Source organism: Candidatus Vallotiella adelgis (assembly GCF_020541305.1).
In the GTDB taxonomy this organism is placed as follows: domain Bacteria; phylum Pseudomonadota; class Gammaproteobacteria; order Burkholderiales; family Burkholderiaceae; genus Mycetohabitans; species Mycetohabitans adelgis.
In genome coordinates this window covers 1-57,671 of record NZ_CP047396.1, presented here as the reverse complement: position 1 = coordinate 57,671, position 57,671 = coordinate 1, and the positions used below count along the sequence as shown (strand labels likewise).

The 57,671-nt window shown below is 44.8% G+C and carries 30 protein-coding genes, 1 tRNA gene and 2 pseudogenes; 9 read left to right on the top strand and 24 right to left on the bottom strand.

Annotation, left to right across the window (positions count from 1 at the left end; all coding sequences use genetic code 11):
* Window positions 1–1,649: 1,649 nt before the first annotated feature.
* Complete coding sequence (locus GJV44_RS00160) at window positions 1,650–3,917, bottom strand: NADP-dependent malic enzyme (RefSeq protein ID WP_226806514.1); 2,268 nt, start codon at window positions 3,915–3,917, stop codon at window positions 1,650–1,652.
* 226 nt (window positions 3,918–4,143) lie between these two features.
* Here GJV44_RS00160 and GJV44_RS00155 point away from each other — a divergent pair, with 226 nt between their 5' ends.
* Window positions 4,144–4,830, top strand: coding sequence for an orotate phosphoribosyltransferase (locus tag GJV44_RS00155; protein WP_226806513.1), 687 nt, complete (start codon window positions 4,144–4,146; stop codon window positions 4,828–4,830).
* A gap of 347 nt (window positions 4,831–5,177) precedes the next feature.
* Window positions 5,178–5,384: pseudogene (locus GJV44_RS04520) on the top strand (N-acetyl-gamma-glutamyl-phosphate reductase); the annotation flags it as partial.
* A 455-nt stretch (window positions 5,385–5,839) separates the two neighbouring features.
* Here the strand turns inward: GJV44_RS04520 and glmS are convergent.
* From glmS to GJV44_RS00135, 4 genes and pseudogenes are all read right to left on the bottom strand, one after another.
* Window positions 5,840–7,657 (bottom strand): glutamine--fructose-6-phosphate transaminase (isomerizing), encoded by a 1,818-nt coding sequence (glmS, locus tag GJV44_RS00150; RefSeq protein ID WP_226806512.1) that lies wholly within the window; start codon window positions 7,655–7,657, stop codon window positions 5,840–5,842.
* A 59-nt stretch (window positions 7,658–7,716) separates the two neighbouring features.
* Entirely contained in the window at window positions 7,717–9,078 is a 1,362-nt protein-coding gene (gene glmU / locus GJV44_RS00145; protein WP_226806511.1) for a bifunctional UDP-N-acetylglucosamine diphosphorylase/glucosamine-1-phosphate N-acetyltransferase GlmU, read from the bottom strand.
* A 950-nt stretch (window positions 9,079–10,028) separates the two neighbouring features.
* Window positions 10,029–10,433: pseudogene (locus GJV44_RS00140) on the bottom strand (dihydroneopterin aldolase).
* Between the two features lie 294 nt (window positions 10,434–10,727).
* Window positions 10,728–10,964, bottom strand: coding sequence for a hypothetical protein (locus GJV44_RS00135; RefSeq protein WP_226806510.1), 237 nt, complete (start codon window positions 10,962–10,964; stop codon window positions 10,728–10,730).
* A gap of 13 nt (window positions 10,965–10,977) precedes the next feature.
* Between GJV44_RS00135 and GJV44_RS00130 the strand changes: the two genes are divergently transcribed.
* Window positions 10,978–12,168 (top strand): class I SAM-dependent methyltransferase, encoded by a 1,191-nt coding sequence (locus tag GJV44_RS00130; RefSeq protein ID WP_226806509.1) that lies wholly within the window; start codon window positions 10,978–10,980, stop codon window positions 12,166–12,168.
* A gap of 521 nt (window positions 12,169–12,689) precedes the next feature.
* Window positions 12,690–13,460, top strand: a complete 771-nt coding sequence (locus GJV44_RS00125; RefSeq protein WP_226806508.1) for a ferredoxin--NADP reductase — start codon at window positions 12,690–12,692, stop codon at window positions 13,458–13,460.
* A 1,566-nt stretch (window positions 13,461–15,026) separates the two neighbouring features.
* Here the strand turns inward: GJV44_RS00125 and GJV44_RS00120 are convergent.
* A tRNA-Arg gene (locus GJV44_RS00120) sits at window positions 15,027–15,102 on the bottom strand.
* A 1,648-nt stretch (window positions 15,103–16,750) separates the two neighbouring features.
* Here GJV44_RS00120 and gcvT point away from each other — a divergent pair.
* The 3 genes from gcvT (at window position 16,751) to gcvP (ending at window position 21,378) form a co-directional block, all read left to right on the top strand.
* Window positions 16,751–17,869 (top strand): glycine cleavage system aminomethyltransferase GcvT, encoded by a 1,119-nt coding sequence (gene gcvT / locus GJV44_RS00115; RefSeq protein ID WP_226806507.1) that lies wholly within the window; start codon window positions 16,751–16,753, stop codon window positions 17,867–17,869.
* A 55-nt stretch (window positions 17,870–17,924) separates the two neighbouring features.
* Entirely contained in the window at window positions 17,925–18,308 is a 384-nt protein-coding gene (gene gcvH / locus GJV44_RS00110) for a glycine cleavage system protein GcvH (RefSeq protein ID WP_226806506.1), read from the top strand.
* Between the two features lie 103 nt (window positions 18,309–18,411).
* Window positions 18,412–21,378 (top strand): aminomethyl-transferring glycine dehydrogenase, encoded by a 2,967-nt coding sequence (gene gcvP, locus GJV44_RS00105; RefSeq protein WP_226806505.1) that lies wholly within the window; start codon window positions 18,412–18,414, stop codon window positions 21,376–21,378.
* 678 nt (window positions 21,379–22,056) lie between these two features.
* On the opposite strand, the gene GJV44_RS00100 is transcribed toward gcvP, so the two are convergent.
* From GJV44_RS00100 to GJV44_RS00040, 13 genes are all read right to left on the bottom strand, one after another.
* Window positions 22,057–24,339, bottom strand: a complete 2,283-nt coding sequence (locus GJV44_RS00100; RefSeq protein WP_226806504.1) for a primosomal protein N' — start codon at window positions 24,337–24,339, stop codon at window positions 22,057–22,059.
* Window positions 24,340–25,613: 1,274 nt separating this feature from the next.
* Window positions 25,614–26,036 (bottom strand): F0F1 ATP synthase subunit epsilon, encoded by a 423-nt coding sequence (locus GJV44_RS00095; RefSeq protein WP_226806503.1) that lies wholly within the window; start codon window positions 26,034–26,036, stop codon window positions 25,614–25,616.
* 110 nt (window positions 26,037–26,146) lie between these two features.
* Window positions 26,147–27,538: a F0F1 ATP synthase subunit beta gene (gene atpD, locus GJV44_RS00090; RefSeq protein ID WP_226806502.1), complete on the bottom strand. Its 1,392-nt coding sequence runs from the start codon at window positions 27,536–27,538 to the stop codon at window positions 26,147–26,149.
* Window positions 27,539–27,611: 73 nt separating this feature from the next.
* Window positions 27,612–28,496: a F0F1 ATP synthase subunit gamma gene (gene atpG, locus GJV44_RS00085; protein WP_226806501.1), complete on the bottom strand. Its 885-nt coding sequence runs from the start codon at window positions 28,494–28,496 to the stop codon at window positions 27,612–27,614.
* An 82-nt stretch (window positions 28,497–28,578) separates the two neighbouring features.
* Window positions 28,579–30,120: a F0F1 ATP synthase subunit alpha gene (atpA, locus tag GJV44_RS00080; protein WP_226806500.1), complete on the bottom strand. Its 1,542-nt coding sequence runs from the start codon at window positions 30,118–30,120 to the stop codon at window positions 28,579–28,581.
* A gap of 66 nt (window positions 30,121–30,186) precedes the next feature.
* Entirely contained in the window at window positions 30,187–30,723 is a 537-nt protein-coding gene (locus tag GJV44_RS00075; protein ID WP_226806499.1) for a F0F1 ATP synthase subunit delta, read from the bottom strand.
* Window positions 30,724–30,725: 2 nt separating this feature from the next.
* Entirely contained in the window at window positions 30,726–31,196 is a 471-nt protein-coding gene (locus GJV44_RS00070) for a F0F1 ATP synthase subunit B (RefSeq protein ID WP_226806498.1), read from the bottom strand.
* 111 nt (window positions 31,197–31,307) lie between these two features.
* Window positions 31,308–31,577, bottom strand: coding sequence for a F0F1 ATP synthase subunit C (atpE, locus tag GJV44_RS00065; RefSeq protein WP_226806497.1), 270 nt, complete (start codon window positions 31,575–31,577; stop codon window positions 31,308–31,310).
* Between the two features lie 62 nt (window positions 31,578–31,639).
* Window positions 31,640–32,488, bottom strand: coding sequence for a F0F1 ATP synthase subunit A (gene atpB / locus GJV44_RS00060; protein ID WP_226806496.1), 849 nt, complete (start codon window positions 32,486–32,488; stop codon window positions 31,640–31,642).
* A 52-nt stretch (window positions 32,489–32,540) separates the two neighbouring features.
* A complete protein-coding gene (locus tag GJV44_RS00055) occupies window positions 32,541–32,909 on the bottom strand; it encodes an ATP synthase subunit I (protein ID WP_226806495.1) in 369 nt (122 codons plus the stop codon).
* A gap of 1,364 nt (window positions 32,910–34,273) precedes the next feature.
* The gene (gene rsmG, locus GJV44_RS00050; protein ID WP_226806494.1) at window positions 34,274–34,984 is read right to left on the bottom strand and encodes a 16S rRNA (guanine(527)-N(7))-methyltransferase RsmG; all 711 of its coding nucleotides are present in this window, start codon (window positions 34,982–34,984) and stop codon (window positions 34,274–34,276) included.
* On the bottom strand, window positions 34,981–36,981 hold the full coding sequence (mnmG, locus tag GJV44_RS00045; protein WP_226806493.1) for a tRNA uridine-5-carboxymethylaminomethyl(34) synthesis enzyme MnmG: 2,001 nt from the start codon (window positions 36,979–36,981) through the stop codon (window positions 34,981–34,983). The genes rsmG and mnmG overlap by 4 nt, the downstream gene beginning before the upstream one ends.
* 2,073 nt (window positions 36,982–39,054) lie before the next feature.
* Window positions 39,055–39,969, bottom strand: a complete 915-nt coding sequence (locus tag GJV44_RS00040; RefSeq protein ID WP_226806492.1) for a LysR family transcriptional regulator — start codon at window positions 39,967–39,969, stop codon at window positions 39,055–39,057.
* Between the two features lie 106 nt (window positions 39,970–40,075).
* Between GJV44_RS00040 and metE the strand changes: the two genes are divergently transcribed.
* Window positions 40,076–42,370, top strand: a complete 2,295-nt coding sequence (gene metE / locus GJV44_RS00035; RefSeq protein ID WP_226806491.1) for a 5-methyltetrahydropteroyltriglutamate--homocysteine S-methyltransferase — start codon at window positions 40,076–40,078, stop codon at window positions 42,368–42,370.
* A gap of 455 nt (window positions 42,371–42,825) precedes the next feature.
* On the opposite strand, the gene GJV44_RS00030 is transcribed toward metE, so the two are convergent.
* Window positions 42,826–43,824, bottom strand: a complete 999-nt coding sequence (locus tag GJV44_RS00030) for a sodium:calcium antiporter (RefSeq protein ID WP_420885744.1) — start codon at window positions 43,822–43,824, stop codon at window positions 42,826–42,828.
* 3,897 nt (window positions 43,825–47,721) lie between these two features.
* Entirely contained in the window at window positions 47,722–48,012 is a 291-nt protein-coding gene (locus GJV44_RS00025; RefSeq protein WP_226806490.1) for an HU family DNA-binding protein, read from the bottom strand.
* A 2,773-nt stretch (window positions 48,013–50,785) separates the two neighbouring features.
* Between GJV44_RS00025 and GJV44_RS00020 the strand changes: the two genes are divergently transcribed.
* Window positions 50,786–51,007, top strand: coding sequence for a DUF3717 domain-containing protein (locus GJV44_RS00020; RefSeq protein ID WP_226806489.1), 222 nt, complete (start codon window positions 50,786–50,788; stop codon window positions 51,005–51,007).
* A gap of 1,257 nt (window positions 51,008–52,264) precedes the next feature.
* Here the strand turns inward: GJV44_RS00020 and gyrB are convergent.
* The 3 genes from gyrB to dnaA all read right to left on the bottom strand — a co-directional run bounded on the left by gyrB (window position 52,265) and on the right by dnaA (window position 57,671).
* Window positions 52,265–54,748 carry a DNA topoisomerase (ATP-hydrolyzing) subunit B gene (gyrB, locus tag GJV44_RS00015; RefSeq protein WP_226806488.1) on the bottom strand — a complete coding sequence of 828 codons (2,484 nt, stop codon included), beginning with the start codon at window positions 54,746–54,748 and terminating at the stop codon, window positions 52,265–52,267.
* 101 nt (window positions 54,749–54,849) lie between these two features.
* Window positions 54,850–55,956 (bottom strand): DNA polymerase III subunit beta, encoded by a 1,107-nt coding sequence (dnaN, locus tag GJV44_RS00010; protein ID WP_226806487.1) that lies wholly within the window; start codon window positions 55,954–55,956, stop codon window positions 54,850–54,852.
* 227 nt (window positions 55,957–56,183) lie between these two features.
* A complete protein-coding gene (gene dnaA, locus GJV44_RS00005; protein ID WP_226806486.1) occupies window positions 56,184–57,671 on the bottom strand; it encodes a chromosomal replication initiator protein DnaA in 1,488 nt (495 codons plus the stop codon).

Here is a 57,671-nt window from a genome sequence, read left to right as displayed (position 1 = left end):
TGTGTTTATTCTCATTAGACAAATGCTTAACCCAATTGTGCGTATAGGCTACGAATAATCCCCCTTTTTTTATCATCACAACCAACTCGAGAAAATCTTGAATCTAGCTGCAGAGAAATTTATGCAGATTAGCTACCCGAGCGCATCGATAAAAAGACTTAGTCGCGGCCAGCGGCATATAGACGTCGTCCGCACTAATCTCTATGAGAACAAGGGCAAGGCGCTATTCGATTTACTAGAGACTAATACACGAAATCACTAATATTAATTCTCACTGAGGTCTAGCGAGCTCGCTTGCGACAGGACGCATAAGCAACACATCCTCATAAAGTGAATTTAGCGTGTCTAGCGGCATATGAAACGTCGCATATTTTAGACAGTACTCTACTGAACAATCTTAACTAAGCGATAGCTCTACTCGCGATATTGTTTCCAGGTTTATGCCAGTTGTCACGAACTTATCCGCAGTACATGACTCATGCCAGTTGCATAGCAATCAGCGCGGGTTTCGAGAATGAGTTTATCACTATTCTTGATAATGAATTGAGTTACACGTTTTACAGTAGTGCTGATATTTTGACTTTGAAAAGTGATCTAGTTTTAAAGACACGCATCTCTAGAAAGAAAAATAATAAAAGCGTTTAGTTAAACCCTGATCAAATAATCAATATCACGTGTGCTTTGGTTTGAGAGTAGTATTCCTGATTATTTTATTAAACGCTGCAGCATCGGCAGCGACTTTTCGGATAACAGTGTTCGTCGTCTATGACGATAACCCCTGAGTTTATCAGAATTATTTATCTCTCTTATCTTTCTAGAAACAGTCACAAAAGCACCGAGCATTTATCACTTTAATATTGCGCTCTGAAATGTATAACGAAGAGAGTCAGCTCACGACGCCGTATATATTCATTGCCTGTCGCGATATTTAATGTGACGTATATCTAGAGGCTAGAACTGAGAACACATTAGAAAAAACCGATACGATATTTGGCTCCGGCGCCATCATCTTATACGGCCTCATAATAGTTCAACTATAGCAGGAACAGTCTGCTATTGATGAATACTCGTTCAGTTAGATGCTTAATACCTCTTTTGTGCTACTACTGATAATGTGAGGTATCTGAGCCCACCCATCGCTATAGAAATCGGTTAGTGGCAATAATCTGATTAATGCCAACCCGCTACTAGCGGGCTAGTATTTTTGGTTTTCTCAAGAGCTTAGCTGATCCAGCGCTAAGCGGTATTTCAACCCCAGAAATATACTATAAACACTCTAGTAGCTAGAGGCTTTCTCATAGAAAGGAGCGCTACCAGCATAGTCAGCATTCACTATGCTGATAAGTTATCGATACTATCTGCCTAATTACTGTTTTCTAGCTATCTCCAAGAATATCTTGACCTTGTTTTTCATGATATTCTAGAGTCTACTATTAGACGGTAGAACATAACTCACGCAAGCTAGTAATTAATATCTCACATTTTATCACGCGCTAGCAGTAGCCATACACAGAAAATGTGCATGGCTACTTAAATCTAGATGAGAGAGACGAGCTAGTCCTGTTGTTCGTAGCCCCATCGTATACATCACAACAAAAAACAGTCCCAGTAATTATCTAGGTTAGCTAACCTAAATTATAAAGAACTGCTCAGCCGACACGTGCATTGGCCGATGCTACTGCAGCCATGTTAATGATGCGGCGCACGGTGGATGCCGGCGTCAGTATATGTACGGCCTTTGCAGCGCCAAGCAAAAACGGCCCAACCGTCACACCTTCTCCGCCAATCATTTTGAGCAGGTTATATGTAATGTTAGCCGCTTCAATGTTTGGCATAATGAGCAAGTTAGCTTCACCACTGAGCGTGGTACTAGGCATTGCCTTCCTTCGGATTACTTCCGACAGCGCCGCATCACCGTGCATTTCGCCATCGACTTCTAGGTGCGCAGCACGCTCAGCAATCAGCGCACGAGCTCGAGCCATACGCTGAGAAGAAGCTGTCGGCACGATGCCAAAATTTGAGTTCGACAATAATGCAATTTTCGGCACAATACCGAATTTCTCAACCTCGCGCGCCGCTAGAATTGCCATATCGGCAAGCTGCTCCGCACTTGGAATTTCGTTCACATAGGTATCGCAAATAAAGAGATTTCGGCCTGGCAACATTAGTAAATTCATCGCCGCATAGTACTTAGCATTTCCAGCAAGGCCAAGAATATAATCAATGTACTTTAGATGACTATGAAACGATTTTATTAAGCCACATACCATGCCATCCGCATTGCCAAGCCGAACCAGTATAGCGCTGAGCAATGTATTCGAGTTGCGTATCGAAGACTGAGTCACTTCAGGTATTTCTTTCCCACACTTAAGTTCGTGATAGGCCTGCCAACACTGATTATAAAGCGCATCATTGTCTAGATCGACGATCTCGAAGTCGTAGCCGACGCGTAGCTTCGAACTCATCTTCTTTAGGCGCATTTCAACCACAGCTGGACGTCCAACAATAATTGGCCTACCGATACGCTCGGTCAGCATAAATTGTGCTGCATGTAATACACGTTCGTCTTCACCTTCGGCGAATATAATTCGTGCGTTAGAAGCCTTAGCTGCAGAGAATACGGGTCGCATGACCATACCGGTACGGTATACCATCGTGGTAAGCTGCTCCCGATAAGTTTCCATATCTAAGATCGGGCGCGTCGCAACATGTGAATCTATCGCTGCTTGCGCAACAGCGGGCGCAATCTTGATCATTAGTCGCGGATCAAATGGCTTGGGGATTAAATACTCCGGACCAAATTCGAGTGTATGGCCCTCATACACTCTAGCGACTTCGTCGCCTTGGCCACTTTCCTCGGCTAGCTCTGCAAGTGCGCGAACGCATGCGAGCTTCATTTCTTCTGTGATCGTAGTTGCTCCCGCGTCAAGCGCGCCGCGGAAGATAAATGGAAAGCATAAGACGTTATTAACCTGATTCGGATAGTCAGAACGGCCCGTGGCAATAATACAATCGGGTCTGACTTTCTTGGCCTCTTCCGGACGGATCTCCGGCTCCGGATTAGCTAGCGCTAGAATTAACGGCTTGTCAGCCATCCCTCGGACCATATCTGGTTTTAGTACACCAGCTTTCGAGCAACCAAGGAACACATCAGCATCTTTCATTGCGTCAGCAAGGGTGCGAGCATCGGTATGCACCGCATAGCGGTGCTTGGACGGATCAAGATAACCGCGGCCTTCATAGATTATGCCCTTAGAGTCAGCTACAAGAATATTGCTCTTACTGAGACCAAGTTTGACTAGTAGATCTAAGCATGCGATTGCTGCCGCACCCGCACCCGAAACAACTAACTTCACCTGAGCGATATTTTTTCTAATGACTTTCAGGCCATTCAAGATTGCTGCTGACGCAATGATAGCGGTGCCATGCTGATCATCGTGGAACACCGGGATCTTCATTCGCTCACGTAGTTTCTGCTCGATATAGAAACACTCCGGCGCCTTAATATCCTCTAAATTGATGCCACCCAGAGTCGGCTCGAGCATTGCGATTGCTTCGACCAATTTATTGGGATCAGATTCCGCGAGCTCAATATCGAACACGTCGATACCAGCGAATTTCTTAAATAAACAGCCCTTGCCTTCCATAACCGGTTTGGCAGCCAACGGCCCAATATTACCAAGCCCTAGTACTGCTGTGCCATTTGTAATAACACCGACTAAATTACCGCGAGACGTGTACTTCTGTACATCAAGCGGCTCAGCATAAATCGCCTCGCACGCAGCTGCAACACCTGGAGAATAAGCACGGGACAAGTCAAATTGACTAGACAGTGGCTTGGTTGGAATAACAGATATCTTGCCAGGTTTTGGATTTTGGTGATAGGCGAGAGCGCTTTGTTTCAGTTGTTCGTCCATAGTGCGACGTGTAAGTAAATAGAGAGTGGATATATTTCAGAGAGGCTAAGTGTACACCCCATGAACTTCTGTCCAAATATTAGTGCGGAGAACCCCCCCAACTGAAGTGCGTATCACGGACACCTCAACGCCGTTAGTCAGCATGGTTACACAATAAGATATAATTTTGGCTATTCGTACCGAGAAGCTCTGTCCCGTCCCACTCCTGATTCCAAGGATTTTTCTGATGATAGGTATCGATCCCAAAACAATTTCTAATAATACCGCCAGAATTCTGCTCGAGGTCCAAGCCGTCCACTTCAATGAAAAAAAACCGTATATTTTCACATCCGGGTTAGCGAGCCCAGTCTATATCGATTGCCGGAAACTGATTTCCTATCCTCGAGCACGGAGAGCTCTAATAGATATGGCTGAATCAACGATTTATGCTGACATTGGGTTTGAGCAGGTCGATTCAGTGGCAGGTGGCGAAACTGCCGGCATTCCTTTCTCGGCGTGGATTGCTGAGCGGATGAGCCTGCCAATGCAATATGTTCGTAAAAAGCCCAAGGGATTTGGTCGTAATATACAGATCGAGGGATTGCTGCCAGAAGGTTCGAGAGTGCTTTTGGTCGAGGACCTAACAACTGATAGTCGAAGCAAGGTCAAATTTATCAATGCGTTGCGCACTGCCGGCGCGAACGTCGAGCACTGCTTTGTATTATTTCACTATGACATCTTCCAAGAAAGCGTGTTAGTTCTCAAAAATATTGCCGTTAATCTGCATGCACTAGCAACCTGGTGGGATGTGCTGCGCGCGGCTAGGAACAAAAAATACTTTGATGCTCAAACACTGGATGAGGTCGAGAAGTTCCTGCACGCTCCCGCTCAATGGTCGGCTTCTCATGGAGGCACGATGTCCGCACCGCAATAGAGCTAGAAATATCGAATTTGTTTCCTTGCAACATATCACTCACAAGGCAGCTGAAGCGAACCTAACAATTTTAGATTTATCGAAGCATCACGCGGTCGCTAAGTACTCAGATCTCTTTAGTGAAGAGCTTCAGAAGTTATCAACGATAGTCGATGGTTAGATCAGACTCCATAAAGTCGGGCGCACTAGAAATGCCTGTAACAACTCTGACAATAACCACCAGAGGTATCTGATACCTATAATCCCACATAATGCATTTGCTATGCTACTACTAATCTACTGCGCATCCATCCCGCTTGGGACTTGAAAGTACTAGCCTTAGTATCAGAGCATCAAGTGAGAGTGCAATGACAAGAAAAGTTTTTGTCAACGGACAAGATGATGCAATAAGGCTGAAGATCAGTGAATATCTCTCAAAGCGGCATGACATTGAGGTATTATATATTGACGATGTATAAGCGAAGAATCTTGACGAAAGATCTTGATAAGCAACGCCGTCTAATCAACCCTCCGACGTTACGTTCCTATGTCTGCCAGATACTGCATCTCGCGAGGTCTTTATCACCCCGGTCGACAGTGCCTGCATGGTTGTTATGGACGTAAACGCCGTATTGTACGAATGTCATTACTGTGGAAAAACTTGTAATGCATGAGATTAGCAAGAGCAATAATTAATAATGTTAACTAACTGGTCTTCCAGTAAAAATCTACTAGCCTAGACTGGCTAATACTAAGAAATTTTTTAAGGAACGATTTATGGAAACACGACTTATTTTGGACATCATCAATTATGATGCTGTCCTAATCTGACACAGATGAAACTGTGTTATGTACTGCATGGAGTTTAAAACTTATAGCTTGATTGTTCAGCTCTCATAATAAGCCACATCACATATATCTTATCGCCGCAGCATACGAATCTAGGCATGCTCACCTTGATTCTCATGCTGTAGTATTATCTCTAATACAATAATTTGGTAAGCACTCTTCGAGTAACGAAGACACCATGCTACTCTACTGTTACCGACTTAGCGAGATTCCGCGGCTTGTCGATATCAGTTCCACGTGCACAGGCGGTGTGATAGGCGAGCAATTGTAATGGCACCACATGCAGAATCGGTGAGAGCAGCCCATAATGTTCTGGCATCCGGATCACATGCAAACCTTCATTGTTGACAATTCGTGTATCTGTATCAGCGAATACATATAGTTGTCCACCTCGTGCCCGAACTTCCTGAATATTGGCTTTTAGTTTTGCTAGAAGAGTATCGTTTGGTGCAATAGTTACCACTGGCATTGCTTCGGTCACCAGCGCAAGAGGCCCATGCTTAAGTTCGCCAGCCGGGTATGCCTCGGCGTGGATATACGAGATTTCTTTCAGCTTTAACGCACCTTCAAGTGCAATCGGATAATGCATTCCTCTGCCAAGAAACAGTGCGTTTTCCTTGCATGAAAATTCTTCTGCCCATGCGATAATATGTGGCTCGAGCGCAAGAACACTATTGAGTGCTGACGGCAAATGCCGCAACTGCTTCAGGTAGTGCGCCTGAAGACTTGCGTCGACATGACCTCGTAGCCGTCCAAGTGTTACTGCGAGCACGAATAGCGCAACGAGCTGTGTGGTGAATGCTTTAGTAGATGCTACGCCGATTTCGGTACCAGCATGCGTCATCGAGCGCAATGTAGTAAGCTTGGCTATAGTGCTGCTCACGACATTGCAAACTGCCATCGTATGCGAGTGCCCGAGTGCTCGGGCATGTTTGAGCGCCGCAAGCGTATCTGCTGTCTCGCCAGATTGTGAGATTGCTATAACTAGTGACGCGGAGTTCGGAACAGAGTCACGATATCGATACTCGCTTGCAATCTCGACTTGCGTGGGGATTTTTGCAATCGACTCGAGCCAGTACTTTGCCGTCAAACCAGAGTAGTAACTAGTGCCACATGCAAGAATTAGAAGGCTGTTGATCTCGTTGAATACATCACTGGCAGTAGAACCGAACAACTCAGGATCAAATGCGTCTGTCTGTGCAATTGTGTCAGAAATTGCCTGTGGTTGCTCAAAGATCTCTTTTTGCATGAAGTGCCGGTACGGACCGAGCTCTACTGCACTTCCATGTGCCTTAACCATGTGTATCTTCCGCTGCACTAGACTACAATAGCGATCTGCGATCCGAACGCCGTCTAGCGTCAACTCGACTACATCTCCTTCCTCGAGGAAAATGAAGCGGTCGGTACTACCCGTTAGTGCAAGCGTATCCGAGGCTAAGAAATTCTCCTGCTGGCCCAGCCTAACTACCAGCGGTGAGCCGGCTCGCGCACCGCATACTCGATGCGGCTGATCTTTTGAAAATACTGCGATCGCGTAAGCGCCATGCAACTGCTTCACTGCTTCGCGCACAGCGGAAAATAAGTCACCGCGATACAGGCTGTAGATTAGATGGGCAATGACCTCAGTATCAGTCTGTGTTACGAACTGATAGCCGTCTGTGCGCAATCCTTCACGCAGGTTTTCATAGTTTTCGATAATTCCGTTGTGAACGATAGCAATCGTGTCGTGCGAAAAGATTGGATGCGCGTTGTGCGTTACCGGCGCTCCGTGGGTCGCCCAGCGTGTATGTGCGATGCCGGTTTCTCCCACTAGTTGAGTGTTTTGGATCTGCTGCTCGAGGTCCGCAACGCGCGATACACTGCGGGCACACCAAGCGGTGCCACCGACAATCGCAGCCACACCACACGAGTCGTAGCCACGATACTCGAGATGTCTCAGCCCGTCGATAAGAACTGGGACAATGTTACGTTGTGCTACTGCGCCGATAATGCCGCACATAAGTTTATCCGTAGAAAATAGAGGGTATCTACTGCACCGTCTTATCAGGAAACATGTATTCAGGTTTTTTTCTTGGTCGGTCGCTCGTACCCTGGTTTTGTGACCTGTGTTTTCTCATTCAATACTAACGCCCCAGCAGGTACGTCGCACCAGACGGTGGTACCAGCTGCGAGCGTCGCTCCTGAGCCCACGACGACTGGCGCAACAAGCTGCGTATCGGAACCAACAAATACGTCATCGCCAATGATGGTACGATGTTTATTTATGCCATCATAGTTACAAGTGATTGTCCCGGCACCGATATTCACACGTGCCCCGACGTCGGCGTCGCCGATATAGCTCAAATGGTTAGCCTTAGCGCCATACCCAAGCACTGCATTTTTTACCTCGACGAAATTGCCCACATGTACGTTGCTAGACAGCACGGTTCCCGGACGCAGTCGCGCATATGGGCCAAGTACAACGTTCTCGCCCACGTACGCTCCATCAATATGCGTGAACGCATCTACGCGTGTACCTGCGGCAATCGTCGCTTCGCGGATTAAGCAGTTCGGCTCGATGCTGACGTGGTCGCCCAGCACAACATGTCCTTCAAATACGCAATTTATATCGATCGACACCTCGACGCCGCATTCTAGCGTCCCTCGCACATCAATGCGCGAGGGGTCAGTTAATGTGACACCGGCATCTAACAAACGTAATGCTACGTTGCGCTGGTAGATGCGCTCCAGGTCAGCTAACTGACGCTTGCTATTTACGCCGAGCGCCTCCCATACGTCGTCCGGCTGCACACTGACGATCTCCACGCCATCTTTAATCGCATGCTCTACCATATCGGTTAAGTAGAATTCGTGCTGCGCGTTGTTGTTTGTTAATGAGTTTAGCCAAGAATCGAGGCGACCGCTCGGCGAGATAACAATTCCAGTGTTGATCTCACGGATTTCCTGTTGCCACGGATCAGCATCTTTTTGCTCGATAATCCGTATTATGCGTCCCGCACAATCGCGCACAACTCGACCATAACCGTGCGGATCATCCGATATAACAGTAAGCACTCCATAACAGCCGTTAGCTGCTGCATCGACTAGCCGATGCAACGTCGAGACACGGGTGAGTGGCACATCGCCGTACAGAATAAGCGTAGGAAGTGCGGGGTCGATGAAGGGCAGCGCGTGTTTAACCGCGTGACCTGTACCTTGTTGCTCAGTCTGAAGCGCAAACTGAATATCAGGCGCGGAAACCGCCCGGCGTATGGCCTGGGCGCCATACCCGACCACCACGATGAGTTGACTCGGTTCCAAAGCACGTGCTGTGGCAATGACATGGGATAGTAATGACCGGTTAGCTAGTGCATGCAGTACCTTTGGCCGCACAGAGTGCATACGCTTGCCAATGCCGGCCGCAAGAATAACGATATTCACGGCGTCTTTATCCAAGGAGTCTTGATAAAATAATTTTATCATTGAGCCTGCTAGATTTCGTCATATACTCGCTCTATGCTGAGAGCTAAAGTCACTGGGGCGTTAAATCGTACGATTAGCACAATGTTATTGATAGACGTTATACAAAGTTCATTGACGAATGCAATGTCGCTGTGTGAAATGAGTCATGTCTGTGGCATATAGCCCAGCGCACAAAACAGCCAGTAATTCATTAAATATGACAGCATGTTGTTAAGCAATGCCAATCACTCAACCTCTACTCACCTCCCCTGTCCGAAGACGCATATATTTTATTTCTGTAGCCCTCTCCTTATCTTTATAGGTATTAGGTTCAGTCATCTGCTACGCAGATTACATAACATAATTAGAAATTCATGAATTTTTTAGATCCTTGTCTCTTATATAAAAAGCGGAAGGATGGTAATGTATCTGGCATTTTTAGAAGTCACTTTAGATGCACATCTTGGTATTTTCCGTCGCAAAACATTAGGCGGTACGAAATAGAATATGTGTCGCAATTATACGCGCATCGTTTTTACTCTTAGCTTAGGCTGGAGGTACGTGGTAAATGCATACGTGTCTCATGCCAGATTTAGGTATAGAGCAGTATGTCGCGTTCGGTGGGATATAGACAGTATGTATATGCCAAAAATCCGGGTTTCTTTTCGCCTGGCGCGATAGTGCTGACTCCTAAATTAATGAGCATACGCTCTGCCTAGCCATAGTAAGATCTCCAGAAAAGCATCGCTATTCTTGTCAGCAAACACACGGTTATTTATTGTTCCCGACTTTAGTGATATCGAAACTAGCTATAGCCCAGTAAACCTGCTAAATAAGCCGCTTAAACAGTGTGTAGTATTTGTAAGTTTGTTTCTTTTTACAACGGATTAGAGCTCTTATAAGCGGCCTTAGTCACATTCATACTCAGTTTATTTAATGCGGATTACTTCTACGCCAACCAACTTGCAGTCGGAGTAGTCGTCCAGTTTCTCGGTCGAAACACGAACTGCCTTCACTTTCGGGTGCAATAGTATTGCGGTGGCCACGTCATCGCACAACATTTCTTGTAGATAGATATATCCGCGCGACACTCGTTTGGCGATGGTTAAACGTCAAACGCATAAAATCGTCATCAACAACTTCAACCCGCTTGTCGACGCGCAGTATCGACCCGACCAGCGGTACAAATAAATCAATGTTAACGATGACGCGCTGCTCAATCCGCTGCTCCAAATCATGCACACTAATGTTAATGTAAATACGATAGTTTGAAATAGTCGTCGACAGACTGCGAGGCTTGGGTGAGAAAGAGTGGAGAACGTAGATGATCTAATTAAAAGTTGGGGCGAGGGGGGTAGCCGCGCATCATGGTTTGATGGCAGTATGTGAATATATCTTGCTCACGAACCAGCCATGAATTGCACATAACTTAGGGATAGCATAAAGTGCTACCCATTGTCACTCAACAGTATCTCACTTCTATATCGCGCATATCAGCTTAATAACACAACATCAATCTAATAGCACAATATCAATCGCGTCGGCCGGCGTTGAGACGCGTTTCATCAGCATACCGCAGTTCGTATCGAACAAAGATGTTGGTCTAGCTACTAAAGCTCAACCTCAGTCTAGGCACGATGGACACGATCTGTAGCTTCGGTGCTAGCACCTGTGAGCGCCTGTTCCAGCTCTACAGTAACTGTTTGCAGTTCGGTTTTCGTTAATACATACGATAGATAGTTTATTTGCGCTTCGCTAGCTAAGTTAGCGCGCAATATAACAGCACCCTGTTGCGCTCCGACCGGGATCCGGTCGGAGCGCAACAGGGGAAGGTGGCCACTGATCGGTGTACCCAGGCTCATCATTTACAATATTAAAATGAAGCTAAATGCGACGAGATGCGATAGTCTACCTATTCTCAATAATACTGCGCTCTTGAACCAGCGTACATTAGCGCAGCACATCGCCAGGAAAATCACTTCAGCCGGAGGCTGGCTTTCATTTGCCCGCTACATGGAACTCGCGCTTTATACGCCTGGTGTAGGCTACTATACCGGTGGTTCTATTAAGTTCGGCCACTCTCCTAAGGATGGTAGTGACTTCATCACTGCTCCGGAACTCTCGCCACTGTTTGCCCAGGCTTTTGCTAAACCAATCGCCGAAATACTCAACGCTACTAGCACGCACCACGTAGTTGAATTAGGTGCTGGAACCGGTAAGTTTGCCGCTGGTCTACTGCGTGCGCTGGATACACTGGGTGTTAGGTGCTTACGGTACACTATTATAGAATTGTCCGGCGAATTACGTGCGCGTCAGCACAAGTATATTGCGAAAGCTGCACAGCAGTTTTCCTCTTGTGTTGAGTGGGTTGATGCATTGCCTAATCGCGTGGATGGCGTTATCATCGGCAATGAAGTGTTAGATGCCATGCCTGTGCGTCTATTCGCACGGCAGGATGGTCTCTGGCATGAACGCGGCGTTACTGTGGCAGATACGTGCCATTTCACGTTTGCCCACCGTCCTTTGGACACCATCGATATGCCACCCGAGCTCGCATATGTCCATGGACACCACAACTATGTAACTGAGACACACGAAGCAGCTTCCCAGTTCGTGTACACCGTCTGCGCAGCGCTCAGCTGTGGTGCAGCGCTATTCGTCGACTACGGTTTTCCAGCCGCTGAGTACTATCATCCGCAGCGCACGGAGGGCACGCTTATGTGCCACTATCGACACCGTACGCACGGCAACCCATTCCTCTACCTCGGCTTGCAGGACATCACCGCGCATGTGCAGTTCAGCGCTATAGAACAGGCAGCCCACGACGCGGGTGCAAATTTACTTGGATACACGTCACAATCGAATTTTCTAATGAACGCAGGTATTACAGACTTGCTTGCGCAACTAGATCCAGCTGACCCGGCTCGCTTCTTACCTGAAGCAAATGCGATACATAAGATACTATCGGAAGCAGAGATGGGTGAGCTATTTAAAGTGATCGCGTTTTGCCGTGGTTTTGATGCCGAACTCGGCGCGTTCGAAGTCGGCGACCGCTCTCATATGTTGTGACCCATAAACTCAGTCCGTCTATATTCCGCTGGCTGTTGACCGCCATCTTCATGATGAACCAACCAAAATTCTTAATAGAACCTAGTTCTAGCTTAGATTAGAATTGGACTTTGACCCGGTAACTGGATGGCGATCAGTCAGCACAGATGACGCATGCTATTTCTGCTTCATACTGATTTTATCAGGCTCTATTCACCCTCTACCGCGTCATACACGGCGAACAAGGTCTCTAGCACAATCGCGGCACCCGTTCGGGTGTGCTCTTCTGCTGATAATTTGCTTTTATGTGACTCGCGTGAGTGATAGATAGAGCTATATACTTATACTACAGAAACTGGCTATCTTGAAAAGATTAGAGCAGCATATGCTAGGAACCGCAGTTGCACAAGTATGCAACACGAGGAATTTCCACGCCAGTAACTACATAGACTAATTGAGCGCTGGATAGTACTATCCAGCGCTCCGCTGACTACTTGTATAGGGCGTGTTGAACATAACAATCATCAATCTGATGAAATACCATGAGCAACCTAACCAAACAAACCGTTCTTAGCATATATCACTGGACCGATACGCTATTCAGCTTCACTTGCATGCGTGATCCGGGATTTCGCTTTAATAGCGGTCAGTTCACGATGGTCGGTTTAGATATAAATGAAAAGCCACTGCTTCGTGCATATAGTTTAGCAAGTGCAAACTACGAGACAAATCTCGAATTTTTAAGTATTAAGGTGCCAGATGGCCCGCTTACATCACGGCTTCAGAATTTGAGGGTGGGTGATCTAGTCTATATCGGAAAAAAAACAACCGGGACATTGGTAGTCGATAACCTGCTGCCTGGGAAAACGCTTTGGCTTCTCTCTACTGGTACTGGCCTCGCTCCATTCATGTCGATTATTAAAGATCCCGACATCTACAATCGCTACGAGAAGATCATACTTACACATACCTGCCGTTTTGCCGACGAGCTCGCGTATCAAAAATACATTACGGTGCACTTACCAAATCATGAGTACATTGGTGAACTCATCCGCAATCAACTGATATATTTCCCGACCGTGACACGTGAGCCGTTCAAAAATCGTGGCCGTATTACCGATTTGATTAAAACAGGTGAATTGTTCGAACGGCTCAGTTTGCCGTCGTTCTCAGTTGATAACGATCGCATCATGCTGTGCGGCAGTCCGCGTATGCTGTGTGATACACGAAAACTACTCAATGATATAGGCTTTATCGAATATGGTAATTCAGCTTCAGGTCACTATGTGGTCGAGAAAGCCTTTCTTGGTTAACTGTTATCCCGTGAGAAAATCATCGCCAAATTTCTATCTGCTATAGCGGTGCATATTTAATGATGCAAACAACAGTCTCTACCTAGGGAAACGGGTATTTAGTAAACGGAGGCAAGACTGTGTCCTAGCCGATTCTCAAGAGCTGGACTTCCTTAGTGCGCTCTAATAAAACTAGAGGGTTCCAGCCTATGCCGTCTAGGTCTATCTAGATTACAGCGAATACAGTATCTCTCTTTAACAGAGAGAAACAGTACTGTAGAACCGGTTCCGCGCTCATTCCTAGCTATGAGTCCGGGAATACATCTCTCATTCAAACCATCGAGCTCTACAATCTGAAATATGATTAAATAGATGCTCAACTAGAACTCTGAGTTGCTGAGAGGCGCTACCAGCCTCCAGCATTAGAAGTAAGAAACAGATTTTCTGTGCAAACTTTTTTAGGTACTTTTTATACAAAATAGTGATATTAGTGATTTACATCAGAACCCGTTGCTTATTTATGCGATAGCCTAATAAGCTGAATTCTATCCATAAAAATGAGTTGTAGATACGCATTCTCGTTAATTCCAATGGTAGAAGAGTAATAGAGGGGTTCCAGCTTCTGCGCTTTTTGTCTCGGTACGTTATGACTTGTTTGTTCTTGATTGATCGGATCAGTGACGTGCGCGTATTATGCGCAATGTGGTGGGTCCATTATGTAACTATCAGTGCAGCTCCAATAAAGGAGAACTTGGATAGAGAGAATATAATAGAACATAAGAAACTTTCTAATAAATTAGAAATTTTTAATCATTGATTGAGTGCAAACTAGATTAGAAATATGTCGCAGTAAATTACTACAGCATATCTCGCAATAACTATTACATAGTCCGTTTAATAGTCTTGATTACATAAAAATAAACACGAGAGCTTCAATTTTTGAAAATCGTAATAGACCACTTTACCTCAATAGTGCAGATATTGAATTTGAGATGTAATTTATTACGCTGAACATACTCAACTTTATGGTTCCTGGAAATATAAAAAACATGCCATAATACTCTTTTTCATAGAAAAAATAATAAGCCGTTCACTTAATTGGTTATGATTATGTTAATAAGCTAACGATACTCTGATAGAGTAAAAACTCAGGTCATGCATTATCTAAACATTAGATTTAGCAGAGCTACTATAGTATTTATGAGATAAGTAGATAATTTTTTTATAAATCTGATCGAAACCTATATTTTTTCTTTTTCGAAAGCCTGTTGACTTATTTTGTAATCGGTGCCCAATAAAATCTAAAAATATTTATTATACTAATGTTTTGGAATTCGGAAAAGAAATCAAATTATTATGTAATATAATACATTTCCCTGAAATATAATTATATTCTTATCACTTAGCATCGCCGATTCTCCCGATCAAAAACAGATGTTAAGATAACAAGCTCGATAGATACGAAAGTAATACTTCTGCGGCTAAAAAGCTTGTCAACACAAATACAAACGTTACTACCCGTTAGTATTCAGCTATAGCTAAATACTTAGATATAGTAGAGACTATTGCTAAGAAATATATGCAGCTTGGCGCGCCTGGCTGGAATCGAACCAGCAACCCCTGCCTTCGGAGGGCAGTACTCTGTCCATTGAGCTACAGGCGCATTACGCTGAACAGCGCATAAGGGAGAACAAGTGCGCAAGCAATAGGAGATCCTATCGCAACTTAACTGTGTCGTCTATCTAATACGTGGAAATACTAGGTCTTGAGTGATTATGATCTCGAACTTAGGGTATTGAGATATACATTCTACTTTATCATATTCTCAGAGAATGGCAGTATAAAGTACTAGATTGGGTAGGCGCGCATTAATAACGGAAAAATCTATTGAATCTATCTTATCTCTTTGCACCTACCGTCGGTCGATGGTTATTAGAGGCTGCCCTGGTGAAATTATCGTTCACTAATACACTTTAGCAAATTAAAAAATCTCTCACTATGAAAAGAGAGTGTGAGCAAAGCTCATCGAAGATGTTGTCAAAAGTTCGCAGCAGCGAGATCGTGCTGATTATTTCCGCTTTACTCTCTTAGTTGTTATCATTGGACTCGAAGCAGTTCCGGCAATAACGATTTATTAAAAGAAACAATGATTTTTTAGAAAAGTGGGTTGCTCACTATATCGCATACCTATCTCAGGCGCAGCCTCTTATTTCATACTTACAATCGACAGACGCAGTGAAATACTTAATTTTCACGCAGAAAATCGTTCATTTAATTAACCAAGAGGGCTGCTAGCTATAGCTATTACAGCGGTCATCCTCTAAACAATACAGTAAATAAAATTCATAAACGAGTTTGAAAACCGCTATAGGTAAAATACTAACGATACCCCTCAGAAGATAGACTGTAGAGCACCCGTTGATCGACAACTATACGCATACTCTATTCATTTAACATATATATTCTGTATTAAGCGGCGGAACATATCGGCCAGAAACTACAACTCTCCATCATAGGCGCAGATGATAGCTCTGCAATACCCTGCTAGAAGATCGAGACTATAAATAAAAGACTAATACGCGAGATTCAGGCAAATCACCCTATCCTGGAAGGATAGCCTGATTACACAAAAACAGGCCAGTTTTTTGCTCAAAACAGTTTTTTGCTCAAAATAAAGACGAGATAAAATAGGCGGTCGCATTTAGCAATTACATCGCGATGCTGAACGCGTACCAGATAGTGGATCTTCGCCGATTGTATTCGGGTACCTTCAGAATTGAAGACAATAATAAGTCGATAGTGCAAATTCCTGTAGCTCGGATATTCGAGCGTGGAAGCTTTTCCACTCAAAAATGTGTGCAGGCAGCAACTAGCGCAAGTGCGCGTCTAGACTGCGCATCCACGACAACGCTATTAATTAACCACGGTCGTCTGGTGCGATATGCTAATACTCGTGACTATACGCGCGACCCAAAATAGCAGAACAGAAATCTTTGACTTATCTAGCTATAAGAATCATATAAATAGCGTTGTAGAAAAATTGTGCTGATTGACACAGCAGCGCACGGCGCGCAGAATGGTTGAATACTCTCTGGGAGAGTGTTCAACTTTTTCATAAGTTATAAGTTGTATTGCCGCTAAATAATCCTAGGTACTCAATCGAAAAACCGTGCACATATCCCGCTGATATGTGAAAAGCAAGTTACGTTGCACCATCTCTTTAAATCTGATGAAAAAGAGAGTTTACGTTTACATTTCGTCACCGCCAAGATTGCTTAAAATTTTCTGTATTTGCGCTGCCGAGAGCTTTTATGACCCAACTCAAGACAACTCCACTTAATACCGTCCACCGCGCGCTTCGTGCGCGTATGGTCGATTTTGGGGGCTGGGAAATGCCGGTGAACTATGGCTCTCAGGTTGATGAACACCATGCAGTACGAAGCGACGCTGGCATGTTTGATGTTTCACATATGTGCATTCTGGATATCACCGGTACTAGTGCACGGGCGTTCCTGCGAATAGCATTAGCTAATAATGTTGACAAGCTGAAAACCCCTGGTCGGGGTTTGTACTCGTGTATGCTAAATGAAAGCGGCGGAGTTATAGATGACCTGATTGTATACTACTTCGCTGACGAGATGTTCCGTATTGTAGTAAACGCCAGCACTGCAGATAAAGATATCAGCTGGCTGAGCCGGCTCAACGCGCAAGGTAGCTTTGGCGTCACACTCATGCCGCGAGATGACCTAGCAATCCTCGCCGTGCAAGGCCAAAACGCGGGGGAGAAAGTTTGGCGGGCCATACCGACGGCGCAACAGTTAGGGGCATCGCTCAACTATTTTCATGCCATACATGTCAAAAACACACCGTTCGGTACATTGATGATTGCCCGAACCGGCTATACCGGGGAAAACGGTTTTGAACTTATTGTCGAGTCTAGCCACATAACAGTGTTATGGAAGACGCTTTTAGCACATGGCGTCAGACCATGTGGTCTGGGTGCGCGCGATACGCTTCGGCTAGAGGCCGGCATGAATTTATATGGACAAGACATGGACGAAAACGTGTCGCCACTTGATGCCGGCCTCGCATGGACCGTCGATTTTTCTGAAAATCGGGATTTTGTCGGCAGCGCTGCCTTGCGCGCAAAAGGTCAACGTGCGGCGTTTATGGGATTGTTATTACATAAGAATCCGCAGGGTAATCCGGCAGGCATTCTACGTGCGCACCAGAAGATACTCACTGCGCACGGAAACGGCGAGATCACTAGCGGAACGTTTTCGCCATCATTGCAGCAATCCATTGCATTCGCGCGAGTTCCAACGAATGTGTCAGTCGGGGATACAGTACAAGTCGTAATCCGCGATAAGTTGTTGCCTGCGCGAATGGTTACACTTCCTTTTGTGCGCTACGGAAAACCTCTCATCTGATTGAGCCGTGCCATAGCTACACTGATTCATGGTCTAACGATATTAGGAGTCATTAATGAGCATTCCAGCTGGACTCAAATACACAGTATCCCATGAGTGGGTCCGCAAGGAAGACAATGGTACGCTGACCATTGGCATTACCGATCACGCCCAAGAATTGCTGGGTGACGTTGTATTCCTCGAACTCCCAGAGGTCGGTAAACATGTCGAAGCTGGTGACGCGATCGCAGTGATTGAGTCAGTCAAAGCGGCATCCGACATCTATACGCCGGTTGCCGGCAAGATCCTTAATTCCAATGACACATTGATTAGTACACCAAACCAGATCAACAACGATCCGTACGAATCTTGGTTGTTCAGTATCAAGCCAACAGATGCCGCTGCCATAGATAAACTACTTGACGCAGTCGCGTACAGCCAGGCGATCGGCGCCAGCTGATTAACTCTGACTAACTCTAGCGCGAGTTAGTGCTGGTTCCACGCGCTACAGCTGTGTAGGCCAAAAGATTTCGATATGCAGTTAAAACACCAGGGGCTACCTGATGAATCGTACTAATCGCCCCACGCTCTCCGAGCTTGAGCAGCGTAACGCTTTCGCTAAACGTCACATCGGGCTTAGCGCTGACGATCAGAAAAAAATGCTAGCAGTGCTTGGCTTTAACAACTGCGACGAGGTTATCAACGCAGTAATTCCGCCAAGCATCCAACGTCGCGACGATCTGCTGCTTGGTGACTTTACTGCGCCGTGCAGCGAAGCTGAAGCGCTCGCGCGACTGCAGGAGCTAGCCCGCCAAAACCAAGTGTTCCGCAGCTATATCGGCCAGGGCTATTATAGCACATATACACCTGCAGTAATTATGCGAAATGTGCTCGAGAACCCAGCCTGGTACACTTCCTATACACCATATCAGCCCGAAATATCGCAAGGCCGGCTCGAGGCTCTTCTTAATTTTCAGCAGATGGTGATCGATCTAACCGGGCTAGATACCGCCAATGCATCGCTGCTCGATGAAGGTACGGCAGCGGCCGAGGCTATGACGCTGCTACGGCGCGCGACTAAACCGAGCACGAATGTCTTTTACGTAGCCGACGATGTGCTACCGCAGACGGTTGAGGTTATTTATACGCGCGCACAATTGATAGGTATTGATGTGCGCGTCGGCCCTGCGGAAGCAGCAGCCCAAGCCGATGTGTTTGGCGCCCTACTCCAGTATCCGGGTGTCAACGGCGATGTGCGTGACTATCGTGATCTAGTCGCTGCAATTCATAAATCCGGTGCTCACGTAGTGGTTGCCGCCGATCTATTAGCACTGACACTACTAACGCCCCCTGGTGAATGGGGTGCAGATGTCGCAGTAGGCACTTCCCAGCGCTTTGGCGTGCCGCTTGGGTTCGGCGGCCCGCATGCTGCATATATTGCCGTATGTGACGCGTTTAAGCGTCAGATACCAGGGCGTCTTGTCGGCGTAACCATTGATACGCAGGGCAATCCTACGCTGCGGCTAGCATTGCAAACCCGAGAACAGCATATTCGTCGCGAGAAAGCGACTTCGAACATCTGTACCGCACAGGCCTTGCTAGCGATTATAGCTAGTATGTATGCAATCTATCATGGTCCTAGCGGTTTACGTCAGATAGCTCAGCGCGTGCACCGAATGACGGCGATGCTAGCGGCTGGTATACGGCGGCTTGGCTATGTGCTGGCAAATGAGACATTCTTCGATACTCTCACGATCCGGTCAGCTATACACACCGAAGTACTACATAAGACTGCATCTGCTCGGCGGATTAACTTACGCCAGATCGATGAGTCACATGTCGGCGTGTCGGTCGATGAGACGACAACGCGTTCAGATTTAGCCGATTTGCTCGCGCTGTTCGCCGAAGTCACCGGCATTCACGTTCAGCCAAGCACTGCGTATACGCAATGCGGCACATCACTAATGCTTAATATCGACGCGCTGGATGATAGCGTAGAAGACGCGCTGCCGAGCACATTATTGCGCCGTAGTGCATATCTGACACATCCAGTGTTCAACAATTACCACTCTGAGACAGAATTGCTGCGCTATCTGCGCCGGCTTTCTGATAAAGATCTTGCGCTAGATCGCACGATGATTCCGCTTGGTTCGTGTACGATGAAACTAAATGCCACATCGGAGATGTTACCCGTCACGTGGCCCGAATTCGCTCAGATCCATCCATTTGTACCTACTTCACAAACCGTCGGCTATCGCAAATTAATTGAGCAACTCGAGCAGATGTTAGTAGCATGTACGGGTTATGCTGCAGTATCGTTACAACCAAATTCTGGCTCACAAGGCGAGTATGCTGGATTGCTAATTATCCGCGCATATCACGCTTCGCGTGGCGAAGAGCATCGCAACGTTTGCCTGATCCCGGCATCAGCACATGGTACTAATCCAGCATCTGCTCAAATGGCCGGAATGCAAGTTGTGGTCGTTGCCTGCGATGTGCAGGGTAATGTCGACATTGAAGATCTCAAGATAAAAGTCTCGCGCCATACGGATAGACTGGCAGCAGTTATGCTCACCTATCCATCTACACATGGTGTGTTCGAACAAAACGTTCGGGAAATCTGCGAGATTATCCACGCGCATGGGGGGCAGGTGTACATCGACGGTGCTAATATGAATGCGATGGTAGGATTAACTGCTCCTGGGCAATTTGGTGGCGACATATCGCATCTAAATTTACATAAAACTTTTTGTATCCCGCATGGTGGCGGCGGTCCCGGAGTCGGGCCGGTCGCGGTAGCTGCTCACTTAGCACGCTTTCTACCGAACCAGCGCTCTGTAGGTTATGTACGCGAAGGTGTAGCGATACCAGTCGGTAATCCAGACGGAATTAGCGCGATTTCGTCAGCGCCGTACGGTTCGGCCGCTATCCTGCCAATCTCGTGGATGTATATTGCGATGATGGGTGCGCGCGGTCTCAAGTCAGCGACTGAGACCGCAATCCTAAGTGCAAATTATATTGCTAAGCGCCTAGCTCCATACTACCCAATACTATATTCTGGGGCTAGTGGCCTGATTGCGCATGAATGTATTCTCGACCTTCGGTTAATCAAAAATGTAAGCGGTATAACCGTTGAGGACGTTGCCAAAAGACTGATAGACTACGGTTTTCATGCCCCAACGATGAGTTTTCCAGTGGCCGGCACGTTGATGATTGAACCGACTGAGTCGGAATCCAAGTTAGAACTAGACCGTTTTATCGACGCGATGATCGCAATCCGCGACGAAATTCAGGCGATCGAGAAAAATCATGCTAGTCGTCGAGACGATAATCCACTTAAAAACGCACCACACACAGCCGCTATTGTTAGCGCCAACATATGGCCTTATACATACAGTCGTGAACAGGCTGCCTATCCGGTTCTATCACTTAAGACTAATAAGTACTGGCCACCTGTGGGACGCGCTGACAATGCGTATGGTGATCGTCATCTATTTTGCTCATGCGTTCCAGTCTCCGAATATCCATAATACTATTTATACGCAGATAATGCACAACTGCATGAACACATGCGCACTTAAATAAAAACCGTTATACAAACATTGCAATCATTTACTCCACTCGTCTCGTCTAGACATAGATAGTAGAGTGATATTAGGGTGACACAATGGCTATCATCGTATGTATTACGCGCATAAGCTAGTCAAACTCGACACCGCTAGTGATAAGAGAGGTGTGTCAACTAGTTTATCCGTAAGGAGGGGTGATGAGTAATCACAGCTATTACGGTCTAGAAATGATGTAGCAAGACTACAATCCGCGCTGATACAGTGCGGTGCAGCTTATTTTCTACTCTATTTCTGCGCCTAATATGTTGCTGCACGATCTTCATCAGTTCGTGCAGCAACGAGATCTTGAAATGCGATACAATATCATGGTCAAGAACCCGTGGATTATGGTGCCTTTCTATTTTGGGCTATCGAAAATAGCGCACCTCATTAGCCAGTCAGATGTACATTGATCGACAATAGACGCACTATTTTGGCAGGGAAGGTTATTGACCAGAATCAGGCTCGTAGCTATCGGATATGTATTACACTAATATAGTACCCGGGCTACCTCCCAGGTACTATATTAACCTCTTCGCTCATCTTCAGAATTCCGCTACGTCTTTTTATTTTTTCCCGAAAGATAAAGCATCATCCATGCTAGATATCTAGCGGATCTACTTCTACATTCCAGCGCAGCACTCTCTTTATTTTTCGCAACTGCAGCACCCAAGCACGCAGCGTATTTTGTAACGCAAATCGCGAAGCGCTTTCGAGCAATAGCTGTGCGCGGTGCACATGCATTACTTTGACGATGTTCATCGGCACTGGATCATAGTGCATCACGCACTCAGATCCAGGTATCTTGTCGAGTATCGAAGCAGCTTCATTGAGAAACTGCAGCGCATCATTTAAGCCATATGCCTCAGCACGCAGCAAAGCCTGAAAAATGAAGGGAGGTAGATGTGCGTCGCGTCGCTCAGCGAGTGCTGTTTCAGCAAAACCTATATAATCGTGGCGCGCTAACGCTAGATATAATGGATGCTGCGCATACTTGGTCTGGATCAACACTTCGCTTAGAGCACTCCTTCGCCCAGCTCGGCCTGAAACTTGCATTAACCGTGCAAAAAGTCGCTCTCCCGCGCGAAAATCATGCGAAAATAAAGCGGTATCTGAATTTAGAACGCCGACTAGCGTGACCCGTTGAAAGTCATGTCCCTTGGCAATCATCTGTGTACCGACCAGAATATCGACATCACCAGCGTGCATTTCTGTCAACAAAGCCTGTGTACTACCCTTGTGCTGCGTGCTATCCGCATCCATTCGTAACACTCGCGCACCAAGCACCGCTTTACTAAGCGCTTCCTCAATACGCTGCGTACCTTGGCCAAATGGCGCTAAGTCGATATTGCCACATGCCGGGCATGCCTGCGGGATGCAACTCTCCCCGCCACAGTGATGACATCGCATACGTTGATCGGGCTTGTGCAAAACTACATATGCGCTGCAGCGCTGGCAACCTATAACCCAGCCACACGCGTCGCAAGCTAGCACCGGCGCATAACCCCGTCGGTTTAGAAAAACTAGGCTCTGTTCACCGCGCACTAAACGCTCCCGCAAAGCCTTCACAAGAGATATCGACAACCCATCTGCACGATGGTGACCCGCCTGTTTTTCCAATGCCATATTAATTAGCTGGACTTTAGGCAACGCTGCATCTGCCACTGCTCGCCGAGATAACGCTAACCTTGTATAGCGTTGCTGGCAAGTATGCCACCATGTTTCCAGCGACGGAGTAGCTGAGCCAAGCACGACAGGGATGCTTAACTGCTTAGCACGCCATACCGCTAGATCTCGTGCAGAGTAGCGCAGTCCTTCTTGTTGCTTATAAGCAGCCTCATGTTCTTCATCGACGATAATCATCGCCAGCCGGGGCAACGAAGCTAGCACCGCCAAGCGTGTTCCTATTACTAGACGTGCATTAGCAGTATGTGCTGCCAGCCAATTTCGAGCTCGCTCGTCATCTGCCAGGTGACTATGTAGAGTCACCAAGGCGGTAGATGGCCAGTGCGAAAAACGCGCTCTGAACACCGATTCAAATTGCGGCGTTAGGTTAATCTCCGGTATCATAACCAGTGCCTGCGCATCAGGATGCCGATCAAATAAAGCGGCTAATCCGTGTAAATATACCTCAGTTTTTCCGCTACCGGTTACACCATGTAATACAAATGGCACGAAGCTGCGTGCTGCGTTAATCGCCTCGACCGCCGCACGCTGTTCGGCATTTAGATCAGGTACAGCATACTGGTCTAGTCTCGATAATATATTGATTGTAGATTGGCCGGATGACCGCGGCATATCATTTATCTTCTGTGCCTCGGCTGTGCTGCGCCACTGTATGTGGACCCATCCGCGCTTCTGCCATTGCTCGAGTTTCGCAATGGCTTTAGGGTAGATTAATCGAATATCGGCCACGCCCAGCGAATCTGACCGTAATAGTGCCTTGGCAAGTCGTCGTAACGCTAATGCACGAGTCGGTAGTGCGTTAGGCAACCTACTGCGTCCGGCCACCGTTAGCTGATAAACACGCTCTCGGGCGAATAATTTAGGCCAACGAGCAGCATTGCGCAATACCTGTGGTAATGCTGGCAACGCCACTTCTCCACGGCTTCGCTGATAGTAATCTGCAGCAAACGCAATCAATTGCAGCCAGTTCTCGTTTAACGGTGGACATTCAATGCACACGCTTTGAATGTCTCGTAAGCGATTTTGTGGCACGTCAGTAGTATTAGAAACTTCAATAACGAGTCCTACTGTTTGCTGACGACCAAATCGCACTTGTGCGAGCATACCAGGCATTGGCCGCAACGGTAGAGTCCAGCGATAGTCGTATAGTGTCGAAAGTGGATAGTCTAGTGCGACTCGGACGTAACGAAAAGGCATCAGTTGCATAAGTTATGTATTGTACGGCCAAAGTAGTCCAAGCCGGTGCACAGTCAGAGTAAAATATCTTATCTATTGCTAGACTATAAATTCATTACAACAATTTTAGTTGTTTGTTATCCTGTGTATAACTTTGTGTAAAAAAACTGTATTTACCCTTGCGAAATAGTTTCGCGATGCGCTTTTTTCAAAAATATAGAATAGCAGTGTATCCACTGAATATTATTATAATTCAATGACTTGTTAGAGTAATTTCTATGAAATACTACTGTTTTATATTAAAATTTACTAGCAGAAAAGATGGAGAAAAAATGTGTATAAATAGCCGTTGCCAGATATTGCTAAGTCATAATTACTACCATTTTTAGGGTACTGAGCCTCTCCGGACGATAGGCATCTACGTTTATAGCTTTACCAAAATAAACGGTAGCATTTTCTAATGCTTACACTTGTAGTGCTGCAACTACTAGTGCAGCGACTACCTGTTCTAGAGTAGCGCCCGTTAGTGCGAATCCGCATCAACAGAAGGTTAATTTGCGCAATTATATTAGTCGCATGATAAATATTGCATCGGTATCAGGAACAGAAGCTGGGCGACAGTCTGCGTCTAGTACAAACTAGGATGCGCGAAGCGATAAGCCACTTTTGAATATGTAGTTGAATTACTTAGCCCTACGCATTAATGGGTAGTTATGATATACAAACATGAAGTCGCCGAATGAAGTACATAGCAATCAATAGGCTGTAGCGTAACTTCAATCGCATAGTCAGTGGCTTGGCCACACTAAGGAAATCCCACTAGAACTAGTATGGTGGCTTTATACTTTGATAATACATTGGCCCCATTTCTATGGGCATCAATTATATCCTAGCATTCACGTAAAGAATTGCGGTATAGCACGCGTAAAAAGTATCATTGACGAGCTTATGAAACATAGTTCGCTCCGCCAAGAAAGAGTGTTATTTTAATAGATGATAGAAGAGTTCTACAAAATCGGGTAATAGCCGCCAAATTTTTTATAAAAAATTTGGATTATAGAAACAATTGACCTGGAGATAGCAATCTTAACATCGTTTCGATCATTGATCGAACTCGACACGTATGACGAATTTCTAAACTTTACCCGTAATTTTTATCCGGAAGTTCAATGCAAGTCGATAAATTTTTAAAATTTAGCTCATCACTACCGCTTAAAAAGAACAAAGACTAGTAATTTCATACAACCTTTATAGACATGCGTGACTATCAGTCCATCATAGTAATGATGTTTAGATTAATTCCCGCGACGACGACGTAGTTGTGCGATAGACGCGAGTTGAGCAGTAGCATAAGCTAGTTCGGCTCGTGCCGTAGCGTACTCGAGGTTCGAGCCGATATCCTGCAGCGCCTCCTCAGCGTGCTTACGAGCTAGCTCAGCTTTTGCCTCATCTAATTCTGCTCCACGGATTGCGGTATCTGCAAGCACCGTTACAGCGCTGGGTTGTACTTCGAGAATTCCGCCAGCAACAAACACGAACTGCTCATCGTCATTCTCATCCCAGATACGCACAGAGCCCGCGCGGATACGCGTAATAAGTGGCGTATGACCAGGCAGGATACCTAGCTCACCCGCTTCGCCCGGAAGTACAACGAATTTTGCGCGCATCGAAAAAATACTAGCTTCGGCACTCACGATATCTACCTTAACGGTTGCCATATCAACTCCTAGTTGGGCGCAGAAAATAACTGAGGTACAAGCCGGTGAATTTTGACTATCTAGGCGGTGCCTGTAACAGAAACGATTCTCCGATACAAATACTAGAACAATTACATCTTTTTTGCTTTCTCAAAAGCCTCTTCGATACTGCCTACCATGTAGAATGCCTGCTCTGGAACATGATCACACTCGCCATCAACGATCATCTTAAAACCTCGGATTGTTTCCTTCAGCGGTACATATTTGCCGGGCAGGCCTGTGAATACTTCTGCAACGTGGAATGGTTGTGACAGAAAGCGCTGGATCTTACGCGCACGTATTACCGTCAGCTTGTCGTCTGGAGATAATTCGTCCATCCCGAGAATGGCGATGATATCCCGCAGTTCCTTGAAGCGTTGCAGCGTCTGCTGAACGCTGCGTGTGATTTTATAGTGTTCCTCCCCAATTATATTGGGGTCGATTTGGCGTGACGTCGAATCTAGTGGATCGACTGCCGGGTAAATGCCAAGAGACGCGATGTCGCGCGACAAAACGATGGTGGCATCTAAGTGACCAAATGTAGTTGCCGGCGACGGATCGGTTAAGTCATCCGCAGGAACGTATACGGCCTGAACCGATGTAATCGAGCCTGTCTTCGTCGACGTAATACGCTCCTGCAGCTTACCCATTTCTTCGGCAAGCGTCGGCTGGTAACCTACCGCGGATGGCATCCGGCCTAACAGCGCTGACACTTCCGTGCCTGCTAACGTAAACCGGTAGATGTTATCGACGAAAAAGAGTACGTCGCGACCCTCATCACGGAAGTGCTCAGCTATCGTCAGACCCGTTAATGCTACACGCAGCCGATTACCCGGCGGCTCGTTCATCTGGCCATATACTAGCGCAACTTTGTCCAGGACGTTTGATTCTTTCATTTCATGATAAAAGTCATTCCCTTCGCGGGTACGCTCACCCACACCCGCGAAGACGGAGTAACCGCCGTGTTCCTTCGCGATATTATTGATCAACTCCATCATATTCACGGTTTTGCCTACACCAGCGCCGCCGAACAATCCCACCTTCCCGCCCTTAGCGAATGGGCAAACTAGATCGATTACTTTGATTCCAGTTTCAAGCAGCTCTGTTGATGGGGATAGTTCGTCGAATGCCGGTGCTTTTTGATGAATGGAACGTGTGTTCAGATGCGAGATGGGGCCTGCCTCATCGATTGGCTGGCCGAGCACGTTCATAATCCGACCAAGTGTCGATATACCGGTCGGTATAGTAATTGGGTTGCCTGTATTCTTCAGTATTAGTCCACGACGTAGACCTTCAGATGATCCCAGGCAAATCGTGCGCACAACGCCGTCGCCGAGCTGCTGCTGGACTTCGAGAATTAGATCGCCACCTTCCAAAATCAGTGCGTCATAAATCTTTGGCATCTGCCCACGAGAAAATTCCACATCGATAACGGCACCAATACACTGTACGATCTTGCCTTCTACTAAAGAAGTAGTACTCATCGCATTTCCTTTAGATACTTTATTCTTTCCCCGCGTACGGTTTGTAGTTCTCATCTTTTATTCGCGGTAAAGATCAGATCGCTGCTGCACCGCTAACGATCTCTGATAATTCTTTCGTAATCGCCGCCTGACGGCTCTTGTTATAGACTAGCTGCAGATCGTTAATTATCATCTTCGCATTGTCGGATGCCGCCTTCATAGCCACCATTCGAGCTGATTGCTCAGATGCCATGTTCTCAGCCACAGCCTGATACACCAGGACTTCTAGATAGTGAACTAGCAAATTATCAACCACTGACTGTGCATCAGGCTCATAGATATAGTCCCACGACAACTTAGGCGTTGTATTTTTATCTAGACGCTTGTCTAAATGTTGATTAGTGAGCGGTAATAGTTGCTCGATCACCGGCTTCTGTTTCATTGTATTGACAAAACGCGTATATACTAGATATACTTTTGAGTAGTTGTTTTCTAGATAATTGTCGATTTGTACCTTAATTGCGCCAATTAAATTCTCAAGGTGCGGGGTATCGCCTAAATTGACGGCCTGCGATACGATCTTTCCACCAAAGCGCCTTAAAAAAGCAAGACCCTTGCTGCCGATTGCGGTTGCCTCGACTTTCATATCCTGTGCATCGAGATCCTGATACTTTTGCGCGAATAAACGTAGTACGTTTGTATTCATTCCGCCACATAAACCTTTATCGGTTGTCACTAAAATGATCCCTGCCGTCTTCGCAGCAGTATTTGTTCCCATGAATGGATGGCGATATTCTGGACTCGATTTGCTCATATGTACGACAATATCACGAATCTTTTCGGCATACGGACGGGAAGATCGCATACGCTCTTGCGCTCGCCGCATTTTCGAAACAGCTACCATTTCCATTGCTTTAGTGATCTTACCAGTGTTCTGCACACTATTTATCTTGCTGCGGATTTCTTTTATGCCAGCCATTATTTACTCCTTGTCCGAAGGGGTGCGGTCTATCTTGACAGCGCACCATGACAGGTCAAGTTTTGTCTGCATTCCTAAAATATCAGTAAGAGCCGGAGTGTTTAAAATCTTTAATTGCTATATGAAGCGTAGCTTCATCGTCTTTCGCTAAATCCTTGTTGTCTTCAATGCGTTTGATTAGCGCAGCATAGTTAGTCTTTAGGAATTTGCCTAGACTCTGTTCAAATGCGAGAACGAATTTGACTTCTAGGTCATCTAGGTAACCGTTATTTGCGGTAAATAGTGCGACTGCAAGTTCCCAAATCTGCAGCGGCTGATATTGTGGTTGCTTAAGCATTTCCGTAACACGACGACCACGCTCTAGCTGTTTACGCGACGCTTCATCGAGATCCGACGCAAATTGAGAAAATGCTGCAAGTTCACGATACTGTGCTAAATCGGTACGTATACCGGCAGACAACTTTTTAATTACTTTCGTTTGCGCCGCTCCACCAACTCGCGACACAGAAATACCGACGTTGATCGCAGGACGAATACCAGCATTAAATAAATCGGTTTCTAGAAAGATTTGTCCATCAGTAATAGAGATAACATTAGTCGGCACAAACGCAGTTACGTCACCGGCCTGCGTCTCGATTACTGGTAACGCAGTTAATGATCCGCTTTTGCCCTTCACCGCACCATTCGTGAACTTCTCAACATATTCTTCAGACACGCGTGCTGCGCGCTCGAGTAAACGCGAGTGAAGATAAAATACATCACCAGGATAAGCTTCACGACCCGGCGGACGACGTAGCAATAGAGAAATTTGGCGGTACGCCCATGCTTGCTTAGTCAAGTCGTCATAGACGATTAACGCGTCCTGACCGCGATCACGGAAGTATTCGCCCATAGTGCAGCCAGCATACGGCGCGATAAATTGCATCGCAGCGGAATCAGAGGCTGAAGAAGCTACGACGATTGTATACTCCATCGCGCCGTGTTCTTCGAGCTTACGCACGACGTTTATAACCGACGATGCTTTCTGTCCGATCGCGACGTAGATGCATATAAGATTTTTACCCTTCTGATTGATAATTGCATCAATAGCTACAGCGGTCTTGCCAGTTTGGCGGTCGCCAATGATCAGTTCACGCTGGCCACGGCCAATCGGAACTATTGAATCAATCGACTTCAGCCCTGTCTGAACAGGCTCGGATACCGACTTACGCCAGATCACGCCTGGTGCTATTTTTTCAGTCACATCAGTAATCTGCGTATGCATCGGACCTTTGCCATCAATTGGGTTGCCTAGCGCATCAACAACGCGGCCAATTAATTCTGGACCGACCGGAACCTCGAGGATACGACCCGTGGTTTTTACTATATCGCCTTCGGAGATATTCTCGCATTCACCGAGAATCACTGCGCCAACTGAGTCGCGCTCTAGACTCAGTGCTAGGCCAAATGTATTTTTAGAAAACTCTAGCATTTCCCCTTGCATTACATCCGACAGACCGTGAACGCGAACAATACCGTCAGTCACAGAAATCACGGTTCCCTGATTATGAATGTCGGCATTAGTCTCTAGTCCCTGAATCCGGTTTTTAATTAGCTCGCTAATTTCAGAAGGGTTGAGTTGCATAATTGTTCCTGCTATTTAATTCTATTGCGTATTGCATTAGCTAGACGCGGATAGATCGCAATTTAGTTATGCGGTTAATGCTAATTGCATCGCTGCGAGCTGTGCCTGCACTGAGATATCAAGGACTTTATCGCCGATTGTCACGCGCAAGCCTCCAATTAGTTCAGGTTCGATCTTCACCGTTGGCCTCAACTTTCGGTGAAATTTACGCTCCAGCGCCGCAACTAGATTGTTCAGGGACTGATGGTCCGGTATAAAGGCGATCTTGATGATTACATCGTCCGTACCTTCCCGTTCATTTTTTAATGCATTTAATTGGGCAGAGATTTCAGGTAGTAACTGCACTCGGTGGTTTTGTACTAGAATCTGCACGAAGTTTTTTACAGCAGACGAGTCTTTTTCTGGCGACTTTAGCGCGGAAAGTAGCAGGTTAATAACTTGCTGGCGGCTGACGTTCGGGCTCGATGCAATCGAGAACACCCCAGGAAGACGAACAAACTCTGATAATTCCTCCACTAATGCAGGCCAGGCAATGCAATCGGTCGGTTCTAAGCTAAACAGCGCCTTAGCATACGGACGAGCGATAGTTGCTAGTTCGGCCATAGTTAAAGTTTTTCTTTTAGTTGGTTTAGAAATTCGGCGTGCGTATTCTGGTTAATTTCCCGCTTTAAGATCTGCTCGGCGCCCTTAATTGCTAAGGCAGCCACATCGTTTCGCAACATGTCACGGACTTTGACTACTTGTTGCTCGGCTTCTGCTTTCCCTGTCGCAATGATCCGTGCTGCTTCTGCTTGTGCGTTACACTTAATCTCATTAGCTACAAGCTGCGCGCACTTTTCCATTTCTGCGATGCGCTGCTGTCTTTCATTGCGCGCGCTGACTAATTCTTGGTTGATCTGCTTGCGTGCTGTTTCAAGTTCCATCTTTCCTTTATCGGCAGCGACTAAACCATCGGAAATCTTCTTTGAACGTTCGTCGAGTGCGCTGATCAGTGGTGGCCACACAAACTTCATGGTGAACCACGCGAGGACTAGGAATACGAGCATTTGCGCAATCAGGGTTGCGTTTAGATTCACAGTGTTTCCTTAACGATAGCTTTCTGGGGTTGACAGCAGGCGTGTTTTTTTAGAAAGCAGGAAATCTCATGCTAGTATTCTATAATACGCCGTGCGTGGTAACTAAAAATTTTAGATAGCGAGCTTAGACAGCAATGGGTTCGCAAACGCAAATAACATAGCCACACCAACACCGATTAAGAATGCGGCATCGATGAGGCCTGCAAGCAAGAACATTTTTGTCTGCAGCGGATTCATTAATTCTGGCTGGCGCGCGCATGCTTCGATGTACTTTCCGCCCATTAATGCGATACCGAGGCAGGCACCAATGGCACCCAGGCCGATGATAATACCGATAGCAATAACGGTTAGACCCTGGATGTTGGCGATGAAATCTTGCATTGTCACTCCTTTTAAAAAACTTTAGAATCGGAAATCTGAACTTGTTGGACGGGGAGGGTACTTTAGTGGGTGTTATGTACCTGACCAAGGTAAACGAGGGTCAACATCATAAAAATAAAAGCCTGTAACAACACAATTAGAATATGAAAGATTGCCCAAATACTGCCAACAAATACATGGCCAACAAAACCGAGAATTGTAGTATCTACACCAAAGCTCCAGATACTACCCAGTAGCGCGATTAGCAGGAACAGCAATTCGCCTGCATACATATTCCCAAACAACCGCATACCGAGCGAAACAATTTTCGCGATAAACTCGATAAGATTTAGTATAAGGTTAGGTAACCAAAGTAACGGGCTCGCGCCGAATGGCGCCAATATTAGTTCACGCACAAAGCCAAAAAGCCCTTTAATCTTTATGTTGTAGTACAACATCACAACAAGCACGCCGAGTGCGATACCTAGTGTGCCATTTAAGTCGGCAGTCGGCACCAGGTGATGATGTGAAATTTTGTTTGATAGGCCAGCCCATGCGATGATGCTGCTAGGTAAATCAACTGGAATAAAGTCCAGCGAATTCATTAACGCAACCCAGACGAATAAGGTCAACGCTAGAGGAGCGATAAAGCGTCGATTTCCATAGACGATTGTTTTAGACTGGTTCTCGACCATCTCGATCAGCATTTCAACCGCGCACTGGAAACGGCCCGGAACACCCAATGTTGCAGCGCGCGCAGCAGTTACCAGTATCAAAAGCATAACGATGCCCATTGCAATCGACCAGAACAGCGTGTCAATGTTGATAATTGAGAAATCGACGATAGAAGTTTGATGCTTCGTTGAGAAATTCTGCAAGTGATGCCGGATATACTCGGACGGATCCAGATGCGTTCCTGCACTAGTAGCCATGAAGTGTTAATCCAATAAATCTAAAACTCATTTTGCTAGGCGCATGACCCGACTACTTAGTGCGCCATCCTAGCGCAATCCAGGATATTTTTAGCGCAATAAAATAGGTGACAAGCAGCGCGAGCCAGTGGATATTCCAACCCAACATTGCGGTCGCAACAAATATTATGGCAGTCAATGCGATCTTAACCGATTCGCCTAGTATCCATGCACAAGAGCTTGCTGCCCTTCTATGCTTCTTCCCTATATATAAGGAAAAAAACGCACTTGGCACCCAGCATATCGCCCCGCCTAATATTGCGGATAGTGCAGCTTTACCCTGTAATCTTGTAAAGAGATACCACGCGAGCGCTGAAAGTAAAGATACAAGGATTTGTGCTGCAACAACTTTCGTTGGTGTGACACTATGTGAACTGCTCACCCGCCTCCCTAGCATGCGCTTAGAGGCTCATCAGATAAGCGGAGGACTATTGTGATCCTCCAGTTCATCCTCTTAACCATTGCTGACAGTTACCGTCCGGTTCCCTGTTTTACAGGGAGGACGGGTACTGTACTAAACGTAATCTGGCTGTTGCGTTTAGTACAGTACCCTAATTGTTATTAAAAATTTTTAGCAACTTGACTACGGTTGCGTTCGTTTTTTTAGAGATAAGGCAGCTTACAGCCTCGAGGAATTGTAAGTGATTGTTGCGGTATATTCAAGGCTTTATTACTCATGATACAAGCGCATCTAACCCGGAATTCAGCGATACACGGCACTGCATTCCGCAGATTTCTTGTTAAGCAGTAAAAGATCGATATTCGCATAGAGAACGTCTGCGCTATCACAATACGCAGCCCAGTGAAATGCAAACACGAAATGGAATCTCGGCACGTATGCAATTGCCTTCCGAACCTGCAGCGGCCAGCTAGTTATAGAGAGCAACGGGATTTCGCTCACAAGCTAAGTGTGATATCTCATCCTACTAACGATAGCGCCTAGTGCGGGCGACGATCAGGTATGTCGTTCTTTCTTATATTATCGACGTAGCGCAAAATGTAATGATGTATACAAGGAAGATATACCTCTGTAATGTAATATGCAGACGTTTCACAGGTTACCTAACGAGTCCAGGATATGTCCAGAATTAACCGTCAAAACCACGAAGGAATATCGCTCGCTAGACATCTCCATAGACAACAGCTCTAGTAGATAAAGTGATAAACGATTACACATAGCTCACTATCATTGGTGAGCTATGTTGATGAATCGGCGATAAAACCTAATGTTAGAAATTCCGAATATGCAACCGCTTTGGTTAATTTCGGCAGATTATATAGCGTCATCATGATTTTATATAAACTTTTTTTGGGGGGTCGGCATGATATACCAAGATTTTAGGTGAGGGCATACTGCTTTATAATAGTGCAAGTACAGCCACCAACGTTGCTAGGATGGAATATTTAGCGACTCTTCCCTTCTTACGTACCATACTTTCATTATACGCAGCGAAATAGCTTTTAGTGAAGCGTCCTAACCGATGCGGCTGCCTACTTTCGCGTAAATTTGAATGTATTTGGAAGGCGCTAGATGTCTCATTTATCCTCTGGTGAATTACAAATCTTCGTTGCCAGATATTCTTGAAATTTTTGTGTTGCCGCTGTGAATCAAGATTCTATTGACAATACCACAGTTTTCTGCACTATTAGGCTCCCCTCAAGGTTAACCGACGTTGTGGTCTAGGCAACCTTGATATTCTACTATATGATACTTCGCGATTCGGTTGGAGATATGATAAGAGCAGCTTATTCAAGCTCTACAGCTATTTCAACAAGATGACGCTTGGCATCAAGCAATGGGACTTCTAGAGGAATAACCTGTCGCACCGTTACGCCAACCGGTAAGCAAGCAATTTCTTTACTCGGAAAAACGCCCTTCATCGCCCATAAGGTTCCACCTGGCGCAACTAAATGTCGAGAAAGCCTAACAAAATCGGCTAGCCCCGAAAACGCGCGCGATACAATGGCGCTAAATTGATCTGGTACGTTAATCTTGGCACGCAATGTCTGTACGCGGCCGGTTATAATAGACAGGTTTTGCAAGCACAGGCATCCCTTGACTTGCTGCTGAAATGCAGTTTTGTTATGAACAGTATCGTTGTTCATTACGTTGCATAACGGCATAGCAAGTGCTATCACGATACCAGGCAAACCACCGCCAGAACCAACATCGAGTAACGATGCCGGTGAACGGGGGGCGATGTGCGGCACGATCGCTAGAGAATCAAGCAAATGCTGGATCACTATTTTCCTTGGTGTACGAATTGCAGTAAGGTTGTAAACTGTATTCCATTTTACCAGTAAACCGACATAGTCTAATAACCCGCTTCTCTGTTCCTCAGACAGAAGAACTCCAAGCTCAGTAGCACCAAAACGCAACAATTTATCAAGCCCAGGCCGTTGCAATGCAAAGTCTGCGTATGTGTTTTTTAGCACTCTACTCTCAGTAGAAATCATGTCGCGTTAGACCGCGTAGAGAGGTTGTTAGTTGTAGTATTGATAGCTTCTGAATGAGCATGCGGTGCTACCAAATTTTGGGTTGGCGTTGAATGCCGAAAAATTTTTTTCAGATAGACCATCAACAGAGAAATAGCAACCGGTGTGACACCAGAGATCCGCGAGGCCTGTCCAATGGTTTCAGGACGATAATAATTGAGCTTTTGGCAGACTTCGAGCGATAGCCCGCTAACTTTTGAGTAATCTAAATTCTCCGGCAGCCGGGTATGTTCATATGCTTTGTTCCGCTCAATTTCGCCTGCTTGTCGCTCGATATAGCCTTGATACTTAATCCTAATCTCGATCTGGTATTTGATCTGCTCAAGTAGTGCTGGATCATCGATCAATACATCGGGTGACGCATAACAGCTAGCCTGTAGCGCCATTAACCTATCATAGCTAACTCCAGGACGACGCAATAAATCTGCCAAGCTGTACTCATGGTTAATTGGTTTACCTAGTAACGCGATTGCATCTTTCTCTGGCAACGTATTAGGATGTACCCATGTCGATTTCAAACGGGCTGTTTCACGTAAAATAGCATCGCGCTTAGACAAGAATATCTCCCACCGCAGGTCATCGATAACACCCAATTCTCGACCGCTTTCCGTCAGCCTCATATCGGCGTTGTCTTCGTGCAAGCTCAATCGGTATTCGGCCCGACTTGTGAACATCCGGTAAGGCTCAGATACGCCTCGCGTCACAAGATCATCAACGAGAACACCCAGGTATGCTTGATCTCGACGAGGTACCCATGCGTCACGCTGTTGCACAAAAAGCCCTGCATTAATGCCTGCTAACAGCCCCTGAGCGGCGGCCTCTTCGTACCCAGTTGTTCCGTTCATCTGTCCAGCAAAAAATAATCCTGCGATTGCTTTTGTCTCGAGCGATGCTTTCAGGGCTCTTGGATCAATATAATCATATTCAATTGCATAGCCCGGCCGCAGAATATGAGCATGCTCAAGACCTCTGATCGAGCGAATTAAGTTCAGTTGAACATCGAACGGCAAGCTAGTTGAGATACCATTCGGATAAAACTCGTGCGTCGTCAGCCCTTCTGGCTCTAAAAAAATCTGATGAGAATCTTTTGTGGAAAATCGATAAATTTTATCTTCAATCGAAGGACAATATCGGGGGCCTACGCTTCCGATAGCACCGGTATACATTGGAGAGCGATCTAGGCTACTACGGATGATTTCGTGCGTCTGAGCATTCGTATGCGTCGTCCAGCAAGACACTTGACGCGGATGCTGATCGATGCGACCTAGGAATGAGAATACTGGAATTGGATTTAGATCACCCGGCTGCTCTTTCAGCTTGGAGAAATCGATAGATCGGCCATCGATCCGGGGCGGTGTTCCGGTCTTCAATCGCCCCCACGGTAGATTCCATTCCCTTAATCGTAACGACAGCGATGTCGCTGCCGGATCTCCAGCACGTCCACCTGTATAGCTGTTTAGACCGATATGGATTTTGCCGTTAAGGAACGTGCCCGTAGTTAACACAATTGTACGTGACCTAAAACGAACTCCCATCTGCGTAATAACACCTACTGCACAGTGGTCTTCTATTATAAGGTCATCAACAGCCTGCTGAAAAAGCAAGAGGTTTAGTTGGTTCTCCAGGCGGCGTCGAATCGCTGCTTTGTATAAAATACGGTCGACTTGTGCGCGAGTCGCTTGAACGGCAGGACCCTTAGATGCATTTAGGATACGGAATTGTATCCCAGCTTCGTCAGTAGACGCTGCCATGGCTCCACCTAAAGCATCAATCTCCTTAACTAAATGTCCTTTACCAATACCTCCAATCGAGGGATTGCAACTCATCTGGCCAAGTGTCTCAATGTTCTGTGTTAGCAATAACGTCTTCGCGCCCATTCGGGAAGAAGCAAGTGCAGCTTCAGTGCCGGCATGTCCGCCGCCAACTACGATGACATCGAATTCTATGGGGTGAAACATGATTGATGACGCGCCAAGCAGCTGTGCGCTTCCATGTAAAGAGATAAAAGAATTAACTAATTATAGTAGCCTATCTACCTTAGCAGATAAGCCCGTGTCACTTATACATAAGAAAATATCGTATAGCACGTGAAAGCAGTATTAGATCATTACTTCATCTCGGGGTGAGGTACAGATAACTTAATCCTCACGATATTACGCTTCAGGGATCTTTGCCGGAAACCACAAGACACCGGTGACTGAAGTAGTTTGTTATCTTTTATCTCTTGTAAGTCTTTTTGACTGCTCCTAGCCGTACTAGCGATTGCGATATAATCGTCTATTCTTCTGGAAAAAATCTAAATAGAGCGTAATCGTGTACAGATTTAATGAAAGTGATACCGAAAGGATTTCTAGCACTAAGTCACTCGCCCCATCACATGGGCGATAGTCGAATCGCTCTAACGCTGCGTATACGTTTTGAGCACGCACGCTGCATAGCTCCCGTTACGATATATAACCTATTCTCTACAATACACGTCAATCTTAAACTCAGCCCCCCCGGGGGTATCAAGAGATCAGGCTTGCTTCTTAATGTATGAACTGCTATCAAGAGTTGATGATTCCCGCTAGACAGCAGGCTAGCGGTTTTCCTGCAACGCTTTACTTCGATATTGATAGTATCTTAGCTCAGGCCGGCAACAATGGCAAAGCATGACCCTCCCACTTAGCAACGATTCCACTTCGATAGTGTTGAACAACATAGACATGCTTATATTATTTGCTAGATGGGCAAGTTTTCCTGCCCTACGCTACCCTGATATTGGCAGCATACTTTTCGATCAGCTCTATATCAATGTACTGCTCGACGACGGGCATACCCATAGATCGTTCATAAGAAATTTCTGCTTGCTGAGCGGGTGTGGAAATCTCTTAGGGCAGCGGACCGACTATAGCGAGCGATCTTCGAAAAGTAGTTTATTTAAGAGCACCCGATTAGAAAGAACGTGTAGGGCCTAACAAAGCCCCGACTGTCCGACTTTATAACCGACACGCTAGAGATGGCGGAATACTGACTTGATCTAGTCTTTATCTATCACGACGTAGTCGATGATCTGTCATCAGTTCTGTGTATGTTTTTGCAGATTGCTTAAGTAGTTTCTATGTTGACGTAGACAGCGTACGCTGTATTTTTTACCTCTTTTTACGCGGCGCAAGTAACAATCAAATCGCAAATATTTTGTTAATACCATACAGAAGTTCAGCTCATACGATTTTGTTTTAATATCGAGAAACTCTAGCGCCATACTATGGCGCTAGGTTTATTGTGTTGTTCCACGTTCTAAGTCTTGATAGACAGTACGTCTACAGAAACCCGCTGGTGTAGTGCGAACGAGTACTATCTAAGTATGCGGCTTATGACTACGGCATCACATGAGCCGCATATTGGAGCGTACCAGAATTACGCTAAACCCACTCTACTTCAGAGTAGGTATGCCGAGTATGGTATATCTTATACATGGTTTTTCTTGAACGCTGCTTTCATTGATTCGGCTGTCTCATATATTGTTTACTCCACGTTGGACGACAGCCGAACGGAGCGCAGAGACTTTTTAGGAATCAGCAGCAGCTGTATATGCTATGCGCACGTCGAATACGATTTTATTAATTCATGCTGTATACGTTACGATACTACATGTGTATAGCTGTTCTACATATCGTATAGCGGCTTATTAATGCCTGCTCCAAGAAAAGTGGGTTAAGGTGTGTCTTCTGTGGAGAGGGGGGGCAATTTCCTATGCAAAACTCAGCTCAACAATCGCATCAGGTCGATTCAATCGGTCAATAACAATACGCATTAAAAAAACTAACAAGTAGACTGCCTCCTTGACTACAGTTCTAGTGGGCACTCTAGCTCGCCGGGACGGCAGCTACTGCCCGCGACGTAGTACCTGTGATAGGCTAACTCAGCGGTGAAATCCTAGTTTTTTAGCTGGGAACAGGTAAATATTTACGAGATTCGTGTAACAATAAAACGGTAAAAACTTGTGTATTGCGATCCAAGTTGTTGTAGAAGTAGTTAGTCTGACCCTCTCAGCGAGGGTGATGCCACGCTGCAGTATGATTCCCCAAATGGCGCGCGAGGGCTACGAAAGCAACGAGGTAGTCGGTATCAGCATCTGCCTCGCGCATGCCTACGAAGATCTGCTTAGCGATGCCTTCTCGTCCCAGCTGTACTGCCTCGATTGGCATCTTATTCGAATACTCTCGAACTAACCAGAATGGCAGCGCGGCAACACCGCGTCCGCTGGCAACCATTTGTACTATGATATCGGTAGTCTCGATTGTCTCGTGACGCTTTGGCCGTACGCCAGCCGGTATTAAGAATTGCGAATATATATCAAGCCGGTCGATATCGACCGGATAGGTAATTAGCACTTCGTCAGTTAACTGTGCTGGCTCGACGTATGCTCTACCTGTTAATGCGTGCCCACGTTGGACAACTAGCACCTGCTCGTAGTCGAATACTGGCTCGAATCGAAGACCAGTTCGACACAACGGATCGGGTGTTACTAGAATATCGATGTCATAGACAAATAATGCACCAATACCACCGAACTGAAACTGCTGCTTTACGTCCAGATGAACATCTGGCCATTGTGCCAAATACGGCGACACAATTTTAAGCAACCATTGATAACAAGGATGGCACTCCATCCCGATGCGTAGCGTGCCACGCTCGCCAATTGCGTACTGAACCAGACGAGCCTGTGCGTGCTCTAGCTGTGGCAATACTCGATTAGCAACCGATAATAGGTATTCTCCCGCTTGCGTCAGCCGTAAGTTACGACCTTCGCGACGCCAAACTGCTGTGCCTAACATTTGCTCCATCTTCTTAACTGTGTGACTTAGAGCCGACTGAGTTAAGCACAATACTTCGGCGGCGGCGGTTAATGAGCCTCTCCGGTCAACTTCGCGCACAATTACCAGATGGATACGTTCGAGCATATTGAGCCATGAGAATAGCTAATATATAAATGAAATAATGCCACTTTCTTTCATGCATACCAACCCCTATGATCGATCTACTTTAAACCTCGCTTTTGTCTAAATCATGGCTATTACGCACAATCTTGGCTTTCCGCGCATTGGCGCAAAGCGGGAATTAAAATTCGCACTTGAATCTTACTGGAAGGCGCAGTTATCGCTAGAAGAACTAAAGGCTACAGGTTCTCAACTGCGTCAGCAGAATTGGGCCAACCAGGCGAAACTAGACTGGTCGCCAGTAGGCGATTTCGCATTCTATGACCACGTTCTAGATATGAGCTTCACACTCGGCAACTTGCCAGAGCGTGTTCGCTATCTAGGCGGTGATTTGCTAGACAACTATTTTCGGATGGCACGCGGCCGCTCGGCTACGGATAGAGCGCATGGCTGCTGCGGCGTGCAAGCTGGTGAAATGACAAAGTGGTTCGATACTAACTATCATTATATCGTTCCAGAATTAAGCGCTTCAACGACATTTTCTCTTGATGCGTCGAGACTGATCGACGAATTCGATCAGTCTCGACGCCTGGGCGTGAAAGCTAAGGTGGTAATTATCGGACCACTGACATACCTGTGGCTCGGCAAAACCAAAGACAATTCAGATAAACTCGCGCTACTTCCGCGTCTCTTGCCAATCTATGAGCAATTGTTAGCCAAACTTGCCGCATGTGGCGTCGAATGGGTGCAGATCGACGAACCGATTCTTGTTACGGAGCTTGATCCAAGCTGGCAGAAAGCATTTATTCGCGCTTATGATGCGTTGCGCACCAATCAGGTTAAGCTCCTATTAGCTACTTACTTTGGACAATTACAGGACAATCTGCCGCTTGCGTGCCGATTACCAGTACAGGGCCTACACTTAGATACGTTTAATGCTCGCAATGAAATCTCCGATGTAATAATGAGGTTCCCGGCCGACAGCGTGCTATCACTCGGCGTTGTTAATGGCCGAAATATCTGGAAAACCGATTTTGTTGCAACGCTTGACTGGCTTGAGCCTATCCATCGGCATCTCGGACAGCGTCTTTGGTTAGCACCATCATGCTCACTACTGCACGTTCCGGTAGATCTAACTAGTGAGTATAACGTTGATGCAGAGCTCCGTTCATGGCTTGCGTTTGCCCTGCAAAAATTGGACGAACTTAATATACTTTCCAGTGCACTGAATAATGGTAGACAAGCCGTAGAATCCGAACTACTGGATAATAAATCCGCTATAGCAACGCGGAAAGTGTCGGCGCGTGTACATAATCCAGACGTTAAGTCAGCGCTTTCTTGCATTAACCCCGAGATGGAGCGCCGTAGAAGTCCCTATTCGGAACGCGCACTCAAGCAACACAAGCAATTAAGTCTTCCATTATATCCGACTACAACAATTGGTTCGTTTCCACAAACTGAGGAAATCCGCCAGGCACGTAGCCATTTCCGTCTTGGAAAACTAGATGAGGCAGGCTATAACACTGCTATGCGCGAACAGATTGCGCGCACTGTACGAGAACAAGAAATACTAGGGCTAGATGTGCTAGTACACGGTGAAGCCGAGCGAAATGACATGGTCGAGTATTTCGGTGAGCAATTTGAAGGCTATGCGTTCAGCCAGTTCGGCTGGGTTCAGTCCTATGGCTCACGGTGCGTAAAACCACCTATTATGTTCGGTGATATCCACCGGCCGAAGGCGATGACAGTCGAGTGGATGCAGTATGCGCAATCGCTGACTCAAAAACCAATGAAGGCCATGTTAACCGGGCCAGTAACAATTCTGAACTGGTCGTTCGTTCGCGATGACCAGCCTCGCGCTTTATCGTGTCAGCAGCTTGCGCTGGCTATCCGCGCAGAGGTATATGATCTCGAGCATGCGGGCGTTCGCGTAATTCAAATTGATGAGGCAGCCTTGCGCGAAGGCTTGCCATTGCGCAAGTCGCAATGGAGTGAGTATTTGCAGTGGGCAGTCAGCGCATTCCGTATTGCAGCTAATGGCGTTCGCGATGAAACACAGATCCACACGCACATGTGCTATGCGGAATTCAACGATATTATCACATCAATTGCAGATATGGATGCAGACGTCATCACAATCGAAACAGCTCGCTCAGATATGGAACTGCTGGATGCATTCGATCACTTTAACTATCCGAATGAGATTGGACCAGGTGTATATGATATACATTCACCGAACATCCCGACTCAGGAACATATTGTTCAGTTGATGCGAAAGGCATCTCAGCGGATTCCAGCCGAGCGCTTGTGGATCAATCCAGACTGTGGATTAAAAACGCGCACATGGACAGAAGTTATCCCAGCGCTACAAAATATGGTAGCTGCTGCGCATATATTACGCGCAGATGCGGCATCTAATGCATGAGGAAGAATAAAACTTAAATACTAGTTAAGTTCAGTTTAGTGCCCAAAAACCTGCTTCGTCTGGGTATTCTGCGGCAGGTTTTTGGTTTATTCTAATATAGAAAACTCAGCTTTTTACTAAGAAAAATAGGCTAGTCCATAATAGCTCCCTAGATTTTACCAGTGCTCTCATAAATCGCTCAGGCTCGAGCCTGAGCGATTTATGAGAGCTGGCTCCGAGTAATCTCGCTGCATCATGTTAGGGGTGATCCTGCGTCTAGTTTTTCCTTAGAGTTTAAGTAAAGATCATCAACTAAGACTAATACTGCAATATGCTACAGGTTGATGCGCGTCAGATGGACTCATAGCTTTGCGCTCAGCTTATTTGCGTTGTTTCTTAGCAAATACTGCTTATTCCATAGTACCTCATAGGAATTGTTATCTCCGGCATTAAATAAAAACAGAAAATATAGCAGTTTATGTTAATGTCACGGCTAGATAGACTGCATAGAGCATGCCATTAAACAGAAGCCCCCAGATTGGTAGGCCGAGACAGCATGACAGCGCACGACACCACGCTGCAGCAACTAGCGTGATCACAATTCCGATCAGCATTTCGCTGCGCGGTTCCCATGACGTGAGTATAATGCCTAGCGCCGGAAGTAATGTACCTTGGAAAACCATTGCACCGGTAAGGTTTCCAAACGCAAGCGTATCTTTTCCGCGACGCACCCACAAGATACTATTGATCTTCTCAGGCAACTCTGTAGCAATCGGGATAATTAGCAGGGATAACAGCAGCGGCGATACGCCCAGCAGCTGGGAAGCCTTATCTACACCATGGATAAACCCTTTCGCACCACCAACTAGCAAAGCCAACGAGATACTTAACTGCAATATAATTGTTACCCATCGGGTCTGGAAACCAATGCGCGCCAGATACATAATATCTGATGCCCCGATACCATATCCACCAGCTACTAAGGCTTGTGATGCACGCAAAGTTGCATATACGTAGTGCAGATATATACATACAAGCGAGACGCTTAACCCTACCTGCATTAGTATGCTGGTATGTGGAACATACATTGCGGCGGCAGATAACGAAAACGCAAACAGGAAATAATTAAGATCGCGGTTGATACCGTCGGTAGCAGGCCGTATTCGTCCGAAGAGTCCGCGCTGACGGAGTACTGAAACAGTCATTAAACATGTAGATAGCGTCGCAAGCATTAACGGCGCACCTAAGATTGCTCCTATACTAATCTCTTCATTAAGCCGATCGCCACGTCCTGAAAAAATAGTGATTAGTGGAATAGATGTCTCAGGTAGTGCAGTACCAATCGCTGCAAACAATGAGCCAGTTGCGCCCTCGGATAACCTCAACCGCTCACCTAGGTGCTCCAGCGCGTTTGTGAATAATTCAGAAGCACTTAAAATTACCACAAGCATTAATAAAAGTTCCAGCCAGATCACGTGAACTCTCCCATTATCATAGTCGGAATGGCCCAAGTAGCAAGCGAGTAGAGTAAACGGGGATATTGCATAATATCTTTCCACGGGCTAACACATTAACTATATCGCGCATTAAGCATATCGCGACTACTAAACCTGACTTAGCAAACTGCTGTTAGACTATCCTAACCTAAGTAGGCCTAGCGCGAAACGGTATAAGCCAAAGATTATTAGTATGATCTTTTTGCGCACTGGCGTTGATCTATGGAGCAACAACTACCCAGATCAGGAATTCACGTCGGATCCTAAACCGAGAAAGTTAGAAAAGACTACTCTCTCACAGAGCCCGCACATTTTAACCAACACACGAACAGATCATATAGAGTGATGTGTAGTACTTCTTATTCTCTAACTTTTATCCGAGATACCACTTAATATGGCGATATTATTATTGATTTCTAGAATCGCTTAAACTCGTAGGAACAAAAACCAATAGGTAAGAGTTACCTAGCTACTTATCCAAGTAGCTACCAGCTAGTTACACAGTCTAGTATCCACTCGAGGATACTAAGATTTTGTCTACACCGTGCGTTTTTTGCAGTATATGTTTTCGTATTCAACACTAGTTTAGTTTTCCATGAGACAGCGGCCGAGTAAGTAATAACTGTGGCTATGTTAAGCGCCCTAGCAAGCCAACTCTTTTAATCATTTTATTGCGAGGTTTACAGATGTCATGTCATCTATGCTAGACTAGAAGAAACATAGGTTCGCGAACTTACTCGCGCTAGCTTGCCGACTAAATGAATCCGTGCGTATCGCAATCTCGAACGGCTAACCAAACAGCCAGAACGCGAAGCGCATCACTAAAGTATGTCGTATTCTCACCTTCAGTGAGGGTGATCGAGTTATCTATCGAAGACACTGCCGCACGGATGGTATGCAGAATACTACCGATCGTCGGCTTATACACTAGATTTTCTAGATCGCCTAATTAAAAAATAATCTATACCACTCAATATTCAACCAAAGCCTCCAAAATGAGCTAGCACGTCTACCCCACAATATAAAATCCAGTACAGTGCGTTCCAGACACTGTGCTATCACACAGTTGCCATCCGATTTGGCGATCAATGCATTAATAAAGTAACAGATTTGTTTAGATGGGCAGATATATGTGCTCGCTTGTAGTGCGTAACGTATGTATCATGCCTTCACATGACGAATCGTATGGCGAAATTTTTATGCGTCATTCTAATCTAGCATTCATACGTCGCATACATTATTAACCAGCGCATACCAACGTATATTACGTTAGAGTCAGCGGTAGCCCATAGCGGGAAACGTACTGCTTGCCGAATTAATGGCACTGTATAGCGGGTTTAATAGCCAAAAGCTCAGGGTTGTTCGAAATTAATGCCCGACAGGCGCCAGAAAACATTATTTCATGTATTAATATAATGCTCTCCTCTACTACAAAGGTTTTGGTCTCCTGTAAGCCCAGCTTACGTTGAATAAAACATCACACCGTAACATAGGAAAATTTCCACCAATCGACATAATACATCGTAGCCCTCATTTCGATAGAGCGGCATTTATTTTAGCACGTTCTATTATCTAATTAGCAGTGTCATTCAAAGCAGTATAAGGCATGTATATATATTGCCACCGATTTTCGGTATAAGATTATCAGTCTCTTCGCTAATGTCTGAATTTATTTACTAACTGCTGCATAACGAGCAAACGATTCGCACTAAACTCTAAATCTATACCTACCGTCTCTATAGTAGACAGCGAGAAGCGCTTGAGTGGCAGGACGCAATATAAAAGATTTGGATAGCTATACGTGCACGTTCCCCCAATTAATCCAAGCCGCGTATTAGACGCATCACTATGCAACTGGGAATGCTCGCAATGAAAAGAATTATAAGCATCAAGTTAGCCACTACTGACAATACAATCTATACCGTATTACGTGGCCCGCGTGATATCTTGATGCCGAAAGTTCTATATAAATTAATCATAAATAAGCATTGTTTTCCTCGTTACCTAGTTTATAGTCCGACCATAGATAAACATGTTAATGTTATAGGCTAGATCCGAGTTCAGATACGGATATAATTTACCTAAGAAATTGTTTAGCACTTTCTCGAGATAACTCTTTTCTGTCCAATATCTTGGCATTGGATGCGTTGACGACTTCCGGATAAATACATGCAAACTTTTTTCTATGTCAGAGAGATTATTATCAGGCTAATATAGATTCAGGGGCATCTATGATTATATCAATGCGCTGGTCTGTGGTCGCACAACTAACCTGATTAGGATAATGATTTGTGATTTTAAACATAACTATAGCCGCCAAGAGACCAAGAGTCGCGACTATAATCATCATTTGAATAAGCGTGATGCCACTCTGACGGCTTATCGTGTGTCTTGCATCTTGCATTTCAACCTCGTTACTCGAGTTGAACAAAAAACTGTCGCAATGCGACAGCGGATTAGTGTTTATTGATTAGCTTGATGTCGAGTCTATTTTAGCAGATTACTTAACTAACTAGACTCGCCAGTCTACGACTATACACTTCATCGCAGCGCGATAATACTAGTTTTGCGTGCGATGACGTGTTAAGAGTCATAAATTCACTTGCATATGCTTAATAACTTGATCTACTCTACTATGGTCTAATGTAGATTAACTTAATCTTCCCAGGCGCATTTTATCTTTCAACATCTCATACTACATGCTCATTAATCTATACCACACTGTTTACATCGCTAGCTTCTGCTTGTAGCACTAAACAGATAAGTGCGCTGATATTTTTTAAGCAGTCAATTCCTATTTTTTTAAGTATCAGCAGAATCGAAAGATAATGTATGAGCGATATGCAGAAGATTTTAGTAGAAATCACTTTGATACGATCTGAGGCGAATTGAGAAACATTCTAGAAACATCGCTCATCTGCTAAAAGTTGTATATTGTTAATAACATTCGGCTAACTTAGCTGTACTAAGCAATATATTTTTACAGTGATGATCCGTGCTATTTCTTATATTATATATAAGCTTAAACGTTATTTAACAGCGGTATAACCTGCGACATCAGCGATGATAGAACGAAGACAGGCAATAAAGCCTTGCGTGCGCCGGTTAGAAACAATTCTCACGTTGTTCTGTATCTTCGATACCACTTTTATTACATTATATTCTTATATAGATAAGCTGGCATATGTTAAGTTTCCTAGCGCTTTTTTGAATGGCCGTTGACTTAGATATTTTAAGCTAACTGTTTTTATTGAGCTAGGTAAAGGCTTTTCCACGAGCACTTCGGTCTTAGTCAGCCTGCTACATCATAATCTTCCTAAAACAATAACGTAATAAGTGCTAATAACATAGCACATCGATCGCGTCATCTGTTTTATCTGAAATGATTTAGTGACTTGCAGTACCGACGAGACGACTATCTGGCTTATTGACATGTGTGTATTATATATGAAGCGTTGTCTTAGACTCGCACGCTCTAACCAGAATAAAACACTTAGCCATAAGACACCGAGCTTCTTAGAGTGAAAAAGACTGACAAAAAAAGGGGGGTCAGATAATGAACAAATCGGTAATTGTTATTTAAATAGTATTAATCCGTTCGGATGACTATAATATATAGAAAACATGACTCGATTTTATATAATATACTGATTAATATGCGATAATCAGCAAAAAATAGCCCAAATTTGTCGGTAAGAATGAACCCCCAACCCGTTTTACGGTGGAAAGAAAAGGCTTAACTACATCAACAATATCGGTGATCCCACCCAGAACATAATTGGGGTGACTGACGTTCTCTAGCTAGTCAACACAAACTACATAGTGGGCTAGAAAGTTTGCTTGCCCCCGCGGTGGTAAACTGCATAGGGCCCTTGCCTATATTTCCATATAATGCTTATTAACAGCGTTCTTAAACGCCTTACCTGCTGTAAACTTAACCGTTTGTGTGGCGGGAATCTTAATCGTCTCACCAGTCTTCGGGTTGCGGCCAGTACGCTCCGCCCGCTTACCTGAAGCGAAGCTGCCAAAGCCGACTAACTGAACGCTATGGCCTTGGGCCACAGCCCTTGTAATAACTTCGAGCAGCGTATCGAGTGTCTCACTAGTTTGTGCCTTGCTGATACCGGTCTGCGCAGCAATAGTGTCGATCAGTTCTTGTTTGTTCATACGTATTCTTTTACAGTTAGTTGATTATAAACGCCACAAACGCACCAATTATACGTTCGTTCGCCATAACAGTCGCGTGCAATAATCTTGCGATTGTAGTTTCCAAAACTAATTATAGAAATGCAATATTAGCGTTTCTATACCCTAGCCAAATTAGCATACTTTGTTACATATATTGATGATGGTTTCTATCATAACAACTAAAAACATTTTTTTTATCAAGGTTTTTTTAAATTTACCTCATGCTTCACGCAAAGTTTGCAGTTTGTGCCGAGAAAAAAGTAATATTTGCTTTCCATTTACAAATTCAGCCAATGTTAAAGCTTGGTGGCTTGGGCGCTTGCTTGCTACCGCTTAGCTTGCATACGCGAAGATAATACTCATTACTTTACCGCTACTAGCTAACTCCTGTCGCAGTAGCAACGGAAAATTCTGCGAAGCCCTGCCTATTTTTCTCCATAGAAGATGGCCTAGCCTTTAATTAGCAATCTAAGTTGGCCCTGAATCGATGAAACTATCTAGGACCTTAACTAAGAACTCTTCTTCTCGTCAGTTGGGAATGGTAACGCGCTGTCGACTCATCACTATCCGACTAGCTGTATATTGCCGTCAAAATCCACTCAACCGCAAATATATTAGCAATGCTACTCGCTCGTAAGATAGTACACACCTCGCCTATTCTCAAGCCCGATGTCCAGGGGATTATATTTACTAGAGGACGTGCTAGATTAATGCTGTCGTTACAAGTAATCCAGTACAGATTTTGCTTAAGCATTTAAGTGAACACCACTTTCATATTACTTAGTAAGGTTATAGCCGCGCTTATAGGTTACCCCATATCTATTTAAATATGTGTTCCCATGGCCCACTAAATTTATCGCCATGAACCGATGCTGAGAACTTCCTGTGTGCGATACCAGCCTAGAAGGCAAAGACCAATGATTCCATCCATTACCGGGCCTAGAATACCAGCTCGCTGCTAAATAATGCTATCGCATGACTCATGCCGTGCTTACTGTAAACAACCAAAGCTAGCCTATACTAAATTCAGCAGACTATTATTACATCTAGATCAAATCGGATGCGCGCCGTTTATTCTATTTAGAACACATGATGAGGCGTCAGCCTACAGGTGATTAACGATTTTATCATTATCATGCTTATTTCGATTCGTGTATTCCGTAATCTACGATAGTTACGCACTAGCATAATAATAGCCAGATAATAACAAGTGCCGGCTGTTATATAAATAACAGCGTCTTAGATAAACGACGTTTGTTATACGACAGTCTTGCTTATCTATATACGTTACGCGTCATCAATTAAATAATTTGCAAGTTAGATCAACTAGAAGCCTTAGTTGCATGCTAGATGCAGATTTGATGATAGATCGAGACAGCGGCTTCACTCCGTTTTCGGTTATCCACTTACTTCTGTGGATAACCATATGGGTTACCAATGTTAGATATGTGGATTGATTCTGGATAACCTCTAGCCATGCACTGATCTAAAAAAGTTATTAGACATATATGATACGCTTTACACATTTTTTCCGAGGACTTCCAAGTATATCAAGTTAATGTTTCAAATGAGTTAACTTATATTATCCACAGTTAGTTAACTTCTTTGTTAACCATTATTAATTTTAAAAAATATATTTTAAAGATTTTTAATACTTTTAACCAAGTAGGTACCAACCGCACTAAGCACCTCAGTTTCTTTTCTCGATGCGAAAAATATACTATTACAGTATTTTACTAGTCGTCGTTATTGTAAGTATAAAATTGTGTCAATAGCTTCACTAGCCACTATAAAATAGTTACATATCAATTATGCTCTCAATATAATATTGTTTATAGCATGTGTCTGTTTATATTGTAAATCACATATATTTATACTATACATTCTTTCTTTTTTAAATTAGATATACTAATTTTATTTAAAAAAAGAATAAAATATTACTATTAATATAATATACTACACTAATAGTAGTACAACTATATGTTGTATTCCAACGTAGTTGGAATTGATTTTATTAAATCTGTAGCATTTCTATTTATTTATGAAAAACTATGGTTTTATTTTTTGGACTTTTTAAAATTGATAGTAGATGTTTATCTACTGTAAAATATTATATCTTATCGTATTAGATATAATAGATAAATAATCTAATAAGAAAATAAATACGGATTCAGAGAAATTTTACCTAACGGGCTCTAACTTTTTTGTTACTGTATAATACGCAAGATATCGCTTTAGCGCGACCAGTGTCCGGCTAGTTATTCTGCGAGTTCTACAGAAATAAGCTGGAAATGATTTACAGCGGATATACTAGATTATCGATTGTTAGCTTAATTTTATATGCTTGCACGTGGTTATAATTTTTTATACTGATAAATTGTATTATACAGACAACGTATATTTATTATGATTTTTTGTATTCTAAGTAAATAATAATATAAATTTATATTATTATTAGTTATATTTACTAATCTAGTATCTAGAATAGAAGTATATTATACTATTGATATCTGACAGATTTAGATTCAGCATAATAAGTGCGTACCGACTCTAAATCAAATCTATTTTGCAAAAATTCTATTGCGGACTATATCTACTGCAAAGCCCGCCGGCTCTAGGCAACCCCGGATACCCCCTATGTAATAGGGAAATAATCTGTAATTAGGAGGACTTTTGCAAAAGTCGCTCAAGTATAATAGGTTGTACTGCCTGCCGGGGTGATAAAACCCCGCGTTTTTCGCAAGGGCTTATAATGTCTAATATCTCGATTCACGAACTGGAATCTGCCATTAACTACTGGCGTGCTCGCTCGCCTGCTACTGGTGATGAATTGCGTCTAGGAAAAGAGGCGAGCGCGTTATCAAAACCTTATGCACTTTTGATTGTGACGCATCAGCATGCTATGCTGGAAGATGAGTTAGATGCTGTAGCACGCAATGCATGGCAGGCTTATATACAGTTAAAAAATCTTTAACATTTTTTGAAGCGTAATTCCCACTCGAGATTTTAGTGAAAAAATCTCTGGTAATCACATTTATAAATCTAGACTCGCTTAATTCTGAATTTTATGATTAAAATCTATGTTTTCATTACTAAATTTATTTTGAGATGAATTAAAATAATTAAAGATTATAGTATACTTATTAAGTATTAATAATAATAGTTATTAATACTTAATTCTCTTTGATTGGAAGTTAGCGCACTACTATTGTAATAAATCGCGTCATAGTTTCTAATTAGTTTAATATGTAAGAGACAACAATCTAAGATTTATGAGATTTTTTAGAAAAAGTTTTAGGGTATGTTAAAAAAACTGTATTTCTAGTGAATAGGATGCAGTATAAAATCTGAATCGCATACATCTAGCTTGCTGAAATACGAGCTTTTAGCTTTGCCGTCTTATCTACTTTATAATTCTGCGCACGCATAATGTTATGTTCGAGGAAATAACTAAGATTATCGATATAACGTCGGAAAACCCAGATTCTACCAGGCCAAGAAAACAGTTCGTTTCTGATAGGTCAAAAATAGCGTTTCATGATACATTACATACAAATAGATATCAGACGGTGCCCAGGGCATATTTTATCCTCGTGACACTCCTTAATGATAATAGTTAAATTTTTTATATGCAACCAGTTAATATATTACTATATTATGAATCATATGCCTTCTAGCATATCCGTGCTAATTTGCGCACTAAAGACTCAGACTAGAAATGTGCAGAATACAGAATTATGTCTAGGGTTATAGGGTATAATTTAGTATCGGGTTTTTCTGGTACATTTGAACTTAAACTATTAAATTAATTTAAATATTTTTTGGTTCTTAAAAATTCATTTTTATGTAGTAAATTTTTATAAAAATGTTGATTTATAAATAAAATTCTGGAGGTTGTGTAGTCAGTTGACTTTGTATTGGTATATATTTTTATGCTTGGTTCTCAAAAAGAACTTAAATAAAAGCATGATATAGATTATTTTTTTCTTATAAGAAAAAATTATAATTTTGGTCAAAGCGAGCTACACAGACCACGTTACTGCGCTCCAAAAATGCTCTTGTTAGTACTGACCACCGCCGTATTCGGCACATTATATAACGCAATCTTTATGCAGATCAGATCTCATATCTGCGGCATATAGTGGTGCTACTAGTCGAGACGAGTTAAATAATTTTAAGACTTCATGATAATGAATGCATATATTATTATTTTTTTTATCTATCGGTGTGTTTACACATCAATATTTCGTGCTCGCAGTGCATTACTCTCGATAAATGCCCTTCTTGGCTCGACTTCGTCACCCATTAATGTGGTAAAGATCCCATCGGCAGCGATTGTATCCTCGATCTGAACCCGTAGCAAACAACGCGTGGCCGGGTCCATCGTGGTTTCCCAAAGCTGTTCCGGATTCATTTCGCCGAGCCCCTTGTAGCGCTGCTTCGATAAGTTGCGTTCCGCGTCTGTGATTAGCCACCTCATTACGCTCTTAAAGTCTGTTACAGCTCTTGACCGCTCGCCGCGCTTAATAATTGCGCCGTCGCCGATTAACCTCTTCAATGTATGTGCGGCATCTATTAGCTGCTGGAGGTCCGCGATTAATAAAAACTCTTCATCGATGATCGAGATTTTAATATTACCGTGATGCCATCGCTCGATGCGTAGCGAATGCAACTCGCGTACAGCATCGTATTGGTGTAATACTGATACATCGGGCTTAGGTATGCTATCGCACAGCTTATTTTGCAGGGCTTGCGCCGATTGCCGAGCCGCGTCCTCGGACGTTAAGTCTATAGTTACGCCGTTTATGACTGCTTCGATCGAAGCTTCATCATAGAGGCGGCTGAGTCGGTCCACCATTTCCTGTGTAAACAAGTATAAGCGAGCAAACTTGTTAAGTTCGCTACCAAGAATTGGTTTCGCACCTTCTGATGGCACTAGCTCTGCACTATGTAATGCTAGCTGCAGCATATGTTGGTTCAACTCATGTTGATCTTTTAGGTATTGCTCTTCTTTTCCGACCTTCAACTTGAATAGAGGTGGTTGTGCGATATAAATATATCCACGCTCGATGATTTCGGGCATTTGCCGATAGAAAAACGTCAATAGCAACGTTCGGATATGCGCTCCATCCACATCCGCATCGGTCATTATAATAATACGGTGGTATCTCAACTTATCGATGTTATAGTCATCTTTTCCGATTCCACAACCGAGGGCAGTAATTAATGTGACGATCTGTTCAGACGATAGCAGCTTGTCGTACCTAGCCTTCTCGACGTTGAGTACCTTGCCGCGAAGAGGCAGGATTGCTTGGAACTTGCGGTCTCGTCCCTGTTTTGCAGATCCACCTGCTGAGTCACCCTCGACGATGTAGATTTCTGATTTCTCAGGGTTTTTTTCCTGGCAATCAGCTAACTTTCCGGGTAGCCCGACGCCATCTAACACACCCTTGCGACGCGTCATCTCTCGAGCTTTTCGTGCCGCGTCGCGCGCTCGTGCAGCATCAACAATTTTACTGCAGATAACCTTCGCGTCGTTTGGCATCTCGAGTAGGTAGTCTTCAAGCGCCTTCGCTATAATTTCCTCGACTGGTGCGCGAACTTCTGACGATACTAGTTTGTCTTTTGTCTGTGAGCTAAACTTAGGCTCGGGCACCTTGGTACTAAGTACGCATGATAGCCCTTCTCGCATATCGTCGCCGATTGTATCTATTTTTGACTTTTTCGCGATTTCACTTTCTGTAATATACTTATTAACTACGCGTGTCATCGCTGCGCGCAGTCCAGTTAAATGTGTTCCACCGTCTCGCTGCGGAATATTATTTGTGAAACACAGGACATTTTCGTTAAAGCTATCGTTCCACTGCATTGCAACTTCAATACCGATTCCATCTTTTTCGCCAAGGACATGAAAGATATTTTGATGCAAGATCTGCTTTGTCTTATTAATGTATTCAACGAAACCTTTTACACCACCCGAGAATGCAAAATCATCTTTCTTTCCTGTTCGCTCATCGGTCAGCCGAATCCGTACACCATGATTTAGGAACGATAACTCGCGCATGCGCTTGGCGAGGATATCGTAGTGGTATTCGACTCTGCTAAATATCGTATCATCGGCTAGAAAGTGCACTTTAGTGCCACGGTTTTCGGTGTCTCCGATAATCGCCATGGGTGAGACTTGCTCATTATCGCGTTGCTCGAGAACACGATCCCTCACGACACCGCGACGAAATTCTAAGAAATACTTTTTTCCACTGCGGCGTACGGTAAGCCGGAGCCATTTGGCCAGTGCATTGACACACGATACACCAACACCGTGCAGCCCGCCTGACATCTTATAGCTGTTCTGATTAAACTTTCCGCCAGCGTGCAATTCGGTCATCACGATTTCGGCCGCGCTTCTCTTGGGTTCGTGTTTATCGTCGCGCTTGATGTCAGTCGGGATTCCTCGGCCGTTGTCCGTTACAGAGATCGAATTATCCAGATGAATAACTACATAGATATCATTGCAGTATCCAGCAAGCGCTTCATCAATCGAGTTATCTAGCACCTCAAATACGAGATGGTGCAGACCGGTTCCATCAGAAGTATCTCCTATATACATACCTGGCCGTTTGCGTACAGCCTCGAGACCTTCGAGGATCTGGATTGACGACTCATCATAGCTGTTATCCGAATTTGCACTCACTTGCTGTCTGTGCTGTTCAGTCATGAATTTTTTCCGATTCTGCGTACTACTTAAATAGCTAATTAATATTAAAAGGGTCGGAATAGTTCCTTTGGACCTCTTTGTTATCGCTCAGATCCCCAGGGTTATATCCGCATTGGCATTACTACGTATTTGAATTGTTCATTCTCTGGAATTGTGAATAACGCGCTCGATGTTGCATCGTCTCCTAACGCGACCTGGATCATATCAACTTTCAGGTTCGCGAGCATATCTAGCAGATATGTGATGTTAAAGCCTATATCTAGCGTATCTCCTTGATATATAATCTCTAATTCTTCATGTGCTTCTTCCTGATCGGCATTAATTGACATGATTCTGAGCTGGCCAGGCTCAACAATGCACCGCGCGCCCTTCAGTTTGTCCGAAATTAAGATTGCTGCTCGTTGCAACGAATGTTGCAACGCATCACGGCTAATCATAAATGTGTTTTTATAGTCTCTTGGAATTACCCGACGGAAGTCCGGAAATTTGCCCTCGACAAGCTTCGATACTAATTCAATCTGGCCGAACGTAAATTTTACTTGCGTAGACGCGATATCAATCTTCAGCGGGTCATCGATATCTTCTAGAAGCCGCTGGAGCTCAAGGATAGTTTTTCGGGGGATAATTACTTCTTGGTGTGCCACTGCGCTGTCTGCCTTCGTTGACGAGACCGCAAGGCGGTGGCCGTCAGTCGCCACGACGATCAACTGATCATTATCAACTACTAGAAGCATGCCGTTCAAGTAATAGCGGATATCTTGCTGCGCCATCGCGAAGTAGACCATCCCGAGCAATTGCTTAAACGTCTTTTGCGGTACTAACAGGCTTGCGCACAAGTCCTTTGCTTGTGCTAGCGTCGGGAACTCACTAGCTGACAGCGTTTGCAGCGCAAAGCGGCTCTTGCCAGATTGAATGGTGAGCCGTTTATCTGATAGCGTCAATGTGACATCGCCGATTGGCATTGCTCGTAGAATTTCGACGAGCTTGCGTGCAGCTACTGTCGTAGTCATCTGACTGTTACCAATGCCGAAATCTGCACGCATTGTGATCTGCAATTCGAGGTCAGTGGACAAGAATGACATTTCTTGGCCATGTTTAGAGATGAGTAGATTAGCAAGGATCGGCAGCGTATTACGGCGCTCGACAATTCCACTAACCGTCTGTAACGGACGCAGCAGAGTGTCTCGTTTGATCTTTAAAAATTGCATGGAACTCCCTCGTATATGACGGCTGAATTGCCTCACATCGCTATTGCTGTACGTAGAGACCTACGTTTTCTTTTCCAAGAAAAAATACTTATTTTGCCCGAAAAACACTCAGATTTTCTTTACTCAAATATGCTTATTTTCCGGGCAGTTTTTCAAGCCCTGTATAGGTTCCGCTGAATAGCGCTATCAAATATCCTAAAAGTAATAGATCACTGAAGCGGCTTTCATCATCCTTTAAGGGTTTGCTCGAGCACATGCAACTCGTGGTTCAACTGCATATCTTTGCCGCGCTCATTAGAAATTTTTCGCACCGCGTGCAGCACTGTTGTATGGTCTCGACCGCCAAACAGCTCGCCAATCCCAGGCAAGCTCTTCTGCGTAAGCTCCTTCGCTAAGTACATTGCGATCTGGCGCGGCCGAGCAATGTTAGCTGGGCGCTTTTTCGAGTACATGTCGGCGACCTTGATGTTATAGAAGTCGGCGATAGTTTTCTGGATGTTCTCGACCGATATCTGGCGGTTCTGTACTGTCAACAGATCTTTGAGTGCCTCTTTAGTTAGCTCAATTTTAATTTCACGTCCGTGGAACTTTGAGTATGCAAGGATTTTACGCAGAGCACCTTCGAGTTCGCGTACATTCGATCGAAGGTGCTTCGCGACGAAGAACGCAACGTCTTCATTCACCACGACACCCTCAGACCGTGCCTTACGCATTAAAATCGCGACGCGCATTTCCAGCTCGGGCGGCTCAATCGCTACCGTCAGGCCGGAATCAAATCTCGATATTAAACGGTCATCAATGCCGGAGATTTCTTTTGGGTATGTATCGCTGGTGATGATCACTTGCGCTTTATTTGCGACTAATGCCTCAAACGCATAGAAGAATTCTTCCTGCGTGCGGGATTTTCCAGAGAAAAACTGGATGTCGTCTATTAGCAGCAAGTCTAGCGAATGGTAGTAGCGCTTAAATTCGTCAAATGCTTTGCGCTGGTAGGCTTTAACGACATTGGACACGTACTGTTCTGCATGGATATAACGGATACGCGCATTACCTTTATCTTGTAATAGTTGGTTCCCGATGGCATGGATTAAATGCGTTTTTCCCAGTCCGACACCGCCGTACAGAAACAAGGGATTATATGATACGCCAGGGTTTTCGGCAACTTGGAGCGCCGCAGCGCGCGCGAGCTGGTTCGCTTTGCCGGTAACAAAATTTTCGAACGTGAGAACTGAATTGAGCTTAGAGCGTTCGTATGTAGAATCGATCTCTGGCAACGGTGAGGGAACCCCAGTGCGCGAGTTGCGTCGCGCCACTACGACTTCAGTCGAGTCTAAGCGCAAGATATTCTGCTCCTGATTATCATCTGAGGTCGCGTCGATAGCCATGCTGATCGCTTGAGATATTGTTGGGTGAGACAGCGAACTATTAGTCAGTGCATCAACCGATGTAGCTGTGGCCTGCATATTATCTTTCGAATGGAGTACAAACTGTACTTGCACCGGATGCTGCCAAAAATCCCGCGCTAGATCAGTGATGCGTCCAGAAAATTGACTCTTGACCCAGTCGAGCTTAAATCGGTTCGGTGCAGCAATACGCACCATGTTGACTTCAGCGTCGAAGTCTACTAGCGTAAGCGGTTTAATCCACGTTACGTACTGCTGAGGCGTTAGCTCACGCGCCAATAGAGTTGAGCAGTGTTGCCAGAAATCGTTCAT

What these genes read in the sequence shown, in the direction of transcription:
- GJV44_RS00160 (WP_226806514.1), bottom strand. Translation starts at nt 3,917, where the DNA reads ATGGACGAACAACTGAAACAAAGCGCTCTCGCCTATCACCAAAATCCA.
- GJV44_RS00155 (WP_226806513.1), top strand. Translation starts at nt 4,144, where the DNA reads ATGATAGGTATCGATCCCAAAACAATTTCTAATAATACCGCCAGAATT.
- glmS (WP_226806512.1), bottom strand. Translation starts at nt 7,657, where the DNA reads ATGTGCGGCATTATCGGCGCAGTAGCACAACGTAACATTGTCCCAGTT.
- GJV44_RS00135 (WP_226806510.1), bottom strand. Translation starts at nt 10,964, where the DNA reads ATGATGAGCCTGGGTACACCGATCAGTGGCCACCTTCCCCTGTTGCGC.
- GJV44_RS00130 (WP_226806509.1), top strand. Translation starts at nt 10,978, where the DNA reads ATGAAGCTAAATGCGACGAGATGCGATAGTCTACCTATTCTCAATAAT.
- GJV44_RS00125 (WP_226806508.1), top strand. Translation starts at nt 12,690, where the DNA reads ATGAGCAACCTAACCAAACAAACCGTTCTTAGCATATATCACTGGACC.
- gcvT (WP_226806507.1), top strand. Translation starts at nt 16,751, where the DNA reads ATGACCCAACTCAAGACAACTCCACTTAATACCGTCCACCGCGCGCTT.
- gcvH (WP_226806506.1), top strand. Translation starts at nt 17,925, where the DNA reads ATGAGCATTCCAGCTGGACTCAAATACACAGTATCCCATGAGTGGGTC.
- gcvP (WP_226806505.1), top strand. Translation starts at nt 18,412, where the DNA reads ATGAATCGTACTAATCGCCCCACGCTCTCCGAGCTTGAGCAGCGTAAC.
- GJV44_RS00100 (WP_226806504.1), bottom strand. Translation starts at nt 24,339, where the DNA reads ATGCCTTTTCGTTACGTCCGAGTCGCACTAGACTATCCACTTTCGACA.
- GJV44_RS00095 (WP_226806503.1), bottom strand. Translation starts at nt 26,036, where the DNA reads ATGGCAACCGTTAAGGTAGATATCGTGAGTGCCGAAGCTAGTATTTTT.
- atpD (WP_226806502.1), bottom strand. Translation starts at nt 27,538, where the DNA reads ATGAGTACTACTTCTTTAGTAGAAGGCAAGATCGTACAGTGTATTGGT.
- atpG (WP_226806501.1), bottom strand. Translation starts at nt 28,496, where the DNA reads ATGGCTGGCATAAAAGAAATCCGCAGCAAGATAAATAGTGTGCAGAAC.
- atpA (WP_226806500.1), bottom strand. Translation starts at nt 30,120, where the DNA reads ATGCAACTCAACCCTTCTGAAATTAGCGAGCTAATTAAAAACCGGATT.
- GJV44_RS00075 (WP_226806499.1), bottom strand. Translation starts at nt 30,723, where the DNA reads ATGGCCGAACTAGCAACTATCGCTCGTCCGTATGCTAAGGCGCTGTTT.
- atpE (WP_226806497.1), bottom strand. Translation starts at nt 31,577, where the DNA reads ATGCAAGATTTCATCGCCAACATCCAGGGTCTAACCGTTATTGCTATC.
- atpB (WP_226806496.1), bottom strand. Translation starts at nt 32,488, where the DNA reads ATGGCTACTAGTGCAGGAACGCATCTGGATCCGTCCGAGTATATCCGG.
- rsmG (WP_226806494.1), bottom strand. Translation starts at nt 34,984, where the DNA reads ATGATTTCTACTGAGAGTAGAGTGCTAAAAAACACATACGCAGACTTT.
- mnmG (WP_226806493.1), bottom strand. Translation starts at nt 36,981, where the DNA reads ATGTTTCACCCCATAGAATTCGATGTCATCGTAGTTGGCGGCGGACAT.
- GJV44_RS00040 (WP_226806492.1), bottom strand. Translation starts at nt 39,969, where the DNA reads ATGCTCGAACGTATCCATCTGGTAATTGTGCGCGAAGTTGACCGGAGA.
- metE (WP_226806491.1), top strand. Translation starts at nt 40,076, where the DNA reads ATGGCTATTACGCACAATCTTGGCTTTCCGCGCATTGGCGCAAAGCGG.
- GJV44_RS00025 (WP_226806490.1), bottom strand. Translation starts at nt 48,012, where the DNA reads ATGAACAAACAAGAACTGATCGACACTATTGCTGCGCAGACCGGTATC.
- GJV44_RS00020 (WP_226806489.1), top strand. Translation starts at nt 50,786, where the DNA reads ATGTCTAATATCTCGATTCACGAACTGGAATCTGCCATTAACTACTGG.
- gyrB (WP_226806488.1), bottom strand. Translation starts at nt 54,748, where the DNA reads ATGACTGAACAGCACAGACAGCAAGTGAGTGCAAATTCGGATAACAGC.
- dnaN (WP_226806487.1), bottom strand. Translation starts at nt 55,956, where the DNA reads ATGCAATTTTTAAAGATCAAACGAGACACTCTGCTGCGTCCGTTACAG.
- dnaA (WP_226806486.1), bottom strand. Translation starts at nt 57,671, where the DNA reads ATGAACGATTTCTGGCAACACTGCTCAACTCTATTGGCGCGTGAGCTA.